Annotated in this window: 39 protein-coding genes; 20 read left to right on the forward strand and 19 right to left on the reverse strand. The window is 69.0% G+C overall.

The features are described 5' to 3' along the window. Positions 1-17: 17 nt before the first annotated feature. The 3 genes from Q7P21_RS02575 to Q7P21_RS02585 form a co-directional block, all read right to left on the reverse strand. Positions 18-980 carry an acetyl-CoA carboxylase carboxyltransferase subunit alpha gene (locus Q7P21_RS02575; RefSeq protein ID WP_304170734.1) on the reverse strand — a complete coding sequence of 321 codons (963 nt, stop codon included), beginning with the start codon at positions 978-980 and terminating at the stop codon, positions 18-20. 111 nt (positions 981-1,091) lie between these two features. Further along, positions 1,092-2,075, reverse strand: a complete 984-nt coding sequence (locus tag Q7P21_RS02580) for an NADP-dependent oxidoreductase (RefSeq protein ID WP_304170732.1) — start codon at positions 2,073-2,075, stop codon at positions 1,092-1,094. A gap of 35 nt (positions 2,076-2,110) precedes the next feature. Further along, positions 2,111-2,857 (reverse strand): SDR family NAD(P)-dependent oxidoreductase, encoded by a 747-nt coding sequence (locus Q7P21_RS02585; RefSeq protein WP_304175598.1) that lies wholly within the window; start codon positions 2,855-2,857, stop codon positions 2,111-2,113. Between the two features lie 224 nt (positions 2,858-3,081). On the opposite strand from Q7P21_RS02585, the gene Q7P21_RS02590 reads away from it, so the two are divergent. Continuing rightward, positions 3,082-3,819, forward strand: coding sequence for a glycine zipper 2TM domain-containing protein (locus tag Q7P21_RS02590; RefSeq protein ID WP_304170728.1), 738 nt, complete (start codon positions 3,082-3,084; stop codon positions 3,817-3,819). A 71-nt stretch (positions 3,820-3,890) separates the two neighbouring features. Here the strand turns inward: Q7P21_RS02590 and Q7P21_RS02595 are convergent, their stop codons facing one another. Together Q7P21_RS02595 and Q7P21_RS02600 are read right to left on the reverse strand one after the other, a co-directional pair. Next, a complete protein-coding gene (locus tag Q7P21_RS02595) occupies positions 3,891-4,805 on the reverse strand; it encodes a tyrosine recombinase (protein ID WP_304170727.1) in 915 nt (304 codons plus the stop codon). Further along, on the reverse strand, positions 4,802-6,148 hold the full coding sequence (locus Q7P21_RS02600; RefSeq protein ID WP_304175600.1) for a hypothetical protein: 1,347 nt from the start codon (positions 6,146-6,148) through the stop codon (positions 4,802-4,804). The genes Q7P21_RS02595 and Q7P21_RS02600 overlap by 4 nt, the downstream gene beginning before the upstream one ends. A 67-nt stretch (positions 6,149-6,215) precedes the next feature. Between Q7P21_RS02600 and Q7P21_RS02605 the strand changes: the two genes are divergently transcribed. From Q7P21_RS02605 to Q7P21_RS02620, 4 genes are all read left to right on the forward strand, one after another. Further along, positions 6,216-6,764 (forward strand): shikimate kinase, encoded by a 549-nt coding sequence (locus Q7P21_RS02605; protein ID WP_304171579.1) that lies wholly within the window; start codon positions 6,216-6,218, stop codon positions 6,762-6,764. Then, positions 6,761-7,870, forward strand: coding sequence for a 3-dehydroquinate synthase (aroB, locus tag Q7P21_RS02610; protein ID WP_304171577.1), 1,110 nt, complete (start codon positions 6,761-6,763; stop codon positions 7,868-7,870). Before Q7P21_RS02605 ends, aroB begins: the two co-directional genes overlap by 4 nt. Further along, positions 7,867-9,156, forward strand: coding sequence for an HlyC/CorC family transporter (locus Q7P21_RS02615; protein WP_304175627.1), 1,290 nt, complete (start codon positions 7,867-7,869; stop codon positions 9,154-9,156). The genes aroB and Q7P21_RS02615 overlap by 4 nt, the downstream gene beginning before the upstream one ends. A gap of 101 nt (positions 9,157-9,257) precedes the next feature. Then, positions 9,258-9,623: a response regulator gene (locus tag Q7P21_RS02620; RefSeq protein ID WP_304171581.1), complete on the forward strand. Its 366-nt coding sequence runs from the start codon at positions 9,258-9,260 to the stop codon at positions 9,621-9,623. Positions 9,624-9,638: 15 nt separating this feature from the next. Here the strand turns inward: Q7P21_RS02620 and Q7P21_RS02625 are convergent, their stop codons facing one another. The 5 genes from Q7P21_RS02625 to Q7P21_RS02645 form a co-directional block, all read right to left on the reverse strand. Further along, positions 9,639-9,830, reverse strand: a complete 192-nt coding sequence (locus Q7P21_RS02625) for a Thivi_2564 family membrane protein (RefSeq protein WP_304171575.1) — start codon at positions 9,828-9,830, stop codon at positions 9,639-9,641. A 116-nt stretch (positions 9,831-9,946) separates the two neighbouring features. Continuing rightward, complete coding sequence (locus Q7P21_RS02630) at positions 9,947-12,211, reverse strand: xanthine dehydrogenase family protein molybdopterin-binding subunit (RefSeq protein WP_304175602.1); 2,265 nt, start codon at positions 12,209-12,211, stop codon at positions 9,947-9,949. Further along, complete coding sequence (locus tag Q7P21_RS02635; RefSeq protein ID WP_304175604.1) at positions 12,208-13,158, reverse strand: xanthine dehydrogenase family protein subunit M; 951 nt, start codon at positions 13,156-13,158, stop codon at positions 12,208-12,210. The genes Q7P21_RS02630 and Q7P21_RS02635 overlap by 4 nt, the downstream gene beginning before the upstream one ends. Further along, on the reverse strand, positions 13,155-13,649 hold the full coding sequence (locus tag Q7P21_RS02640; RefSeq protein WP_304169964.1) for a 2Fe-2S iron-sulfur cluster-binding protein: 495 nt from the start codon (positions 13,647-13,649) through the stop codon (positions 13,155-13,157). The genes Q7P21_RS02635 and Q7P21_RS02640 overlap by 4 nt, the downstream gene beginning before the upstream one ends. A 79-nt stretch (positions 13,650-13,728) precedes the next feature. Then, the gene (locus tag Q7P21_RS02645) at positions 13,729-14,001 is read right to left on the reverse strand and encodes a BolA family transcriptional regulator (RefSeq protein WP_304169963.1); all 273 of its coding nucleotides are present in this window, start codon (positions 13,999-14,001) and stop codon (positions 13,729-13,731) included. A gap of 52 nt (positions 14,002-14,053) precedes the next feature. Here Q7P21_RS02645 and Q7P21_RS02650 point away from each other — a divergent pair, with 52 nt between their 5' ends. Further along, positions 14,054-14,710, forward strand: coding sequence for a DnaJ domain-containing protein (locus tag Q7P21_RS02650; protein ID WP_304169962.1), 657 nt, complete (start codon positions 14,054-14,056; stop codon positions 14,708-14,710). Positions 14,711-14,770: 60 nt separating this feature from the next. Here Q7P21_RS02650 and Q7P21_RS02655 read toward each other — a convergent pair whose 3' ends face one another. Then, positions 14,771-15,217 (reverse strand): RcnB family protein, encoded by a 447-nt coding sequence (locus Q7P21_RS02655; RefSeq protein WP_304169961.1) that lies wholly within the window; start codon positions 15,215-15,217, stop codon positions 14,771-14,773. A gap of 180 nt (positions 15,218-15,397) precedes the next feature. Here Q7P21_RS02655 and Q7P21_RS02660 point away from each other — a divergent pair, with 180 nt between their 5' ends. Next, a complete protein-coding gene (locus tag Q7P21_RS02660; RefSeq protein ID WP_304175606.1) occupies positions 15,398-17,752 on the forward strand; it encodes a TonB-dependent receptor in 2,355 nt (784 codons plus the stop codon). A 9-nt stretch (positions 17,753-17,761) separates the two neighbouring features. Here Q7P21_RS02660 and Q7P21_RS02665 read toward each other — a convergent pair whose 3' ends face one another. Next, positions 17,762-18,634, reverse strand: coding sequence for a TauD/TfdA family dioxygenase (locus Q7P21_RS02665; protein WP_304169959.1), 873 nt, complete (start codon positions 18,632-18,634; stop codon positions 17,762-17,764). A gap of 97 nt (positions 18,635-18,731) precedes the next feature. On the opposite strand from Q7P21_RS02665, the gene cobS reads away from it, so the two are divergent. Together cobS and Q7P21_RS02675 are read left to right on the forward strand one after the other, a co-directional pair. Beyond that, on the forward strand, positions 18,732-19,736 hold the full coding sequence (gene cobS / locus Q7P21_RS02670) for a cobaltochelatase subunit CobS (RefSeq protein WP_304169958.1): 1,005 nt from the start codon (positions 18,732-18,734) through the stop codon (positions 19,734-19,736). A 165-nt stretch (positions 19,737-19,901) separates the two neighbouring features. Next, positions 19,902-22,016: an ATP-binding protein gene (locus Q7P21_RS02675; RefSeq protein ID WP_304175609.1), complete on the forward strand. Its 2,115-nt coding sequence runs from the start codon at positions 19,902-19,904 to the stop codon at positions 22,014-22,016. Between the two features lie 21 nt (positions 22,017-22,037). Here the strand turns inward: Q7P21_RS02675 and Q7P21_RS02680 are convergent, their stop codons facing one another. Further along, complete coding sequence (locus Q7P21_RS02680; protein WP_304175611.1) at positions 22,038-23,162, reverse strand: hypothetical protein; 1,125 nt, start codon at positions 23,160-23,162, stop codon at positions 22,038-22,040. Positions 23,163-23,288: 126 nt separating this feature from the next. Beyond that, on the reverse strand, positions 23,289-23,468 hold the full coding sequence (locus Q7P21_RS02685; protein ID WP_304169955.1) for a DUF1328 domain-containing protein: 180 nt from the start codon (positions 23,466-23,468) through the stop codon (positions 23,289-23,291). A gap of 115 nt (positions 23,469-23,583) precedes the next feature. Here Q7P21_RS02685 and cobT point away from each other — a divergent pair, with 115 nt between their 5' ends. Genes cobT through Q7P21_RS02700 form a run of 3 tightly spaced genes read left to right on the forward strand, consistent with a single transcriptional unit; the run spans position 23,584 to position 27,286 of the window. Then, entirely contained in the window at positions 23,584-25,533 is a 1,950-nt protein-coding gene (gene cobT / locus Q7P21_RS02690; protein ID WP_304175613.1) for a cobaltochelatase subunit CobT, read from the forward strand. Continuing rightward, positions 25,530-26,513: an esterase-like activity of phytase family protein gene (locus tag Q7P21_RS02695; RefSeq protein ID WP_304171756.1), complete on the forward strand. Its 984-nt coding sequence runs from the start codon at positions 25,530-25,532 to the stop codon at positions 26,511-26,513. The genes cobT and Q7P21_RS02695 overlap by 4 nt, the downstream gene beginning before the upstream one ends. 29 nt (positions 26,514-26,542) lie before the next feature. After that, a complete protein-coding gene (locus tag Q7P21_RS02700) occupies positions 26,543-27,286 on the forward strand; it encodes a dienelactone hydrolase family protein (RefSeq protein WP_304171758.1) in 744 nt (247 codons plus the stop codon). 61 nt (positions 27,287-27,347) lie between these two features. On the opposite strand, the gene rpmB is transcribed toward Q7P21_RS02700, so the two are convergent. The 3 genes from rpmB to Q7P21_RS02715 all read right to left on the reverse strand — a co-directional run bounded on the left by rpmB (position 27,348) and on the right by Q7P21_RS02715 (position 30,345). Next, positions 27,348-27,647, reverse strand: a complete 300-nt coding sequence (gene rpmB, locus Q7P21_RS02705; protein WP_304171760.1) for a 50S ribosomal protein L28 — start codon at positions 27,645-27,647, stop codon at positions 27,348-27,350. A 316-nt stretch (positions 27,648-27,963) separates the two neighbouring features. Beyond that, the gene (locus tag Q7P21_RS02710; protein ID WP_304171762.1) at positions 27,964-28,434 is read right to left on the reverse strand and encodes a VOC family protein; all 471 of its coding nucleotides are present in this window, start codon (positions 28,432-28,434) and stop codon (positions 27,964-27,966) included. 111 nt (positions 28,435-28,545) lie between these two features. Continuing rightward, the gene (locus tag Q7P21_RS02715; RefSeq protein WP_304175615.1) at positions 28,546-30,345 is read right to left on the reverse strand and encodes a DUF4153 domain-containing protein; all 1,800 of its coding nucleotides are present in this window, start codon (positions 30,343-30,345) and stop codon (positions 28,546-28,548) included. Positions 30,346-30,456: 111 nt separating this feature from the next. Between Q7P21_RS02715 and Q7P21_RS02720 the strand changes: the two genes are divergently transcribed. The 6 genes from Q7P21_RS02720 to mtnN all read left to right on the forward strand — a co-directional run bounded on the left by Q7P21_RS02720 (position 30,457) and on the right by mtnN (position 36,893). Then, positions 30,457-31,098 carry a TetR/AcrR family transcriptional regulator gene (locus Q7P21_RS02720; protein WP_304166582.1) on the forward strand — a complete coding sequence of 214 codons (642 nt, stop codon included), beginning with the start codon at positions 30,457-30,459 and terminating at the stop codon, positions 31,096-31,098. Continuing rightward, on the forward strand, positions 31,095-32,066 hold the full coding sequence (locus Q7P21_RS02725; protein ID WP_304166577.1) for an HlyD family secretion protein: 972 nt from the start codon (positions 31,095-31,097) through the stop codon (positions 32,064-32,066). The genes Q7P21_RS02720 and Q7P21_RS02725 overlap by 4 nt, the downstream gene beginning before the upstream one ends. Next, positions 32,063-33,004, forward strand: coding sequence for an ABC transporter ATP-binding protein (locus Q7P21_RS02730; RefSeq protein WP_304166573.1), 942 nt, complete (start codon positions 32,063-32,065; stop codon positions 33,002-33,004). The genes Q7P21_RS02725 and Q7P21_RS02730 overlap by 4 nt, the downstream gene beginning before the upstream one ends. Beyond that, positions 33,001-34,131, forward strand: a complete 1,131-nt coding sequence (locus Q7P21_RS02735; protein ID WP_304166569.1) for an ABC transporter permease — start codon at positions 33,001-33,003, stop codon at positions 34,129-34,131. The genes Q7P21_RS02730 and Q7P21_RS02735 overlap by 4 nt, the downstream gene beginning before the upstream one ends. Before the next feature lie 102 nt (positions 34,132-34,233). Further along, complete coding sequence (locus Q7P21_RS02740; RefSeq protein ID WP_304166566.1) at positions 34,234-36,066, forward strand: DUF885 family protein; 1,833 nt, start codon at positions 34,234-34,236, stop codon at positions 36,064-36,066. Positions 36,067-36,143: 77 nt separating this feature from the next. Then, positions 36,144-36,893, forward strand: coding sequence for a 5'-methylthioadenosine/S-adenosylhomocysteine nucleosidase (gene mtnN, locus Q7P21_RS02745; RefSeq protein ID WP_304175617.1), 750 nt, complete (start codon positions 36,144-36,146; stop codon positions 36,891-36,893). Here the strand turns inward: mtnN and Q7P21_RS02750 are convergent. Together Q7P21_RS02750 and Q7P21_RS02755 are read right to left on the reverse strand one after the other, a co-directional pair. Then, positions 36,869-38,395, reverse strand: coding sequence for a M20/M25/M40 family metallo-hydrolase (locus Q7P21_RS02750; protein ID WP_304175619.1), 1,527 nt, complete (start codon positions 38,393-38,395; stop codon positions 36,869-36,871). The two genes, mtnN and Q7P21_RS02750, sit on opposite strands and share 25 nt — an antisense overlap. A gap of 85 nt (positions 38,396-38,480) precedes the next feature. Further along, positions 38,481-39,692 (reverse strand): serine hydrolase, encoded by a 1,212-nt coding sequence (locus tag Q7P21_RS02755; RefSeq protein WP_304175621.1) that lies wholly within the window; start codon positions 39,690-39,692, stop codon positions 38,481-38,483. A 73-nt stretch (positions 39,693-39,765) separates the two neighbouring features. On the opposite strand from Q7P21_RS02755, the gene Q7P21_RS02760 reads away from it, so the two are divergent. Together Q7P21_RS02760 and Q7P21_RS02765 are read left to right on the forward strand one after the other, a co-directional pair. After that, positions 39,766-40,365, forward strand: a complete 600-nt coding sequence (locus Q7P21_RS02760) for a TetR/AcrR family transcriptional regulator (RefSeq protein ID WP_304175623.1) — start codon at positions 39,766-39,768, stop codon at positions 40,363-40,365. Between the two features lie 79 nt (positions 40,366-40,444). Beyond that, on the forward strand, positions 40,445-42,591 hold a 2,147-nt coding region (locus Q7P21_RS02765; RefSeq protein ID WP_304175625.1), incomplete at its 3' end, for a helicase-related protein.

Raw genomic sequence — 42,591 nt, forward strand, 5'->3', positions numbered from 1 at the left:
GACCGCGAGGATGGCCCTCACTGCAGGCCGCTGCGGCCGATGGCGTAGAAGCGTTCCGAACGCTGCTTCTTGAGAGCGGCGATGTCCATGCCTTCGAGGCTGGCCAGCTCCTGCTCCACCGCGTCGCCCACCGCCGTGATCGCGGCCTCGGGGTCGGCGTGGGCGCCGCCGGGCGGCTCCGGCACGATGCGGTCCACGATCTTCATGCCCAGCAGATCCTGGGCGGTGATCTTCATGGCCTTGGCGGCCTCTTCCGGCGTGCGCGAGCCACGCCAGAGGATGGAGTTGGCGCCCTCCGGCGGGATCACCGAATAGACGGCGTGTTCGAGAATCAGCACCCGGTTGCCGCAGGCGATGCCCAAGGCCCCACCGGACCCGCCCTCGCCGGTGACCACGGCCACCATGGGGACATTGAGCATCAGCGACTTCTCGGTGGCCCGCGCGATGGCCTCGGCCACGCCGCGCTCCTCGGAGCCCACGCCCGGATAGGCGGCTGTGGTGTCGACGAAGGAGATGACCGGCAGGTTGAACCGCTCGGCCAGCTCCAGCAGGCGCACGGCCTTGCGGTAGCCCTCGGGACGGCCATAGCCGAAATTGTGCTTCACACGGGTGACGGTGTCGCGGCCCTTCTCATGGCCCATGACCACCACCGGCTGGCCGCGGAACCGGCCCAGCCCGCCCATGATCGCCTGGTCGTCGCCGAACTTGCGGTCGCCGCGCAGCTCGACGAACTCCTCGATCAGGCCGGCGCAATAGTCGACGAAGTGCGGGCGGTCGGGATGGCGGGCGACCTGGGTCTTCTGCCAGGCGTCCAGCTTGCCATAGGCCTCGCGGCGCATGTCCTTGGCGCGGGCGCGCAGAGCCTCGATCTCCTGCTCCAGCCCGCCGGAGCCCGTGGTCTCGGAGAGCTTGGACAGCTCCTCGATCTTGGCTTCCAGGTCGGCGATGGGGCGCTCGAATTCGAGATAGTGCGCGGCCATGCGAGGTGTCTTCTTTCCCGTGATCGAAGGGCGGGAACCTAGTGGGGAACCCGCCGGCTCACAAGTGCTGCGGCGGCGGGTCACCCCGCCGCCGCGTCGATCCGCCTCGCGTCAGTCGGCGATGTGGATGAGCATCTTGCCGGAGTTGGCGCCGGAAAACAGGCCGATCAGGCCCTCGGGGGCGCGGTCGAAGCCCTCCAGCACGGTCTCCTGGTACTTGACCTGGCCTGACTTCAGCCAGCCGGTCATGTCGTCGACGAAGGCGGCGTTCAGGTGGCCGAAATCGCTGGCCACGAAGCCCTCCATGCGGATGCGGCCATAGATCAGGCTGAACAGGTTCCGCACCCCGTCGCCGCCGCCGTTATAGGTGGAGATCATGCCGCAGACCGGGATGCGACCCCGGACGTTCATGCGCGGCAGGGCGGCGTCGAGATGGCCGCCGCCGACATTCTCGAAATAGACGTCGATGCCCTTGGGCGTGGCGGCGGCGAGCGCCTCCGCCAGCGGCTGGGCCTTGTAGTTGATCACCGCATCGAGGCCGACCTCGTCCCGCAGCCAGGCGGCCTTGTCCTCGGCGCCGGTGGAGCCGACCACGTAGCAGCCCTTGATCTTGGCGATCTGGGCGACCACCGAGCCGACCGCGCCGGCGGCGGTGGAGACGAAGACCTGCTCGCCGTCCTTGAGCGCGCCGGTTTCCAGGAGGCCGCCATAGGCGGTGATTCCCGTGCCGCCGAGGGCGTGCATATAGACGCTGAGCGGCAGGGCCGGGTCGCGGTTCAGCACCTGGACGCCACGGCCGCTGGAGACGAACAGCTCCTGGAAGCCGGCGCCATGGCGGACCAGGTCGCCCTCCTTGAACTTCGGGTTGCGCGACTGGACCACCCTGCCGATGCCGCCGCCCAGCAGCGGGACGTCGAGGGGCTGATCAGCGTCGAGGCGCGGACGCATATAGGGGTCGACGGACATGATCAGGGCGGCGACCTGGATTTCGCCCTCGCCCGCGTCCGGACAATCGGCGGCGACCAGGGCGAAGTCGTCGAGCACGGGAACGCCCTTGGGGCGGCGGGCCAGATGAATGTGGCGGGTGGCGGTCATGGAAATGCTTCCTCTAGTGAAATGGGACGGTGCGATCAGGCTGGGACGTATGAGCCGCCATTGACGTGGATGACCTGGCCCTGGACGAATTCGGCGGCCGGGCTGAGCAGGAACTCGACCACGGCGGCATAGTCCTGGTCCTGGGTGAGGCGACCAGAAGGATTGGCCCGGCCGGCGCGCTCCAGCACCCGGTCGGCGGCCTCCTGCCCGCCCAGCATGCGGGCGACCGAGGTGGTCTCCACCAGGCCGGGGGCCACGGCGTTGATGCGGACGCCGCGCGGGGCGAGTTCCATCACCAGATAGCGCACCAGGCTCTCGGCCAGCGCCTTGCCGACGCCCAGCGCGCCGTAATTGGCCTGGGGGACCCGGGCCCCAGCGCTGGAGATCAGCACGATGCTGCTGCCCCGGCTGAGCAGCGGCATGGCGGCGCGGACGACATAGAGCAGGGCCAGGCCGTTGGCGTGGATCGCCTGGGTGAAGGCCGCGAGGTCGGCGTCCAGCAGGGTGGTCGGATAGATCATCGCGGCGCTGTGGACGATGTGGACCAGCCCACCGTCGGCGACGCTGGCGGCATGGGCCATCAGTTGGGCCGCGCCCTCGATCTCGCCCACGTCGGCGGCGACGGCGCTGACCCGGGCGCCGGTGGCGGTCAGTTGGCTTTGAGCGGCCAGGGCGGCGGCCTCATCGGCCTGGTAGCCCAGGACGAGGGACTCACCCTCGCGGGCCAGGCGCGCGGCGATGGCCAGGCCAATGCCCTTGGTTCCGCCGGTGACGATGATCATGGCCGCTCCCCCTTTATGGTTGGCCCGAAGGTAGCCGCGAACACCCGCGAACCCCCAGCGGAAAGCGCGCCATGCGCCGCGCCATGCAACCTCCACCGCCGGGCGGCGTTTGTTGACCAGAGGCGCCAAGCACCGCGTGAGCGGCCCCCCGGCGACCCCTCCCCTGCATGACAGCGCGGCCCCGATAAGCGCCGCGCCGTTTGCGACAACTGAAGGTCTTGATCATGAACGCTTTGAAGATCGCCTTGGTCGCGACGGCCGCTCTTTCCGTCGCCGCCCCCGCCTTCGCCCAGTACCAGCCGGCCCAGCAATATCAGCCGACCTCGCAGTATCAGCAGCAGTCCGACGCCTATCGTCAGGACAACGCCGACTACGCGATGAAGAAGGCCGAGTACCAACGGGCCCGTGACGAATATCAGCAGCGCCGCGACCACTATCTGGCCGAACGCGCCCGCTATGACGCCCGCTGGGGCATGGGCTCCTATGATCGCCGCTATGGTCCGGCCCCGGCCTGGGACGACAGCGACGCCAACCTCTATGCCCGCGACAGCGCCTATACCGGCGCCTATGTCGACCCCTGCCGCCAGCGCTCGAACAACAATAACGGCCAGATCGCCGGCGGTCTGATCGGCGCCCTGGCCGGTGCGGCCCTGGGCTCCAACGTGGCGGCGCGCAACGCCCGCACCGAGGGCACCGTGCTCGGCGCCGTGGTCGGCGGCGTGATCGGCGCCAATGTCGGCAAGGCCGCCAGCGCGGCCCACTGCGACGAGGCCGGCTATTTCTACAACTACTCGGAGACCCGGCCCTACAAGGAGAGCCGCTACGCCCGCAGCGACAACTATTACAGCTATCAGCAGCAGCGCTGTCGCCTGGCGCCGGCCCCGGTCGATCGCACCGGTGACGTCCGCTACGTCCGGGTCTGCCCGGACAACCAGGGCCGCTATCGCATCACCGGCGGCTGAACCGCTACAGGATCGGGCGACCTGATCCGACACTGACGAGGGCCGCTCCGAAAGGGGCGGCCTTTTTCAGGTCAGGACTTGCGCGCCAGGGGGTGCTTGGTCGCCACCACCTCGGCCAGGCGGTCGGAGGCGACATGAGTGTAGATCTGGGTGGTGGCGATGTCAGCGTGGCCGAGCAGCTTCTGGACCACCCGCAGGTCGGCGCCGCCCTCCAGCAGGTGGGTGGCGAAGGCGTGGCGCAGGACATGGGGGCTGACCCGGGCTGGATCGACGCCGGCGTCAGCGGCGGCCTCGTCCAGCAGCTGGGCGAAGCGGCGCGGGGTCAGGCGGCCCGCCTTGCCGCGCGACGGAAACAGCCAGGGATTGGCCTTGTCGCCCTTGGGCAGGAAGTCCTTGCGCACCTCCAGCCAGGCCTTGACCGCCGCCCGGGCCGCGAGATTGAGCGGGGCGAGGCGATCCTTGCCGCCCTTGCCGGTGACGATCAGATAGGCGGGATCGCGGGCCAGCGCCGCCAGCGGCAGGGCGGTGAGCTCGGAGATGCGCAGGCCCGAGGCGTAGATCAGCTCGACCATGCAGGCCAGCCGCACCCCCTGGCCGCCATCGCGGGCGCCGGCGGCGGCGATCAGCTGGTCGACCTCCTCGCGGCTGAGCACCTTGGGCAAGGGCCGGCCCTTCTTCGGGGCCTCGACGCGGCGGCTGGGATCGTCGTCGCGCCAGCCCTCGCCCAGTACAAAGCGGTAGAACTGGCGTACGGCGGCGCGGCGGCGCGCGGCCGTGGCCGGCGACAGGCCCCGCGCGCCGAGGTCGGCGAAATAGGCCTCGATATCCTCCGCCGAACCGTCGCCGAAGTCGCGCCCCCGCCCGGCCAGGAAGCCGGAGGCCTCGGCCAGGTCCTTGCCATAGGCGGTCAGGGTGTTCTTCGCGGCGGCCCGCTCGGCCGCCATCATCTCCAGAAAGGCTTCGGCCCAGCCGGACGCGGCGCTCATCGCACGCCGAGCAGGCCTTCGACGGCGAAGGCCCGGGCGTCGGTCTCCAGGCCGGCGGCCTTGAGCGCGCGAATGATCCGGGCGCGGTCGCCGGGGGCGGGACCGCCGGGGCCCGCGTCAGCCGAGGTCCAGAGCGCCAGCAGGGCGACCTCGCCGGGGCGGGCGCCGGCTTGGTCCAGCGCGAACATGCGCGCCGCCGGCCCCTTGGCCTCGACGGCTGGGAAGCTGGCCAGCTGGCCGAGCGCGATGTCGCTGAGCGGAGCGCCGAGGCCGGCCAGGATCACGGCGCCGGCCTGGGCCCTGGCGCGCAGCTTGCCGCCATCAGCCAGGCCGCGTTCCACCAGCCGGTCGAGGGCTGGCCCCTCCCCCTTGCCGGAGGCCGCAGCGATCAGGGCGTCGAGCAGGGCCATGTCGAAGGCGCCGGCGGCGATGGTGTCAGCCTCGGTCAGGCTGGCGCGCAGGGTCTGGGCGGCGGTGAGGTCGCCCTGGGCCAGGACGGCCATGGCGGACCGGACCGGACCGGGGCCGCTCTCCATGGGCCAGCGGGGCGCGCCATCGGGCGGCGGATTGAGCGCGGCGGCGACGGCCGGCGACGGGGTTGCGCCCCCGAGATCGAGGCCGAGATCGCGAGACAGGGCGACGTCGAGCCCGTTGCGCAGGGCTGCTGCGCCAGGATCACCGCCACCGGCGAGCTTGGCGCCCATCAGGCGGCCATAGACCGGATCGCGGGCCAGGCCCTGAGCCAGGTCGAAGGTCAGCTGAGCCGCTCCGGCATCGCCCTTGCGTAGCTGGCAATAGGCCCGCAGCCGGACCCAGTAGATGTCGTCGCGGCCGACCGCCAAGGCGTCACCGAGCGCGCAGGCGCGGTCGGGATCATTGGACAGCAGGGCGGCTTCCGCCGCCGCCTGGGCCAGGGCCGGACGCTGGTCGAGGCCGGAGGTCTTGGAGAGAATCTCGTCGGCGTCCTTGACCCCGCCCTGGGCGATCAGGGCGCTGATCCGCACGCCCGCCAGGGTCGGATCCTGGCCGGCGTTACCCGGGCCGGAAGCGCCGGTCGCCAGCACGCGCCGCGCCAGGGCCTGGGCGGCCGGCGACAGGGGCTTGGCGGCCAGCAGGGGCAGCACGGCGCGCAGGGTTTCGGGAGACGCAGTCTTCCAAAGGTCGGGACCGAGGCCGGTGTCGTGGCCGGCGGCGGAGAAGAAGTCGGGGGCGGCCAGGGACGAGACCGCCACGGCGACCGGATTTGGCGCGCCCTCTGGCGCCTGGGCCAGAGCCGGAAACGCGGTCATCAGGCTCGCTGCAAGGGCGGGCAAGAGGCTGGAGCGGAGGCGTCGAAGGGTCATGCCGTATCCTAAGGGGGCGCACATGGTTGGCGCGAGGCCGCAGGCTCGTGTAAGCCTTGTCGTGTTCATGGACCGTTACAAACCGCTGCGCGCCCGCACCATCACCCTCGTCGGATTGATGGGAGTCGGAAAATCGAGCGTCGGCCGCCGCCTGGCCAACGCCCTCGACATGCCCTTTCGCGACGCCGACAACGAAGTCGAGGCCGCTGCGGGGCGGACGATACCGGAAATCTTCGCCGACATGGGCGAGGCCGCCTTCCGTGAGGGCGAGCGTCGGGTGATCGCCCGCCTGCTGGACGAGCCGCCGCATGTGCTGGCCACCGGCGGCGGAGCCTTCATGAACGCTGAGACCCGGGCCCTAATTAAGGCGCGCTCGATCTCCGTCTGGCTGAAGGCCGATCTGGAGGTGCTGGTGCGCCGGGTCGGCCGCAAGGACAGCCGCCCGCTGCTGGCCGGCAAGGATCCGCTGGCCGTGCTGCAGGAGCTGGCCGAGATCCGCTACCCCACCTATGCCGAGGCCGATGTGACCGTGGAGACCGGCGACACCGCCCACCACGTCACCGTCGACCAGGTGATCCGCGCCCTGACCGCCCACTTGGAGAAACAGAACCCGTGACCAGAACCGTCCCCGTCGGCCTGGGCGATCGCGCCTATGAGGTCGTGATCGGCCGGGGGTTGCTGGACACCGCCGGCGCCCGCATAGCCCCCTTCCTGAAGAACGGCCGCGCAGCCATCGTCTCCGACGAGACGGTCTGGGCCCTGCACGGCCCACGCCTGACCGCCGCCTTGGAGGCCGCCGGCATCGCCTGTCCGGCGGTGATCGTGCCGCCTGGCGAGCAGACCAAGAGCTTCGCAGGCCTGGCCGATCTGTCCGACCGCCTGCTGGCTCTGGAACTGGATCGCGGCGACCTGATCGTGGCCTTTGGCGGCGGGGTGGTGGGCGACCTCGCCGGTTTCGCGGCCGCCATCTACAAGCGCGGCGTCGACTTCGTGCAGATTCCGACCACCCTGCTGGCTCAGGTGGATTCCTCGGTGGGCGGCAAGACCGCTATCGACACCCCGCGCGGCAAGAACCTGATCGGCGCCTTCCACCAGCCCCGGCTGGTGCTGGCCGACCTCGACGTGCTGGCCACCCTGCCGGCGCGGGAGATGCGGGCTGGCTATGCCGAGGTGATCAAGTACGGCCTGTTGGGCGACTTCGCCTTCTTCGAATGGCTGGAGGCCCATGCCGGCCAGGTGCTGTCGCGCGAGCCCGAGGCGCTGGCCCACGCCGTGGCCCGCTCGGTGGAAATGAAGGCCGAGATCGTCATCGAAGACGAGAAGGAGGCGGGCCGTCGCGCCCTGCTCAATCTCGGCCACACCTTTGGCCACGCCCTGGAAGCCGAGACCGGCTATGGCGAGGCCCTGCTGCACGGCGAGGCCGTGGCGGCCGGTTCGGCTCTGGCCTTCCGGTTTTCCGCCTCTCAAGGCCTGTGCGAGGCCCAGGACGCCCGGCGCGCCGAGGCGGCGATCGCCGCCGCCGGCCTGCCGACCCGGATGTCCGAGGTCACCGCCAAGCCCTTCGACGCCAGGACCCTGGTCCGCCACATGGGCCAGGACAAGAAGGCCGAGGGTGGGCGCCTGACCTTCATCCTGGCCCGCGCCCTGGGCGACGCCTTCGTGGCCAAGAATGTCGACGCCGCCGCCGTGACGGCGTTCCTCCAGACCGAAGGCGCACTCTGATGGGCGCGATCCTGGCGCTGGCGCCGATCGTCTTCGGCCTTCTGGCCATCTCGGCCATGTTCTCGGCCGCCGAAACCTCGCTGACCGGCGCGAGCCGGGCGCGGATGCACCAGCTGGAGCGCGAGGGCGATCGCGCCGCCAAGCGGGTGAACAAGCTCACCTCCGACCAGGAGACGATGATCGGGGCGGTCCTCTTGGGCAACAACCTGATCAATATCCTGGCTTCGGCCCTGACCACCGAGGTGCTGACTGCGGCGATCCCAGGGCCCTGGGGCGTGGCGGCGGCGACGGCGATCATGACCGTGCTGGTGCTGGTGTTCGCCGAGGTGCTGCCCAAGACCCTGGCCATACTGCGCTCCGACGACGTGGCGCGGTTCCTGTCGGGGCCGACCCTGCTGGTGGTGCGGCTGTTCGGGCCGGTGATCTACACCATCCAGTTCATCGTGCGCCGGACGCTGCGGCTGTTCGGGGTGAAGCTGGACATGGAGGTCGACGTCCTGGCCGCCCACGAGGAGATCCGTGGCGCGGTGGAGTATCACCACTCCGAAGGCCTGGTGGAAGAACGCGACCGGCGCATGCTGGGCGGGGTGCTCGACCTGTCGGACATGGATGTGGCCCAGGTGATGGTGCACCGCATGTCGATCGACATGCTGGACGCCGACCTGCCGCCGCGCGAATTCGTCACTGCGGCCCTGGAAAGCGACCACACACGGATGCCGCTCTATCGCGGCGATCCGGAAAACATCATCGGCGTCTTCCACGCCAAGGACCTGCTGCACGCCCTGGCCGAGGCCGACGGCTCGGTGGACGGGTTGGACATCGAGAAGATCATCCGCGAGCCCTGGTTCATCCCGGAGACCACCAATCTCAAGGACCAGCTGAACGCCTTTCTGAAGCGCCAGACCCATTTCGCCCTGGTGGTGGATGAATATGGCGCCCTGCAGGGGCTGGTGACCCTGGAGGACATCCTCGAGGAGATCGTCGGGGAGATCGAGGATGAGCACGACACCTCCCTGCCGGGCGTCCGCAAGCAGCCCGACGGTTCGGTCAGCGTCGACGGCTCGGTGGCGATCCGCGACCTCAATCGGGCGATGGACTGGGACCTGCCGGATGATCAGGCGGTGACGGTGGCCGGCCTGGTGATCCACGAGGCCCAGGCGATACCGAAGATCGGCCAGACCTTCATCTTCCACCGCCACCGCTTCCAGGTGGTCAAGCGGGTCAGGAACCAGATCACGGCCCTGCGGATTTCGGCGCCGCTGGAAAACCCCAACGCCAGCGACTGAATTCGTGGCCGCGTCAGCCCGGGCGGCGGGAACGCGGCGGCGACTCGTGCGTTGATGCGGGCTAGGCCAAGCTGCCGGAGGGTGGGCGTCGGATGACCGCAATGCCAGAGCTGGCCGGACTGCGCGTCCTCATCGTCGAGGACGAGATGATGGTGTCCATGCTGATCGAGGACATGCTGGGCGACCTGGGCTGTCATGTGGTGGGACCGGCCGCTCGGCTTGATGAAGCCCTGGCCCTGGCCGAGAACGCCGAGATCGACTGCGCGGTGCTGGATGTGAACCTGGGCGGCCAATCGACCTTTCCGGTCGCCGACCTGCTGCGGGCCAAGGGCGTCCCCTTCGCCTTCGCCACCGGCTATGGCGACGCGGGCTTGCGCGAGGTGGATCGCGACTCAGCCGTGCTGCAGAAGCCGTTCCGCGAGGTCGACCTGGCCAAGGTGCTGCAGGGTCTCGCGAAACGGATCTGAGGACGATGCCTGGCGTCAGCGGCCGATGTGGATGCCGCCGAGCGAACCCAGGATCCCGAAGGCCTGCAGCAGCCAAAGCACGACGCCGATCACGACGACCGCGTTGAGGATCTGCTTAATCTTGCCGTCCATCGGGATGTAGTTGTTGACCAGCCAGAGCAGGACTCCGACCACGATCAGGACGATGAGCAGGTTGATGAGCGACATGGGGCGTCTCCGGGTTTGATGGCGCGGAGGCGCGCCCCGCCCGGATAATACCCCTGGCCAAGCTTATGGTTCCGGAGGGGCCACGGCCCCTCCGTTCTTCCCATCGTTCCCGAGCCCTAGAGTCCGGCCGCGATCAGGCCCGCCAAGACCTTGTCCGGGGTCATGGGATAGTCGCGCAGGCGCACGCCGCAGGCGTTGTAGATGGCGTTGGCGATGGCCGCGCCGGCGCCGCTGATGCCCAGCTCGCCGACCCCCTTGATGCCCATGGGATTGGCCTTGTCATCCACCTCGTCGAGGAAGACGGCGTCGAGGTCGACGATGTCGGCATGGACCGGGACCAGATAGCCGCCGACGTCCTGGTTGATCAGGGAGCCGTAGCGCGGGTCGACCGAATTGGTCTCGGTCAGAGCCGTGCCGACCCCCCAGATCATCCCGCCGGTGATCTGGCTCTTGGCGGTCTTGGCGTTGAGGATGCGGCCGGCGGCGAACACCCCGTACATGCGGCGCATGCGCACCTCACCGGTGTCCATGTCGACGCCGACCTCGGCGAAGTGGGCGCCATAGGTGTGGAGCGAGACATCGCGACGGTCGGCCGGCGGGCTGATCGAACCCTCGGCATAGACCCCCTCGGGCGCCGCGCGGGCGACCAGGGTCGACAGGTCCTCCGACTGGTTGCCGAAGCGGATCTTGCCGTCGTCAAAGGTCACAAGGTCCGGCGACGCGCCATAGAGCGGCGAGTTCGGGTCACCGACGGCGAGATGAGCCAGAGCGACCCGCAGCTTCATGCCGGCGTCCAGGGCCGCCGAGCCGGCGGTGGAGGCGCCGAACTGGCCGCCCGAGCCGGGGGCCGGCGGGAGGTTGGAATCGCCGATCTCAACCCGCACCTGGGACAGGGGCACGCCGAGGGTCTCGGCGGTGATCTGGGCCAGGATGGTGTAGGTGCCCGTGCCGATGTCGGTCATGCCCTGCAGCAGGGTGATCGTCCCGTCTGCGGTGATCCGCGCACCGGCCTTGGCCGGCAGGAGGTAGTCGGCGCGGATGGCGGCGGCCATGCCCATGCCGACCCACCAGCGGCCGTCGCGCACCTGGCCCGGCTTGGGATTGCGGCGATCCCAGCCGAAGTGCTGGGCGCCTTCGTTCATGCAGCGGGCGAGCTGGCGGATGGAAAACGGCTTGCCGGTCTCCGGGTCGCGCTCGGGCTCATTGATCAGCCGCAACTGGATGGGGTCGAGGCCGAGCTTCTCGGCCAGCTCGTCCATGGCGACCTCGAGGCTGAGCATGCCTGAGGCCTCGCCGGGCGCCCGCATGGGGCCGGCTCCCGGCAGGTCCATCTTGACCAGCTTGTGGCCGGTCAGGCGGTTGGGGGCGGCGTAGAGGCTGCGCGCGAAATTGGCGAAGTGCTCGGTGAACAGCGCGTCGCGGGCGCAGTGGGTGTAGCCGTCCAGGGCGAAGGCGGTCAGGCGGCCGTCCGGCGTGGCGCCCAGGCGGACGCGCTGGATGGTCGCCGGGCGGTGGATGGTGCCCAGCATCATCTGCTGGCGGGTATAGGCGACCTTGACCGGGCGCTTCAGTTCCCGGGCCGCGAGAGCCGCCAAGGACAAGTCGTCATAGGACTGACCCTTGCCGCCGAAGCCGCCGCCGATGTAGCGGGTCAGCAGGTGGACATCGTCGGACGGGATCATCAGGGTCTCGGCCAGGGCGTGCTGCCCCCCCTTCACCATCTGGATCGAGGTATGGACCGTGACCTTGTCGCCGTCCCACCAGGCGGTGGTGGCGCAGGGCTCCATCTGGACGTGGTTCTGGATCGGGCTGGTATAGGTCTCGTCGAGGGTCACCGGGGCGGCCGCGAAAGCCGTCTCGAAGTCGCCGATGCGGACGTCCTCCTCGCCAGGAGGGTTCTCCGCGAGGCCCAGGCTGGCCGGAAAATCGACCACGGCCCAGAGTTCGTCATAAGTGACCTTGATCAGCGCCGCGGCGGCGCGGGCGTTCTCCAGGGTGTCGGCGACGACGAAGGCCACGGTCTCGCCGAAATAGCGCACCTCGTCGGAGTCCATGACCGGGCTGGAGGGCCGCTGGCTACGCGGATTGATCCGCGCCCCGCGCGCGCCCTGGGCCGGGATGGTCTTGTGGGTCCAGACCAGCAAGACGCCGGGCGAGGCCTCGGCCTCGGCGGTGTCGATGGCCGCGACGCGACCCCGGGCGATCGCCGAGGTGACGATGGCGCCCTGCACCGGCGGCGACGGGGCCTCGACCTCATAGGCGTAGGGAGCGGTCCCGGTGACCTTGAGCGGGCCTTCATAGCGGTCGACCGCCTTGCCGATCAGGCCGGAGCGGTTCTCGGTGACGGGATTGGGCGTGGCCCAGTCAGCAATGGAACTCATGACTTGCCCCCTTGGGCCTGGGCGATGGCGGCGACGGTGAGCCGGGTGGTGAGCGCGATCTTGAAGGCGTTGCGACCGCTGTCGCGGGCGTCGGCCAGTTCGGCCTCCGCTGCGGCGGCGGGGGTCTGGCCGGCGGCCAGGGCCGCCTCGGCCTTGAGCGCCCGCCAGGGCTTGTAGGCGACGCCGCCCAGGGCGATCTGGCCCCCGGCCACGGCCACCATGGCCAGGCCGCCGGCATAGGAGGCGCGGTCGCGGGCCTTGCGATAGACCTGCCCCCCAGTCGGAGCCGGCGGCAGGGTGACGGCGGTGATCAGCTCACCGGCCGACAAGGCGGTCTCGATATGCGGCGTGTCGCCCGGCGCCAGATGCAGATCGGCGACGGTGAGCGCCCGGACCGCGCCCGTGGCGGTCATGGCCTCGACCCCGGCGCCCAGGGCGGTGAGCGCCACGGACATGTCGGAGGGGTTGGTCGCGATGCAGTGTTCGCTGGCCCCCAGGATGGCGGCGTTTCGGTTCAGGCCCTCCAGGGCGCTGCAGCCTGCGCCGGGCTGGCGTTTATTGCAGGGCTTGGTGGTGTCGTAGAAATAGGCGCAGCGGGTCCGCTGCATCAGGTTGCCGCCCACGGTGGCCTTGTTGCGCAGCTGGGGCGAGCCGCCGTGGATGATGGCCTGGGCCAGGACCGGATAGCGGGCGCGGACGCGGGGGTCGGCGGCGACCAGGCTGTTGGTGGCCATGGCCCCGATCCTCAGGCCGCCGTCGGCGGTCTCCTCGATGGCCGCGAGCGGCAGGCGGCCGACATCGACCAGATGGGTCGGATGCTCGATCTCCAGCTTCATCAGGTCGAGCAGGTTGGTGCCGCCGGCCAGGAACCTGGCGTTGGGGTTGTCCGACACGGCCTTGACGGCCGAGGCGGCGTCGGTGGCGCGTTCGTAGGTGAAGGGCCTCATGCGACGGCTCCCACCACGTCGCGGATGGCCGCGAGGATCTGGGGATAGGCCGAGCAGCGGCAGATGTTGCCGCTCATCCGCTCGCGGATCTCGGCGTCGGTCGCCACGATGGCGGCGGTCAGGTCGGCGGTCTCCTGGCTGGGCCAATTGTCGGCCAGCTCCTTGAGCATGCCGGCCGCCGAACAGATCTGGCCCGGGGTGCAATAGCCGCACTGGAAGGCGTCCTGCTTCAGGAAGGCCTCCTGCAGCGGATGCAGGGCGCCAACGACGCCCAGCCCTTCGATGGTGGTCACCGCGTCACCGTCATGCATGACAGCCAGCGACAGGCACGAATTGATGCGCACCCCGTTCACCAGCACGGTGCAGGCGCCGCACTGGCCGTGGTCGCAGCCTTTCTTGGAGCCCTTGAGGTTCAAATGCTCGCGCAGGGCGTCGAGCAGGGTGGTGCGAGGGTCGAGGTCAAGCGTGCTCGCCTGCCCGTTCACAGTCATGGTCGTCTTCAAAAACACGCCTCCCCAGCGCGGGCCGCCCCATAGCGGCGCGAGATTCTTTGTCGTGATCAGCCTCGGCCTAGGATTCGTTGGGCGCGAGAGCCTTGACCGAAAGGGCGTGGACGGGACCCGCCAGCTCCTCGGCCAGAGTGCGATAGACCATCCTTTGACGGGCGACTTTGGCGGCGCCCTCGAAGGCAGGGGCTTGAATGACTATGTTAAAATGGCTTTCGCCCCCGCTCGTGGCCCCCGAATGCCCGGCGTGGCGATCGGAGTCATCCTGGATCTCCAGGCGGGTGGGCGCGAATGCCGCAGTGAGTTTGGTATGAATGGCTTCGAATATGGCGCCCATCGGCTCAATCTTCAATTCTTGAAAGGGTCTCAGACCGCTTCATACTTGGGACATGGCCGGCGCGTTTCAATACAAACCTAAGTTCGTCGATATCCGGGTTCGTCCCCCCTCTGCGGAGGACGCGACCCGGACGGATGACGTCTATGCGTTGAAGCCCGGCGAACGGGCTTGCGACCACCCGACCTGTCGGGTGGCGGCGACGGCGCGCGCGCCGAAATCCCGCGACATGCTGAACGAGCACTACTGGTTCTGCCAGCCGCACGCGGCGGAATATAATCGCAACTGGAACTTCTTCGCCGGCATGAGCGAGGGCGAGATCCGCAAGCGCCAGGCGCAAAGCGCCACCGGCGACCGGCCGACCTGGGACCTCAAGGCCAGCCGCTTCTCGCGGGAAGCCGCCGCAGCGGCCCATGGCTTTGGCGTGGGGTCGGGGTTCCACGACCCCTTCAGCATGTTCGGCACCGGCGGCAAGGCCAGCCAGAACCCGGCCAATGCGCCGGAGCGCCGCAAGCTGGGCAAGATGGAGCGCAATGCGCTGGCCGACCTCGACCTCGACGAGGACGCCGACGGCCCGAAGATCCGCGCCCGCTACACCGACATGGTCAAGCGCTGCCACCCCGACGCCAATGGCGGCGACCGCTCGGCCGAGCACAAGCTGCAGCGGGTGATCAAGGCCTATGCGACCCTGCGCAAGGCGAAGATGGTCTGAGCGGGCAGCACGACGCCGCCGATCTCGCGACCGGCGGCGTTGGGTTTCCGTCCTGAAAGCTTAGTGGCCGTTCAGCAGGATCGACAGGATCAGGCCCGTGGCGACGGCGCCCAGGATGTATTGGCCGTTGGACTCGCGCCATTCATAGCCCTGGGGCGGGCGGCGCAGGTGGTGGCGGCGATAATCGACCCGCTGAGCCCCCTGCCAGTCGTTGTAGCCCATGCGTTGGCCGCGCCGCCAATGGTGGTGGTTTCCGCCATATTCGCGGCCCCAGCCCCGGTGTTCTCCGCGATCGCCGCCCTGGTTCCCATATCCCTGGTTCCCGTATCCCGCGCGGTCCTGGCCGTAGCCGCCGCGGCCACCGTCGCGGTGATCGCCGTGGTCACGCTCACCAGGATCATGCTGAGCGTGGTCCTGGTTGTACTGGCCATAGCTGTAGGGTTGGGCGGAGGCGGCGGAGACCGCCGCCAGCGACAGGGCGATGGCCCCGATCAGCATCTTTTTCATTGGAATTCCTCGCGGCGCGGAGAGCGCCGACGCGCGCGGCCGGTCGTCCGGCCTTCGAGACCAACCAACGGCCGGGGTCAGCGAGGGTTCCGGCGTCCCCAGCCGTCGACATCGGCAGGCCAGGCCTTGCGAGTCGTTATGTAGTCGAACTACATAACGCGTGAATGCGGGGGATTTCAGATGCTGGGCAGTGGCTATCGGACGCTGATCATGGCGGCGGGCCTGGGGTTGGCCGCCTCAAGCGCCTACACGGCCGACGCCGCCGCCGATGCGGCGGATGTGACGGTCGAAGCGGTGACGGTGACCGCCCGGCTGCGAGAAGAGGACTCCCAGGCCGTGCCAGGCGCCCTGTCGGTGGTCAGCGAGAAGGCCCTGAGCACCACCGCGACCAACAACCTTTCCCAGATCACCGTGATGGTCCCGAGCCTCTATTACAGCTCGCCCAATCCCCGGAACACGGCCTTCACCGTGCGCGGACTGGGCTCCAGCGTGGTGGCCGTGTCGCAGTCGAACGACGGGCTGGAGCCGGGCGTCGGCTTCTATGTCGATCAGGTCTATCACGGACGCCCGGCGACGGCGGCTTTCGACTTCCTGGACGTTGAGCGCGTGGAAGTCCTGCGGGGACCGCAGGGGACGGTGTTCGGCAAGAACACCACCGCCGGGGCGATCAATATCTCCACCAAGCCGCCGAGCTTCACGCCCGAGCTGAGCGCCGAGGCGACCGGTGGGAACCTCGGCTACCGGCAGGGCAAGCTGTCGGTGAGCGGCCCGCTGTTCGGCGACGTGGTGGCGGGGCGGCTCTCGGTCGTGGCGACGGCCCGCGACGGGGTCATCCACAATGTCACGACCGGCGTCGACAACAACACTCTCAACAACGCCGCCCTCCACGGCCAGCTGCTGATCAAGCCCAGCGACACGTTCAGCCTGAGGCTGTCGGCGGACTATAATTCCTTCAACAGCAACTGCTGCACCCAGGTCTATGTCCGGGTCGGCACGACCTTGAAGCCGGCTGCGCGCCAATATCCCGCCCTGGCGGCCGGCCTGAACTACAAGCCGCCGAGCCTGGATCCCTATGACCGTCTGACCGACATCGACGCCGCGCTGAAGGTCGACACCAGCGAGGGCGGGCTGTCGGCCATCGCCGACTGGAAGCTCGGATCGGCCACGGTGACCTCGGTCAGCGCCTGGCGCTGGTGGGATTGGGACGCCGCCAACGACCGCGACTATACCGGCCTGTCGATCCAGACCCTGCAGCACATCCCCTCGCACCAGGATCAGTACAGCCAGGAACTGCGGATCGCCTCCAATGGCCGCCAGACCCTGGACTATGTGGCCGGCCTCTACTGGTTCTCACAATCGATCGCCGGGCGGCCGATCACGCAATATGGCCCCCTGGCCGCCTATTGGCTGCTGGGTTCACCGCCGGCCATCCCGGGAAATCTGCTGGACGGCTATATGACCGACGGCCAGACGCGGTTCCGCAGCAACAGCTATGCCGCCTTCGGCGAAGCGACCTGGCGGGTCACCGAGCGGCTCAACCTGACCGGAGGGCTGCGCTACACCTATGAGGACAAGTCGGGACGGTTCGACTCGACGGTCTCTGGGGGAGCGACCCCGGCGACCACCGCGCTCCTGAACAGCAAGCTCTCGATCCTGCGGCCCCAGTCCTACACGGCGGCCGACACCGACGGCAGCCTGTCAGGCCGGGCGGTCGCGGCCTATGACATCACCGACGGGGTCATGGCCTATGCCAGCTACGCGCGGACCAGCAAGTCCGGCGGGCTCAACATGTCCGGCCTGCCGCTGAACGCCGCGAACCAGCCCGCCCTGGCCACGGCGGTGATCCGGCCGGAGAAGAACACCACCGTCGAGGTGGGCCTGAAGAGCGCCCTGTTCGACAAGCGGCTCACCCTGAATGTCGACGCCTTCGAGACCACGGTGCGGGACTTCCAGACCAATGTCGTCGACACCGGTCCGGGCGCGCTGCGCGGCTATCTGGCCAATATCGACCGGGTCAGGGTCAGGGGCGTGGAACTGGACAGTCAGTTCGTGGCTGGCGAGCATGTGTCGGGCCATGTCTCGGGCTCCTGGACCGAAGGCAAGTACGTCTCCTACCGCAACGGCCCCTGCCCCCTGGAGCGGATCGGGTCGTCCACCACCGTCTGTGACCTGAGCGGCAAGCCCTTGTCCGCCCTGCCGCGCTGGGTCTGGTCGGCGGGCGGCGAATACAAGCATGAGGTCCGCCTCGCGGGCCGGGATGGGGAAGCCTATCTGCACCTGGAAGGCACCAGCCGGACCAAGATCTATGGTGACCCCACGGATTCCATCTACACGGTCATCAAGGGCTATAGCTTGGTCAATGCCAGCCTGGGCTTCCGGTCGCAAGGCCCGTGGGAGGTCTCGCTCTGGGCCAGGAACCTGTTCGACGCCAACTACCTGCAGAACGTCACCGTCCAGGCCGGAAACTCCGGGCTGGTGGTCGGAACGCCCAGCGATCCACGCATGATCGGGGCGACGCTGCGGGTGCGGTACTGAGGGGCGGCCCTAGACCGGGATCTCGCCAGCCACCGTCGTGCGATGCATCAGCCGCAGGTGGCCGTCATAGCCGCCCTCGGCGAAATGGACGGTGCAGCGGTTGTCCCACATCAGGAGCATCTTCGGCCGCCATTTGTGGCGATAGACATAGTCCTCGGCCGTCATGTGCTCGAACAGGAAGCTCAGCAGGGCGCGGCTTTCCTTGACCGAGAACCCCTCGATCCCGTGGCTGTAGACCGGGCTGATATAGAGCGCCTTGCGGCCGGTGACCGGATGGGTGCGGACCAGGGGGTGGGTCAGGGACTTGTCCGCCTCCTCCGAGACGATGATCCGCATGGTCCGCGCCTCGGTCTCGCGGGCGAAGACGCCCTTGGTCCCATAGGCGTAGCCGGCCGAATGGACGGCGCGGAGGGGGGCCAGCATTTTCTTCATGCCCGGCGACAGGTCCTCATAGGCCTGGGCGCAATCGGCGAACAGGGTGTCGCCGCCGACCGGGGGAATGACCTCGGAATGCAGAATGGTGGCGGCGGGCGGCTCGCGCTGGAAGCTCCAGTCGGAATGCCAGCCAGCCCCGAAATTGGTCGCCTTCTCGTCGGGCTCGCGGCGCAGCTCCAGCACATTGGGGTGGCCGGCCATGGGGGCGATGAAGGGGTCGACGCCGAAGCGACCGATCTTCAAGGTGAAGGCCTCCAGCTCGTCCAGGCTCAGCGGCTGGTCGGGGAAACTGACCACGCCATGGCGGGCCCAGGCGGCCTTCAGCTCGCTGAGCACCTCAGGCAGCAGCGGGCGTGACAGATCCACGCCCACGATCTCGGCGCCGAAGCCGGATTCCTGGGGGAAGACCTGAATGGTGCGATAGGCGCCGGCGGCCTCTTTCAACATGGCGTGTGCTCCCGAGATCACCCCGTGTCGGTTTGGGGCTTTTCCCCATCAAACACCCGTTTGCATCGGGCGCGTAACCCTGTAATCGAACCGGATTATGACCTCTCTCGCTGACACTCAAAACGACACGCTGATCTCGCTGGTCCCCGACAAACAGGTTTCCGTTCGGGAAACCTTCGGGGTGGACGTGGACATGATGGTCCCGGCCTTCAGCGAGCGGGACTCGCACGTGCCGGACTTCGATCCGGCCTACAAGTTCGACCCGGAGACGACCCGCGCCATCTGCGCCGGCTTCGCCTTCGACCGTCGGGTGATGGTCCAGGGCTATCACGGCACCGGCAAGTCGACCCACATCGAGCAGGTCGCCGCCCGCCTCAACTGGCCGCTGATCCGCGTGAACCTCGACAGCCACGTGTCGCGGATCGATCTGGTCGGCAAGGACGCCATCGTCCTGAAGGACGGCAAGCAGATCACCGAATTCCGCGAAGGCATCCTGCCCTGGACCATCCAGCGGCCGATCGCGCTCGTGTTCGACGAATATGACGCCGGCCGTCCGGATGTGATGTTCGTGATCCAGCGCGTGCTGGAAGCGCAGGGCAAGCTGACCCTGCTGGACCAGAACCGCGTGATCCGGCCCAATCCGTTCTTCCGGCTGTTCTCCACGACCAACACCATCGGTCTGGGCGACACCACCGGCCTCTATCACGGCACCCAGCAGATCAACCAAGGTCAGATGGACCGCTGGTCGATCGTCACGACCCTGAACTATCTGGCCCATGACGTTGAGGCCGAGATCGTGCTGGCCAAGTCGCCGCACTACGACACGGTCGAGGGCAAGCGCCAGATCGCGGCCATGGTCCGGGTGGCCGACATGACCCGCAACGCCTTCATGAACGGCGACATCTCCACCGTCATGAGCCCGCGGACCGTGATCACCTGGGCCCAGAACGCCGAGATCTTCGGCGGCGATATCGCGCTGGCCTTCCGCATGACCTTCCTGAACAAGTGCGACGAGCTGGAGCGCGGCACCGTCGCCGAGTTCTTCCAGCGCGCCTTCGGCCAGGACCTGCCGGAAAGCACCGCCCGCGTTAAGGTCGCCTGACGACCGAAATTCAGCCCCTGAACGCCTGATGGCGGTCAGGGGCTCGAATACGCCCCTGAATTGTCCCCAGATTGAGGACAACGACCACGGGTCGCGGGGGCTGTTTACCGTTTCCTATCAATCCTCCCCCGCAACTGGGCGCAGTTCAGTTCGCTTGGGACACCCATGACCTCGAGTCTGCCCCACAGCCAGGCCGCGGTAAGACGGATCATCGCCCTGGCGGTGTTGATCCTGGCCGTCGTCATGGCCGGCGGCGTCGGGCTGATGACCTATACGGCCGTCTCCACCGACCAGGCCCAAGCCTCCGAGGAACGCGACCTGGTTTCGCGCCGCCTCGACAACCTGCTTGAGCAGATGGTCCAGCAGACGACCTCGGTCAGTGTCTGGGACGAGGCCTATGACCGGCTGGCGGCCGGCCAGCTGGACCCCGCCTGGGCCGACATCTATGTCGGCGGCTACTACGCCAAGGACCTCAAGCACGATCTGAGCCTGATCCTCGATGGGCGCGACCAGACCCTCTATGCCTGGAAGGGGCTGGCCCGATCCACCGGCGCCGACACCGACGCGTTCCGCCACGAACTGCAGCCGCTGATCGCCCAACTGCGTGAGCAGGAGGCGGTCAATCTGCGCCTGTCGCGGCTGAACCCGCCCGGCGGCCTGGGCCAGGCGATCTCCGGCAGCGGCGTGGTCGTCGCCCAGGGCCGCTACTATCTGGTCGCCGCCGCCACCATCCTGCCCGAGGGCGTCCGGACCCATCGCGCCGCCGGACCGGACCGACTGCTGGTCACGGCGCGGGAGATCAACGCCCCCCTGCTCCAGGACCTCAACGACGATCTGCACATCCAGGACGCTCACCTGGCGCCCAACGCGGGCGAGGCCAAGGGCGCGCGGTCTCAGATCGTCGATGTCAACGGCTTCGCGGTGGCCGACGTGGCCTGGACGCCGAAGCGGCCCGGCCGCGCCGTGCTGAAGCGGGCCGCCCCGCTGTTCATCGTGGTGCTGGGCACCCTGCTGATGGCGGGCCTGGCGCTCGCCGCCCGCATCCGCGCCATCCTGCGGGAGATGGCGGCCGGCGACGGGGCGCTCGAACGCACCATGAGCGAGCTGGTCCGGGCGCGCGACCAGGCCGCCGCCGCCAGCGTCGCCAAGTCCCAGTTCCTGGCCAATATGAGCCACGAGATCCGCACGCCGCTGAACGGCATCCTCGGCATGACCCAGGTGATGAACCGAGAGGATCTCAGCAGCGCCCAGCGCGATCGGCTGAACGTCATCACCAATTCCGGCCATACCCTGCTGGCCGTGCTGAACGACGTGCTGGACATTTCCAAGATCGAGGCCGGCCGCCTGGATATCGACAACCACGAGTTCGACCTGGGCGAAGCCGTCGAGTCCAGCTGCGCGACCTTCTCCAGCCTGGCCGCCCAGAAGGGCGTCGAGCTGCGGCTGGAGATCGAGGACAAGGCCCATGGCGTTTGGTGGGGCGATGGGGCGCGGCTTCGCCAGATCCTGGCCAATCTGGTCTCCAACGCCGTGAAGTTCACCGCCTCGGGCGCCGTGACCGTGACAGTCGCCACAACGCTGGCGGGCCTGCGCTTCACGGTGCGCGACAGCGGCATCGGCATTCCCGAGGACCGACTGAGCGATCTGTTCCAGAAATTCAGCCAGGTCGACGCCTCCACCACCCGCCGGTTCGGCGGCACCGGGCTGGGCCTGGCGATCAGCAAGGAGCTGACCGAGCTGATGGGCGGGCGGATGTGGGTGGAGAGCCGGGTCGGCCAGGGCTCGACCTTCAGCTTCGACCTGCCCCTGGAGCGCCGCGCCGACCGCCGCGACGCCGCCCTGCCCGTCCAGGCGACCACCACCCAGACCGGGACGGCGCGCATCCTGGCGGCAGAGGACAATCCGACCAACCAACTGATCCTGAAGTCGCTGCTGGAGCCCTTCGGCGTCGACCTGACCCTGGTTGGCGACGGCCGCGAGGCCGTCGAGGCCTGGCGGATCGGCGGCTATGACCTTATCCTGATGGACGTGCAGATGCCGGAGATGAACGGCGTCGAGGCCACGGCCGAGATCCGCGCCCAGGAGGCCCAGAGCGGTCGCCGGCCCATCCCGATCCTGGCGCTGTCGGCCAATGTCATGCGCCACCAGGTCGAGGAATATCTGGCCGCCGGCATGACCGGCTTCGTGCCCAAGCCGATCGAGGCCGCCAAGCTGTTCGAGGCCATAGACGTGGCTCTGGCCGAAGCCGATCTGGACGATGCGGAAGCGGCGGCGGCCTGACCGGCCGGGCGCCCAGGCCCGTCAGGCGGGCAGTTCCAGCAGGGCGCGCGCGCGTCCGCCAAAGGCGCTGGCCGCGAAGGCCGACACGCCGGGACCGCTGATGAAGGGAATCTGCAGGGTCGCGGCCGCCTGGATCTCCTGCGGTGCGCGCAGGTTGGTGAGGGCCGTCCAGAGCCGCCGCTCGCGCCAGGCTGCGCGGCCGGTCAGCCAGCGACTGACCACGCCCTGCCGTTGGGCGGCGTCGCCGTCCGGCAGCACCAGGGTCGCGCTGGAAAAGGCGCCCTCTTTCACATTCGCGACGGGAAAGTCGGGGTCGGTGATCCGCAGATCGATATAGGCGAAGGCGCCGGCGAGGGTCGCGGAGACCCATTGCAGGGCGCGGCCCGTGACGTTCGAGGGCAGGCCATAGACATTGGCCGCCGCCTGGTTTCTCCGGTCCGCCGGCATGGCGCCCAGGAGCTTGGCGTAGGATGGACCGGTCGCCTGGTCGGTCAGGCCCGCATAGGACAGCGGAAAGAACAACACCCCGACATGGCCGGGCGTGGTCAGCATGCGAAGCCCTTCGGCGAGACAGGCCAGGTCAAAGGCCGCCGCCTGGTCCGGCGCGGGCATGGTCGCGGCCCCGCCCACCAGGCTGTGCACGCCGCCGCCGAACGTCCGCCCCAGCACATCGCCGATGAAGCCCCGGCGATCGAGGGAATAGACCCCGGCGAAGGACGCCGTCGCCGGCAGAGAGGCCAAGGCCGTGGGCGCGCTGGTGTGAGGAGAAATGTCGGTCACCTGAGTTAGCCGGCCGCCCGGAGGCAGTCTGGAAGGGTCGCGCAGGCCAGACGCCAGCGCCTGATCGTCCAAGGCGGCGAAGGCCTGAACCGCCGCCATGGCGCCTTCGAACAGCAGTAGAGAGGGTCCGGCGCCCTGGCCGGAGGCAAGGCTGCGCTGCAGGGCCGAGGCCGACACCGCCAGGGGCGCGACGTCGATGCGAGACGCGCCTGGATCGGTGAGCAGGAAGGCGCAGGCGGTCATTTGGGCGAAGCGGCGCGGGGGCGACCAGTTCTTCGCCAGAAAGCCGTCTATGACCTGGGCCAGGCGCTGCTGAGAGGCCCCGGGCACGACGCCGAAAATGCGCAGACAGCCGGCCGGTATCAACTTTTAATCCCCCTCGCGACAGCCACTACTCGGACGCGAGTGAAGAGCCCTGATGGTAAACAAAGCGTCTCGCCCATGGCGTGTATCCTGCGGCGTTGCGCCACAGGCGAGACTGCCTATGCAGGCCTAGCCGCCGGCGATCTTCTTGCCGACGAAGGCGCCCAGCGCCAGGAACAGCACGAAGCCCGCGACACAGACGAAGAACAGCAGCTTGGCGATGCCCGCGGCGGCGCCGGCGACGCCGGTGAAGCCGAGGCCGCCGGCCAGCAGCGCGATGACGGCGAAGATGAGCACCCATTTCAGCATGTCGAAATCCAATCCGATCTGGTGATGTCCGGACCAGAGAACGTGCGCAATCGGGTCCGCGTTCCTGCACGCGGCGCTTCCCTCCCCTCGCCTGGGCGCGCTATGGAAAAGGACCATGGCCAAGAACCCTGAAAGCCCGATCGAGCCCTTCAAACGCGCGCTGGCCAACGCCGCGCGCTCGCTCGCCGAGAGCCCCGACCTGGAGATCGTGTTTTCCGGCGAGGGCCCGCAGCTGATCGGCAACCGGGCGGTCCTGCCCCACCCGCCCCGTGACCTGACCCCGGCCGACGCCGCCCGCATCCGCGGCCTGGCCGACCAGATGGCCCTGCGCATCTCGCACCATGACGCGGCGATCCACGCCAAGGCGCGGCCCGGCTCGGCCCAGGGGGCGCCGGTCTATGACGCCCTGGAGCAGGCCCGTATCGAGGCGGTGGGCGCCATTGCGCTCGGCGGCGTGCGCGAGAACCTCAAGGCCGTGCACGAGGCGGCCTGGGCCAAGCGCACCTTCAATCCCGTGGAGGCCGCCGCCAATCCACCGGTCGCCGACGTCCTGGCCCTGATGGTGCGCGAGCGCCTGACCGGCGTGGCCCCGCCGGCCGCCGCCCAGCCCCTGGTCGACCTGTTCCGCAAGGATATCGAGTCGCGGGCCGGCGACGACATCGACAGGCTGGTCGCCGTGGTCGACGACCAGAAGGCCTTCGCCCGGGTGGCCCGCACCATCCTGCGCGACCTGGCCATGGGCGACGACCTGTCCGACGCCCCCGACCAGGCCGATGACCAGGACGAGGAAGGCGAGGACGGCGAATCGGAAAGCTCTGAGGACGGCGACGAGGGCGAAGGCGAAGGCCAATCCCCGCAGCAGGCCTCGATGGACGAGAACGAGGCGACCCACCGCGAGAGCGAGGACGCCGACAGCCAGATGATGCAGGCCGAGGATGATCCCAACGCCGAGGACACTGACGAGCAGCCGGACATGGGCGAGGGCGAGCAGCCCGCCCGGCCGGAGCTGAAGGGCGACGCCAAGACCGCCACCTACAAGGTCTTCACCACCGCCCATGACGAGGTGGTGGCGGCCGAGGAGCTGTGTGAGCCGGAGGAGCTGAGCCGCCTGCGCGCCTATCTGGACCAGCAGCTGGCCAGCCTTTCCAGCGTGGTCTCCCGCCTGGCCAACAAGCTGCAGCGCAAGCTGATGGCCCAGCAGAACCGTTCCTGGACCTTCGACCTGGAGGAAGGAATCCTCGATGTCGCGCGCCTGACCCGGGTGATCGTCGACCCGACCGCGTCCCTGGCGTTCAAGGAAGAGGAAGACACCGAGTTCCGCGACACGGTGGTCACCATACTGATCGACAATTCCGGCTCCATGCGGGGCCGCCCGATCATGGTCGCCGCCGTCTGCGCCGATATCCTGGCCCGCACGCTGGAGCGTTGCGGGGTCAAGACCGAGATCCTGGGCTTCACCACGCGGGCCTGGAAGGGCGGCTCCTCGCGTGAGGACTGGCTGAAGGCCGGCAAGCCCGCCCAGCCGGGGCGACTGAACGACCTGCGCCACATCATCTACAAGGCCGCCGACGCCCCGTGGCGGCGCGCGCGACGCAATCTCGGCCTGATGATGCGCGAGGGCCTGTTGAAGGAGAATATCGACGGCGAGGCCCTGATGTGGGCGCACCAGCGGCTGATCGGCCGGTCCGAGGCCCGGCGCATCCTGATGGTGATCTCCGACGGCGCGCCGGTGGATGATTCGACCCTGTCGGTGAATTCCGGCCACTATCTGGAGCGCCACCTGCGCGAGGTGATCACCGAGATCCAGGACAAGAGCCCGGTGCAGTTGATCGCCATCGGCATCGGCCACGACGTGACCCGCTATTACCGGCGCGCCGTGACCATCGTCGATGTGGAGCAGTTGGCCGGCGCCATCGTTGACCAGCTGGCCGAGCTGTTCGACGAGGAGATTCGCAAATCGAACCGCAAGACCGCCAGCCTGCTGCCACCGCCGCCCACCACCCAGGGGCCCCAGGGCGCCGCCCGACGCTCGACCTTCAAGGAAGTGCGGAGAGCCGTGGCGTGAGGCGTTCTCCCCTGCGCCGCTGGGGAGGACTATTCGCCGTCCTGGCGCTCTGCGCCTGCTCCCCGCCGCCCGTGGCCCTGCCCAAGGGGCCGATGTCGGCTGGTCCGGGAATCACCGTCGTGGCCCAACCGGTTCCGCTCAATCCGAGCGCGCCACAGCAGGACCGGCTGGGGGACTTCACCTATGCGGGCGGCCTGGCCCTGGCGTCCGGCGACACCGCGCGCCTGCACGGCCTGTCGGACCTGAAGGTGCTTGCCGACAATCGCATCGTCTCGGAGAGCGACGAAGGCGACCTCCTGGAGGCGCGGCTGGTGCTGGACGCAAAGGGCCGCCTGGCGGGGATCGCCGACGCCCGGATGAGCGTCCTGACCGGACCGGACGGCGAGCCCCTGCAGGGCAAGAACGAATCCGACGCCGAGGGGATCGCCGTCCTGCCCGACGGCGACCGACTGGTCAGCTTCGAGGACGATGATCGCATCCTGCTCTATCCCGCCAAGGGCGGGGCGCCGCACGCGGTCAATTCGCCGGATGTGACCTTCCGGCACAATCTGGGCATGGAGGCCCTGGCCGCCCTCCCGTCGATCGCCCCGGACGCCTATGTCACGGGCCAGGAGGACACCGGCCAGACCTGGATCTGCCGCCTGTCGCGCGCCTGCGTCCTCGATCGCAAGGTCGATGTGCCAATGGGCGCCGGGCTGACTGCGGTCGCTCCCCTGCCCCAGGGCCGCACCGCCTATTTGATCCGCGCCTGGGACCCTGTGCGCGGCAGCCGGGTCAGCCTGCTGGTGCTGGACGCCAAGGGCGCCCAGGTCAGCCGGATCGAACTGGCCGCCCCGCTCAGCGTCGACAATTTCGAGGGGTTGGGCGCCGTACCCTCCGCCTCAGGAGCCGTTCGGTTCTATCTGATTTCAGATGATAATTTTTCCGCCAAGCAGCGCACCCTGCTGCTGGCCTTCGACTGGACGCCGCCGACCCGATAACGGCGCGACATATATTAGGAGGACACCCCATGAGCCGCACCGACGTCACGATTCCGACTCCCGACGGCGACGCCCGCGCCTTCGTCTTCACCCCTGACTGGGGCGCCGGCCCCTGGCCTGGCGTGATCTTCTACATGGACGGCCCGGCCATTCGCCCGGCCCTGTTCGAGATGGGCCAGAGGCTGGCTGACGCGGGCTATTATGTGCTGCTGCCAGACATGTTCTGGCGCGCGGGGCCCTATGAGCCGATCGTCATGGCCAATATCAAGACCGACGAAGATCGCCGGGCGTTCTTCGGCAAGCTGTTCCCCTCCACGAGCCCCGAGAAGTCGATGAGCGACACCGGGGTCTTCCTGGACTTTCTGTCCAGGCAGCCGGCGGTCAAGGGCGCCAAGGTCGGCGTGACCGGCTACTGCATGGGCGGGGCCATGGTGCTGCGCGCGGCAGGGACCTATCCCGACCGAATCGCCGCCGGCGGCGCGTTCCACGGCGGCAATCTGGCCACCGACGCCCCCGACAGCCCCCACCTGCTGGCCCCCAGGATGAAGGCCAAGCTGCTGGTGGCCGGCGCCGACGAGGACAAGGGCTTCGACGACGCCCAGTGCGAGCGGCTGGACGCGGCGCTGAAGGCGGCGGGCGTCGACGCGGAGGTCACCATCTATCGCGGGGCCCGGCACGGCTACGCGCCCAAGGACATGCCGGTCTATAACGAGGACGCGGCCGAGCGGCACTGGCGCGAGCTGATCGCCCTGTTCGACAGCGTGCTGAAATAGCGAAAAGCAAAAGGGCCGCCCCGGAGGGCGGCCCTTTCGGTGTCGCAGGTCGTCGTCGGGCCTAGGCCGCGACGACGGTCTCGGCGAGCTTGGCCTTCAGCTGGCGCTTGATCTTGAGCGCCCGCGGGGACAGTTGCTCGTCACCGGCCTTCACCAGGAAGGCGTCGAGCCCGCCCCGGAAGTCCAGCGTGCGCAGGGCCGCATTGGTGATGCGCAGCTTGAACGTCTGACCCAGAGCATCCGACTGCAACGTCACAGGCGCCAAGGCCGGCAGGAACCGCCGCTTGGTCTTGATATTCGAGTGGCTCACATTGTGGCCGATCATGGGACCGACACCGGTGAGTTCGCAACGACGCGACATGGCTTTCAGACCTACGCGAGAAATTAGAGGCGGACACGGGGTCCGCGCGGGAGCGGCGATATAGGCGAAGCAGGCGTCCGACGTCAAGGCGAGGCTGCACGACAACCGAAAGAGTCGATCTGTCGCACCCCGCGCGACCGCCAAGCTTGGCCTGACCCGATTGTGGTTAACGCCGGTTGGGATACAATCCCTTGTAGGGAACAAATCCCGAATCGCGCCGAGTCAGTGATTCGGTCCTGATTCGTTGCGCGCCTGTTCCGTCCGTTAACCATGACGCGTTAACACCCCCCGCCCGTTCGTTCCTGTGCAGCCCGGTCTACCCGGCTCGGGCCGCCTCCAGCGCGGCGATGTCGATCTTGCGCATCTTGAGCATGGCCTGGACCGCGCGGCCGGCCTTGGCCGGGTCCGGCCCCCCGATCAGGTCGGACATGTTCTCCGGAAGCACTTGCCAGGACAGGCCGAAGCGATCCTTCAGCCAGCCGCACTGGCTTTCCGCCCCGCCCTCCGACAGCGCCGTCCAATAGCGGTCGATCTCGGCCTGGTCGGCGCACTGGATGACGAAGGACACGGCTTCGGTGAACTGGAACATCGGGCCGCCGTTCAGCGCGGTGAAGCGGGTGCCGTTCAGTTCGAACTGGGCGGTGACCACCTGGCCCGCCGGGCCCGGACCGTGATCGCCATAGCGGAACATCTCGCCGACCTTGGAATTGGGAAACAGCGCGACATAGAAGGTCACGGCCTCCTCGACCTGGTTATCGAACCACAGGCAGGGGGTGATGGGCTTCATCGGCGGATCCTCCAGGCCCGGCCCCGGCGGCCAGGCGGTCTCTTCAAGGACGATGCAAGCCCCGCCGTCCCGACAGGTCGATCACAAACGGACGGGAATGCGCGGCTGCGGTCAGTGCGGCTTGATCAGGGCGACGTCGGTGACGTCACCGCCCCCGCCCGCCGACATGCAGGCGACATCGGGGGTCACCCGAAGCCGCGCGGTTCCCACCATCAGATCCTGCCAGGGCGACTCGGGCGGCGCGACCGCCACCTTGCCGGCGGCCAGGGCCTCCGTCACACCGCAACTGGGACCAGACAGGGTTCCCGCCTTGGTCCAGGCGCCTGCGGCGAAGCCATAGACGTCGCCCGCCGATCCGGCTCGGAACAGGGCGATCTCGGCGATCCCGTCGCCATTGAGGTCGCGGATCAACGCCTTGCAGCTGGCGCCTTCCGTCTGGCAGCCGGCGAAGGGGTCGACGCCCTTGGACCAATCCTGGCCAATGAAGGTCGCCGGGAGGTCGCCGCCGCCGACCACCGCCATGATCTTGGCGCGATCGACCTGGGGCACGGGCGGCGCATCATAGCGATTGTCGGCCTTTTGCGCCGCCTTGGCCCGGGCGGCGATGTCGAGGTCGCGGGCGGAGCCCTTGCGGGCGGCCAGCCTGGCCAGGGCGTTGGTCCCATAGCGGTGAGCTTCGAAACGCAGGAAGCGGTAGTCGAACTTGTCGGGCGCGACCTTGCCGGCCTCGAGCCTATGAACCTGGTCGCCGACCGACAGCCGTGACGGGTCGGCGATGGGGCTGAACAGGGCCAGCAGCACGGCGATCACCACATGGGCCGTGGCGATATTGGTGCGCTCCAGCGGCGTCATCCAGGTCTTGGGCCAACAGGCCGCCACGGCGTAGCCAACGCCGTAGCAGAGCCCGACCAGTACGCAGGCTGTGGCCAGGATGCGCTCGGGCGTCAGGCCGTACTGGCCGATGCGCAAGGCCACCCCATAGGCGGCGATGACCACCAGGGGCAGGATCAGCAGCGCCGTGAGCCGGGCGGTCCATTTCAGGGCGAGCGGCGGATAGGCGTTCTCCTCGCCCTCCTGATAGGCGGCGTTGGTCAGCACGATCAGGGCGGCGGCGGCGCTGAGCAGGATGCCGGCGGCGCTCTTGGTAGCCCAGAGAGGGGCAAGACCGGTGAACGGCAGGGCCGCCAGGAAGCCGGCGCCGATCAGGGCCATGACCGGTGACAACCAGGACAGCAGGGTGAGCGCCACCGTGCGGATGCCGCGCACGAGGCCGGCGCGGACATCGGTGATGTGGATGGCGATCGCGAAGAAGGTGGTGGTGGCGGGGAAGGCGAACCAGGGCTTGCCGATGATGTCGCCGATCAGCTTGATGCCGATCAGGTGGAACAGGGCCGCGCCCAGGCCCAGCAGGATCCACAGGGCGGCGACGAACAGCACGGCCAGCACCAGCCGCACCCCGTCCTTCCAGGCGCCGTCGAAATAGCGGTGATAGTCGGCGAACCAGCGGCGATCCGCCTGGGCGGCGGCGATCAGCTGGTGAGTGATGAACAGGCCGACGGCGGCGTTGACGAACAGCAGGGCGGACGGGAAGTGGTCGGAGCCGATCTTCTCGGCGCACCAGGAGTCATAGGCGCCCAGCAGGGCGACGGTCGCGCCGGCGGCGATCAGCCAGCGGGTCAGGGTCAGGCGCTTCAGCCGATTGATCGCGCCCTGGGCCGCGACCGGGATCAGCACGGCGGCGACCGCCAGGGCCCCGAACAGGGCGGCGACCCAGCGGTTGTCGCCCAGGTGCTTGGCCCATTCGCTGAGACCATAGAGCACCAGGCCCTGGGCGAAACCGAGCCCGATCCGGGCCAGGGCCTCCTCGCGGCTGGGCTCAGCGCCCTCCAGGTCTCCGAACATCAGGCTCATCGATGGGCTCCCTTTCGCCCCAGTGGGGTCGCCTCAGGCTAGAGTGGCAAGCGGCTGCGTCAATCGCGCGAACCGTTGCTAATAACTGACTGGTCAGTTATTTATTTGGCCATGCTTCCCGCCGGCCAACCCAAGTTCCGTCGCCGCAAGGCCGATCGCCCCGAGGAGATCGTCCGCGCCGCCCTGACCGTCTTCGCGTCCAAGGGCTTCGCCGCCGCGCGGCTGGAGGAGATCGCCGCCGAGGCCGGGGTCTCAAAGGGCGCGCTCTATCTCTATTTCGCCACCAAGGAAGACATGTTCCGCGCCGTGGTGGCCCAGGGCCTGGCCCCCAACCTGGCCTTCATCCAGGCCGCCGCCGCCAGCGCCCCGGCATTCGCCGACCTGGCCCGCACTCTGGCCGCCTTGCTCCCGCAGGTGGCGGAGCGGGCGCCGATCGCGGCCATCGCCAAGATGGTGATCGGCGAGGCGCGGAACTTCCCCGAGCTCGCCCGGGTCTGGCATGACCAACTGGTCGGGCCGGTGATCGCCACCTTCGCCCACGCCATCGCCGCCGCCCAGGCGCGCGGCGAGGTCCGCCCCGGCGATCCCCGCGCCTATGCCGTGTCCCTGGCGTCCGGCCTCTTGCTGGGCCTGGTGTTCAACGAGACCTTCGCCCCGGTCGGCGCCGCGCCCTTCGACATTCCCGCCCTTGCCCGCCAGCATGTGGAGACCGTGCTGGCCGGCATGCTCACCAATCCCGGAGCCCGGCCATGAGACAGCGCCTGTTGACCCTGATCCTGCTGGCGGCGGCAGCGGCGCTGATCGCCGCAGTGGTGCTGGTTCCGCGCCTGACCCGACCGGCGGTGCTGTCCGGCTATGTGGAAGGCGAGGCGCTATATCTGGCCTCGCCAGTCTCCGGCGCAGTGGCCAGCCTGAAGGTGCAGCGCGGTGACCGGGTGGCGGCCGGCCAGGCCCTGTTCACGATAGATCCGGCCCAGGTCGAGGGCGCGCGCGGTCAGGCCGCCGCCGAGGTCGCCGCCGCCCTGGCCCAGGCGGCTGACGCCCGGCTGGGCCAGCGGCCCGCGGAACTGGCCATCTATGACGCCAATATCGCCGCCGCCGAGGCCCGCGCGCGGGACGCCCAGGCGGTGCTGAACAGAGTGCGGCCGCTGGTGCGCCAGGGCATCTACGCCCCTGCCCGGCTCGACGACGCCAAGGCGAATTTCGATGCGGCCAGGGCCCAGGCCACCGCCGCCAGGCGCCAGCGCGAGGCCGCCGCCCTGGGCGCCCGCCAGGGACAGATCCGCGCCGCCGACAGCCGGGTCGCCCAGGCTCAGGCCGGCCTGGCCGCCGCCGAGGCGCGAATGGGCGACATCGCCCCCGTCGCCCCCACCGCCGCACGGGTCGAGGACGTGTTCTTCCAGGCCGGGGAATGGGCCACGGCCAACCAGCCGATCCTGGCCCTGTTGCCGGACGACCGGATCAAGCTGCGATTCTTCGTGCCGGAGCAGGAGATCGCCGCCTATAGCCCCGGCGCCGTGGTGCGGTTCTCCTGCGACGGCTGCGCGGCTGGGCTGACCGCCAAGATCACCTATCTGAGCCCACGCCCCGAGTTCACCCCGCCGGTGATCTACAGCCGCGAGGCCCGCGACCGGCTGGTCTATCTGGTGGAGGCGCGGCCCAGCGTGCGGCTCAATCCCGGCCAGCCGGTGGACGTGGTCCCGCTGGGGGCCGGGCGGTGAGCGGCCGCCCCGCCCTGCCCGGCGGCCTGGCCATCGACGTCCATGGCCTGAACAAGACCTTCGGCGACAAACGCGTGGTCAAGGATGTCGACATCCAGGTGCCGGAGGGCCGGATCTGCGGCTTCCTGGGGCCGAACGGCTCGGGCAAGACCACGACGCTGCGCATGCTCTGCGGCCTGCTGACCCCGGACAGCGGGTCGGGGACCTGCCTGGGGCTGGACCTGATCAAGGACGCCCACGAGATCAAGCTCGCCACCGGCTACATGACCCAGAAGTTCTCGCTCTATGAGGACCTGACCATCGCCGAGAACCTGATGTTCTCGGCCCGCGTCCATGGCCTTGACCGCCGCAAGGCCCGCGTCGACCAGGCGCTGGAGCGGCTGGGCCTGACCGAGCGCCGCGACCAGCTGGCCGGGACCCTGTCCGGCGGCTGGAAGCAGCGCATGGCGCTGGCCACCGCCACCCTGCACGAACCCCGCCTGCTCTTGCTGGACGAGCCCACGGCGGGGGTGGACCCCAAGGCGCGGCGCACCTTCTGGGACGAGATCCACGCGCTGTCGGCCGAGGGCCTGACCGTGCTGGTCTCCACCCACTACATGGACGAGGCCGAGCGCTGTCACGAGATCGCCTATATCGCCTATGGCGAGCTGATCGCCCGGGGCACGGCCGGCGAGGTGATCGCGGGCTCGCATCTGGTCACCTTCAATGGCGAGGGTGAAGGCGTCGACCGGCTGGCCAAGGCGCTGGCCGCCGCGCCGGGCGTCGAGATGGTGGCGCCCTTCGGCGCCACTTTGCATGTCTCCGGCATCGACCGCGCGGCGCTGGAGGCCGCCATCGCCCCCTATCGCCGGGCGCCGTTCCGCTGGACCGAGGTCGAGCCCACCCTGGAGGACGTGTTCATCCGGCTGATGGACCAGTCGCAGGACAATTTCCGATGAGCGGCTTCTCCCTGACCCGGGTCGGCGCGGTGCTGATCAAGGAATTCAAGCAGCTGTCCCGCGACCGGCTGACCTACGCCATGATGCTGCTGATGCCGGTGATGCAGCTGTTGCTGTTCGGCTATGCGATCAATTCCGAGCCACGCCACCTGCCGACCGCCGTGCTGATCCAGGAGGACACGGTCTTCGCCCGCTCGGTGGTCGCCGCCCTGAAGAACAGCCTCTATTTCGAGTTCGCGGCCCAGGCCCGCACGCCCGCCGAGCTGGACGAAATGATCCGCCGGGGCGATGTGCAATTCGCCATCACCATCCCCGGCGACTTCACCCGGCGCGTGGCGCGCGGCGACACGCCCCAGATCCTGGTCGAGGCCGACGCCACCGACCCCTCGGCGACCGGCGGGGCGGTGGCGGCGCTGGCCGCCCTGCCTAACCAGGCCCTGGCCCGAGACCTATCGGGCGCGCTCAGCCCCCGCCAGGCCAGGGCTCCGTTCGAAGTCGTCGTCCATCGGCGCTACAATCCCGAGGCCGTCACGGCCTACAACATCGTGCCCGGCCTGCTGGGCGTGATCCTGTCGATGACGCTGGTGATGATGACCTCGCTGTCGGTCACGCGCGAGGCCGAGCGCGGCACCATGGAGAGCCTGTTGGCCACGCCGGTGGAGCCGATCGAGGTGATGGTCGGCAAGCTCGCCCCCTATGTGCTGGTGGGACTGATCCAGACCGTGATCATCCTGGTGATCGCCAGGCTGCTGTTCAACGTGCCGATGCTGGGCGGCTGGGCGGGACTTTCGCTGGGCGTCGCCCTGTTCATCGTCGGCTCCCTGGCGCTCGGCTTCCTGATCTCCACCCTGGCCCAGTCGCAGCTGCAGGCCATGCAGATGAGTGTCTTCTACATCCTGCCCTCGATCCTGCTCTCCGGCTTCATGTTCCCGTTTCGCGGCATGCCCGGCTGGGCCCAGGCGATCGGCGAGGTGATTCCGGTGACCCACTTCCTCCGGGTGGTGCGCGGGGCGCTTTTGAAAGGCCAGGGCCTGGGGGACATGTGGCGCGAGCTCGTGGCGCTCTCCGCCTTCGTCTGCGTGGTCACGGCCCTGGCCATGGCGCGGTACCGGCGGACGTTGGATTAGGATCGCGCCTTACGGAGAATTAACGCTACAGCCCGGCCTGCCTTGGCGTAACAGTTGCGTCACATCGCGCATGGGGCGGGGAGCCCCTGGGGAGCCGAAATCATGCAAAGCCGCCGAGACCTACTCGTCACCGCCGCCGCCTTCGGGGCCGCCGCCGCCGCGCCGCGCCTGGCCGTGGCCGCCGCCGCGCCCACGGGCGAGGCCGCCAAGATGTACGCCATGTTCGACCGGTCGATGGCCGAGGCCTTCCGCCGCTCCCCGGAGCTGCCGACCTATCTGGGCATCGACCGGGGCGTGCTGGCCTGGACCAAGTCGGAGCTGTCCGACAACTCCCTGACCGCGATCGCCGAGAACAAGGAGATCAACGCCCGCCAGATGGCCGAGCTGAAGGCCATCGACCGCACCAAGCTCTCCGGCATGGACGCGGTGAACTATGACACCGTGCTGTTCACCCTGGACGTCCAGGACGAGGGCAATCGCAAGTTCCAATATGGCGGCCAGGGCTCCGGCGCCCCCTATGTGCTGTCGCAGCTGACCGGCTCCTACCAGCAGATGCCGGACTTCCTGGACAACCAACACGTCATCGAGACCAAGGAAGACGCCGACGCCTACATGTCGCGCCTGGAAGCCTTCGGCCGGATGCTGGACCAGGAAGCCGAGGTGGTCCGCCACGACGCCGGCCTGGGCGTCATCCCGCCCGACTTCGCCATCGACAAGGCCCTGATCCAGATGAACGCCTTCCTGGCCTCGTCGGCGGCCGACGCGCCGGTGGTCAAGAGCCTGGTGCGCCGCACCGCCGAGAAGAAGATCGACGGCGACTGGTCGACCCAGGCCCAGGGCCTCTATGCCGAAAAAGTCCGCCCGGCCCTGGTCCGTCAGGCCGAGCTGCTGAAGAGCCTGCGCGCCAAGGCCACTCACGAGGCCGGCTGCTGGCGCCTGCCCGATGGCGACCAGTACTACGCGACCTCGCTGCGCAACTACACGACCTCGAACATCACCCCTGACGAGGTCCACCAGCTGGGCATGGACCTGGTCAAAAGCCTGTCGGCCCAGGCCGACGTGTTGATGAAGAAGGCTGGCTACACCAAGGGAACCGTCGGCGAGCGCTATCGCGCCATGTACGACGATCCCAAGCAGCACTATCCGAACACCGACGCTGGCAAGGAACAGCTGCTGGCCCACCTGAACGAGCAGGTGAAGATCGTCAGCGCCAAGCTGCCGCAGTATTTCGGCCAATTGCCCAAGGCGCCGCTGGAGATCCGCCGGGTGCCCAAGGCCATCGAGGCCGGCGCGCCGGGCGGCTACTACAATTCACCGTCTCTGGATGGCAAGCGCCCGGGGATCTACTGGATCAACCTGCGTGACACGGCCGAAGTCCCCAGCTGGACCCTGCCGACGCTCACCTATCACGAGGGGATTCCCGGCCACCATCTGCAGCTGTCGCTGAACAACGAGGCCGGCGACCTGCCGCTGATCCGCAAGGTGATCGGCTTCTCCGGCTATAGCGAGGGCTGGGCGCTCTACGCCGAGAACCTGGCCGTCGAGATGGGCATGTATGAGAAGGACGTGCTGGGCCACATCGGCATGATCCACGACGCCCTGTTCCGCGCCGTCCGCCTTGTGGTGGACAGTGGCATGCACCACAAGAAGTGGAGCCGCGAGCAGGCGCTCAAGTTCTACATCGACACCATCGGGGATTCGGAAGCCGGTTCGATCACCGAGATCGAACGCTACTGCGTCTGGCCGGGCCAGGCCTCCAGCTACATGGTCGGCAAGATCACCTGGCTGAACGCCCGCGCCCGCGCCAAGAAGGCGTTGGGCTCCAAGTTCGACATCCGCAAGTTCCACGATGCGGGCTTGCTGGCCGGCGGCACGCCGCTGACCGTGCTGGACCAGGTGATCGACAACTATATCGCCTCGGCGAAGAAGGGCTGAGGCCCTTAGGGCCGATGGCCCTGGATACGGATCGGCGCGCGGCCTAGCCTGGCCTCCCGCCGATCCGGAGCTCCCTGTTGTACGGCATCCTTTGCGCCACCCCTGAAGAGCGCGACGCCCTGCGTGCGCGGCTGCGCACTGACCCAACGCCGCAACGGCTCGGGCCGACGGAGGTCTGGACCGGCGATCATGACGGCCAGCCCTTCGCCCTGGCGCTTAGCGGGATCGGCAAGGTCAATGCGGCGGCGGCGGCCACCCTGCTATTGGCGATGTTCGACGCTGACGTGCTGGTGTTCGCGGGCGTGGCCGGCGGGCTGAACCCCAACTTTAAGGTCGGCGACGTGCTGCTGGGCGAGCGCCTGGGCGTCCACGACTTCGGCCTGATGGCGGAGGGCGCATTCACCTCCACCCGCTCCGGCCTAATCCCGATTGGCGCGCCAGCGCTGACGGAGCTGCATCCCGTCAGCGACGCCGTGCGCGAGAATCTGACGGCCCTGCGCGACCGGGTCGCGCCGCTGCTGCCGGCCCGGGTGCGGCTGGGGACCATCGCCACGGCCGACTATTTCCTGAACTGCCGCGAGACCCGCGACGCCTTGCATTCGAGCTTCGCTGCCGACGCGATGGACATGGAATCCGGCGCGGTGTTCCAGATCGCCGAGGACTGGCGCGCGCCTCTCTATGTGATCCGCACCCTGTCGGACCTGGCCGGCGAGGACAGCCACCTCACCTATCCGGAAATGGCCGCCTTGGCGGCCCGCAACTCGGCGCTCTGCGTCACCGAGCTGCTGGACCTGCTCGCGGCTCAGTGCGTCGCCGCCAGGGCGTAGAGGAACTCGATATAGGAGAGCGTCGCCCCGTCGATGCCATCGACCTTGGGGTTGGAGCTCTCGATCACATAGTACTCGTTGGGCGCATGGGCGCCCGAGCCGTGCCCCATGCCGAAGTGGCCGGCCGGCTTGCTGAGCGGGGCGCCGGTGAAGATGTAGCCCGGCCAGGAGCCTGCGAGCCTGGGGATCATCAGGGGCTCGATCCCGCGACCGCGATAGATCGCCTTCTCCGCGCGGATCAGGGCCGAGTCCTCCGCCGTCTCAGTGGGGTCATAGCCGCCCGTGACATTGACCTCGATGTCCTCGAAGCCGCGCTTGGCCAGATGGGCCCGGAGCTTGGCCTGGGCCTCGGCGGCGGTCTGGTCGGGGACGAGCCGCAGGTCCATCTTGGCCACCGCCCGGCCGGGCAGGACGGTCTTGCCGCCCACGCCAGTATAGCCGGCGACCAGCCCCTCGATATTGACCGTAGGCTGGGAGGCGAGCCGTTCCGAGGCGGCGAGGAAGTCGAGGTCGCGCACCCATTTCTGGACGCCCATCTGGGCCTTCACCGCCGCCTCGTTCTGCTTGGAGACGGCGTTGGCGATCATCTCCTTTTCGTGGGCGGAGAGCGGGCGGACATGTTCGAACCAGCCGTCGATCGCCGGGTCATTGCCGTCGGCCGAGACCAGGGTGGTGAGCGCCTGGACCAGCCGCCAGGCCGGACTGTCGACCATGGCCTTGTAGCTTGAGTGGAGGTCCTGGGCTGGACCCCGGCCCCAATGGGCGCCCGAGGAGACCAGCTCCAGCTCGATCACCCCCTTCGCGCCGAGGTCGATCTCCACGCCGCCGCTCGGGCTCTGGGAGGCGAAGGGCATCCAGACCTCGCCGCATTTGCCGAGCGCCTGCAGCACCTGGGGTTGGCGGACCACCTGGCTGAAGTGCGGCGAGGCGATCTCCTCCTCCCCCTCGGCGACCATCACCAGGTTCACCGGCAGCTTCTTGCCGGCCCCGCGGATGGCGTGCAGGGCGGCGAGGAAGGTGGCCTCCGGGCCCTTCTGGTTGGTGGCGCCGCGGCCAATGATGACCTTGCCGAAGCCGGGCTTGTCCACGAGGTTGGCCTCGAAGGGCGGAGACACCCACTCGGCCGGGTTCACCTGCTTGACGTCGTACATGAAGTACATGCCGACGGTGCGCGGCGCGCCGGCGTCAAGGGTGGCGAAGATGCCCGGCTGGCCGTCAGTGGGCATGCGGGTCACCGACTGGAAGCCGGCGTCCTTGAACATCTCCATGGTGAGCTTGCAGCCCTCCTCCATGCCCCGGTTCTCGGCGGCGATGGAGGGCTGGCGGATCCAGTTTTGCAGGCGGGCGACGGCCTCGTCGTGGCGCTTCTCGATCTCCGCCTTGAACGGCTTGAGGTCCGGCCCCTTGGCCCAGGCGTTTCCGCCGAGCGCCAGCATCGCGCCGCCCGCCGCCGCGCCCTGCAACAGGCCGCGCCGCCCCATCATCCCCGCACCAGAAGCCATGTCGTCCACTCCCGCTGAATTTGACGACGGGCAGGCTAGGCCAGCCGGCGCGGGGCGCAAGGGCTCGTCGCGGACGGGCGCGAAGTCAGTGCGGCAGGGCCGAGGCCAGGGCGTGGAACTGGACGATCGCCCCATAGACGCTGAGGCCGATCCCCTGGGCCAACTGTTCCGGCTCGAACCGGTTGTGCGCCAGGAAGACCATCACCGAGCCGTCGGTGGGATCGGCCTGCCACCAGCCACCGAAAGCGCCGGGCCAACCCACGGTCCCCACCCCGCCCTTGCAGCGGGTCGCGGCGGCCTTTTCCGAATCGAGCACCACCGCCAGACCGAGCCCAAATCCATGGGCGATGAACAGCGGCATGCCGAAGGTCTCGGCCCGGGCGCGCTGGTCCTCGGTCAGGCGGTTGGCGGTCATCAAGGCCAGGGTCTGCGGCTTCAGCAGGCGCACCCCGTCCACCGCGCCCTCGCCGACGAACAGCCGCGCAAAGGCCAGATAGTCGTCCACCGTCGACCACAGGCCCTGGCCGCCGGACTCGTAGGTCATGTCCGCTGGCCGTTCGGCCAGGCAGGCCTTGTCCAGGCTGTCGCGCGCGATCATCCGCCCGGCCGCGTCGAAGCCGTACATCCGCGCCCGCCGGTCGTGGCGGTCCGGCGACACGATGAAGCCGGTGTCTTTCATGCCGAGCGGTTGGAAGATCCGCCGCGCCAGCACCTCGCCCAGGGACGTCCCTTCCATCCGCGCGATCAGCAGGCCCAGCAGGTCGGCGGAATGGCCATAATGGAAGCCTGCGCCCGGCTGGTCGATCAGCGGCAGGGACGCCAGGGCGGCGATCCAGGCGTCCGGCGGCACATGACTGTCGATGTCCCAGCCCAGGGCCGCGCGATAGGCCGCCACGATCGGTCCTGTGTGGATGTCGCCATAGGTCAGGCCCGAGCGGTGGGTCAGAAGATCATCGAAAGTGATCTCGCGCACCGCCGGGTCGGTCTCGTCCAGCGGCCCGTCGGGGGAGCGCAGCACCCTCATCTCCGCGAACTCCGGCGCCCAGCGGGAGATCGGGTCGTCGAGGGCGAAGCGCCCCTCCTCCATCAGCATCAGGGCCGCGACCGAGGTGACCGGCTTGGTCATCGAGGCGATGCGGAAAATGGTGTCGCGGGTCATCAGCGCCGTGGCGTCCATGTCGCGCCACCCGACCGCGCAGTCCTGGACGATCCGACCGTCGCGCCAGACCAGCGTCACGGCGCCCGCCAGTTCATCGGCGTCGACATAGGCCTCGATAGCTTTCGCGATGTCGTCCATGTTCCGCCCCGAAAATATTTTTCCTATAAAATAGCCTTCCTATAAAATTGGCAATGGCCTAGATTCTTCGGGCATGACCGGCTCACCCCGCACCCAGCCCAAGGGCGACAAGCGCGCGCGCACCCGCGCCGCCCTCATGACGGCGGCGCGCGAACTGATCCGGGAACGGGGCTATGAGCGCACCACCCTCGACGCCGTGGCCAGACGCGCCGGCATGACCAGCGGGGCGATCTACGGCAACTTCAAGAACCGCGAGGACCTGTTCGTGGCCCTGGCCGGGACCTATTGGGCGCCGATCAAGCCGGTGATCCGCGAGGGTTCGAGCTTCGCCGAGAAGATGCGCGCCCTGTCCGAGGCCACGGTGGCGGCGATCCCCGCGCGCCAGGACGCGGCTTTCGGCCGGCTGACCGGCATGGCGCACGCCCTGACCCATGAGGCGATCCGCACCCAGGTGCGCGAGGTCACGGCCCAGAGCTTCGCCTCCGGCGCGGGCTGGCTGCGGGCGGTCGCGGACGAGGGCGGCCTGCCCATGCCGGCCGACCTCCTGGTCTGCGTGATCCACGCCCTGACCGAGGGCCTGCTGTTCCAGCGCTTCCTGACGCCGGACCTGGTCCCGGACGAGGCCTTCCACGCCGCCTTCGCCGCCCTGGCCGGGGCGCCGCCAGGGGAATAGCCGCTTTCGGGCGTCGCGCTCCATTTTGACGCGCCTGCGCGGCTTGCCCCGACGCGATTCCCGCCCCACCTTCGCAGACATGAGCCACCGCCCGACCGGCGCGGCCCCGCCCCGGCTGGTGGCGGTGCTGGGGCCGACCAACACCGGCAAGACCCACCTGGCGGTCGAGCGCATGCTGGGGCACGCCTCGGGCATGATCGGCCTGCCGTTACGGCTGCTGGCGCGCGAGATCTATGACCGGGTGGTCAAGGCGCGGGGCGCGACGCGGGTCGCCCTGATCACCGGCGAGGAGAAAATCGTCCCGCCCAGGGCCGTCTATTTCGTCTGCACCGTCGAGGCCATGCCGCTGTCGCGCGAGGTCGAGTTCCTGGCGGTGGATGAGATCCAGCTGTGCGCCGATCCGGAGCGCGGCCATGTCTTCACCCACCGGCTGCTGCATGCGCGGGGCAAGTACGAGACCATGCTGATGGGGGCGGCCACCATGGCGCCCCTGGTGCGCCGCCTCTTGCCAGACGCCGAGATCGTCAGCCGCGAGCGGTTCTCCAACCTGACCTATGCCGGATCGAAGAAGCTGACCCGCTTGCCGCCGCGCAGCGCCGTCGTCGCCTTCTCCGCCGACCAGGTCTATGCCATCGCCGAGTTGATCCGCCGTCAGCGCGGCGGGGCCGCCGTGGTCATGGGCTCCTTGAGCCCGCGCACCCGCAACGCCCAGGTCGCCCTCTACCAGTCCGGCGAAGTCGACTTCCTGGTGGCCACCGACGCCATCGGCATGGGGTTGAACATGGACGTCGACCATGTGGCCTTCGCCGGCCTGCGCAAGTTCGACGGCAAGCGCACCCGCTTCCTGCACCCGCAGGAGGTCGGCCAGATCGGCGGCCGGGCCGGGCGGTTCCGCACCGACGGCACCTTCGGGGTCACCGGCGAGTGCGAGGAGATGGACGAAGACCTGGTCGAGGCGGTGCAGGAGCACCAGTTCGAGCCGGTGGTGGCGGCGGAGTGGCGCAACGCCAATCTGGACTTCTCGAACCTGCCGAACCTGATGACCTCGCTGTCGACGCCGCCGCGACGCCACGGCCTGACCCTGTCGGCCGAGGCGCTGGACGAGATCACCCTGCGCCAGCTGGCCGCAGAGCCCGAGATCGCCGACCGCTGCCGTGACCGCCAGGCGCTGCTGCGGCTTTGGGACGTCTGCCAGACCCCCGACTTCCGCAAGACCAGCCATGAGGAACATGTCCGCCTGCTGCGCGACCTGTTCGGCTTCCTGACCCGTCGCGACCGGCACATTCCACCCGACTGGATGGAGAGCCAGATCAAGCATCTGGACCGCACGGACGGGGAGCTCGACACCCTGTCCAATCGGCTCGCCAATGTGCGGACCCTGGCCTATGCCGCCAACCGCCCCGACTGGCTGAGCGACGCCGCCGGCTGGCAAGGGCGGACGCGGGCCCTGGAGGACCGGCTCTCCGACACCTTGCACGAGAAGCTGATGGCCCGGTTCGTCGATCGGCGGACCAGCGCCCTGATGCGGGCGCTGCGGGTGCGTGAGGAGATCCTGGCCGGGGTCGCCGCCGACGGCCAGGTGACGGTCGAGGGCCAGAGCGTCGGCCGGCTGATGGGCGTGGCTTTCGCGCCGGCCAAGGGCGCTTCCCTGCTGGAGGAAAAGGCCCTGCGCGCCGCCGCCATCGCCGCCGTGGGGCCGGAGATCGTCAAGCGGCTGGGCCAGTTGGCGTCCGAGCCGGACGAGGCCTTCAAGCTGGCCCGCGACGGTCAGGTGCTCTGGCGGGGCGAGGCGACAGCGACGCTGGCCGGCGGCACGGCCTTCGCGCCCCGGGTGCGGCTCTATGGCGAGCTCGGCCACGCCGCCGCCCGCGAGCGCGCGGCCCGGCGCATCGAGGCCTATCTGGCCGCCGAAGCCGGTCGCCGCCTGGCCAGCCTCAAGCGGCTGGAGGCCGCCGTGACCGATGGCCAGATCAAGGGCCTGGCCCGGGGGCTCGCCTATCGCCTGATCGAGGCGGGCGGGGTGCTGGACCGCGCCGCCGTCCGCGCCGAAGCCAAGGCGTTGAGCCAGATCGAGCGACGCATGCTGAAGGGGCTGGGCGTGCGCCTGGGGGCCTTCTCGATCTATCTGCCCGCCCTGCTGAAGCCGCCGGCCATGAGCTTCGCCCAGGGCATTGTCGGCAAGGCCTGGCGGCCGCCGACCGACCGGCTGTCGATCCTGCCTGATCC

The sequence above is a fragment of the Phenylobacterium aquaticum genome, from assembly GCF_947378715.1.
Taxonomy (GTDB): Bacteria; Pseudomonadota; Alphaproteobacteria; order Caulobacterales; family Caulobacteraceae; genus Phenylobacterium; species Phenylobacterium aquaticum_A.

Coding starts and splice junctions, on each gene's coding strand:
- Q7P21_RS02575 (WP_304170734.1), bottom strand. CDS start 980: ATGGCCGCGCACTATCTCGAATTCGAGCGCCCCATCGCCGACCTGGAA.
- Q7P21_RS02580 (WP_304170732.1), bottom strand. CDS start 2,075: ATGACCGCCACCCGCCACATTCATCTGGCCCGCCGCCCCAAGGGCGTT.
- Q7P21_RS02585 (WP_304175598.1), bottom strand. CDS start 2,857: ATGATCATCGTCACCGGCGGAACCAAGGGCATTGGCCTGGCCATCGCC.
- Q7P21_RS02590 (WP_304170728.1), top strand. CDS start 3,082: ATGAACGCTTTGAAGATCGCCTTGGTCGCGACGGCCGCTCTTTCCGTC.
- Q7P21_RS02595 (WP_304170727.1), bottom strand. CDS start 4,805: ATGAGCGCCGCGTCCGGCTGGGCCGAAGCCTTTCTGGAGATGATGGCG.
- Q7P21_RS02600 (WP_304175600.1), bottom strand. CDS start 6,148: ATGACCCTTCGACGCCTCCGCTCCAGCCTCTTGCCCGCCCTTGCAGCG.
- Q7P21_RS02605 (WP_304171579.1), top strand. CDS start 6,216: ATGGACCGTTACAAACCGCTGCGCGCCCGCACCATCACCCTCGTCGGA.
- Q7P21_RS02620 (WP_304171581.1), top strand. CDS start 9,258: ATGCCAGAGCTGGCCGGACTGCGCGTCCTCATCGTCGAGGACGAGATG.
- Q7P21_RS02625 (WP_304171575.1), bottom strand. CDS start 9,830: ATGTCGCTCATCAACCTGCTCATCGTCCTGATCGTGGTCGGAGTCCTG.
- Q7P21_RS02630 (WP_304175602.1), bottom strand. CDS start 12,211: ATGAGTTCCATTGCTGACTGGGCCACGCCCAATCCCGTCACCGAGAAC.
- Q7P21_RS02635 (WP_304175604.1), bottom strand. CDS start 13,158: ATGAGGCCCTTCACCTACGAACGCGCCACCGACGCCGCCTCGGCCGTC.
- Q7P21_RS02640 (WP_304169964.1), bottom strand. CDS start 13,649: ATGACTGTGAACGGGCAGGCGAGCACGCTTGACCTCGACCCTCGCACC.
- Q7P21_RS02645 (WP_304169963.1), bottom strand. CDS start 14,001: ATGGGCGCCATATTCGAAGCCATTCATACCAAACTCACTGCGGCATTC.
- Q7P21_RS02650 (WP_304169962.1), top strand. CDS start 14,054: ATGGCCGGCGCGTTTCAATACAAACCTAAGTTCGTCGATATCCGGGTT.
- Q7P21_RS02655 (WP_304169961.1), bottom strand. CDS start 15,217: ATGAAAAAGATGCTGATCGGGGCCATCGCCCTGTCGCTGGCGGCGGTC.
- Q7P21_RS02660 (WP_304175606.1), top strand. CDS start 15,398: ATGCTGGGCAGTGGCTATCGGACGCTGATCATGGCGGCGGGCCTGGGG.
- Q7P21_RS02665 (WP_304169959.1), bottom strand. CDS start 18,634: ATGTTGAAAGAGGCCGCCGGCGCCTATCGCACCATTCAGGTCTTCCCC.
- cobS (WP_304169958.1), top strand. CDS start 18,732: ATGACCTCTCTCGCTGACACTCAAAACGACACGCTGATCTCGCTGGTC.
- Q7P21_RS02675 (WP_304175609.1), top strand. CDS start 19,902: ATGACCTCGAGTCTGCCCCACAGCCAGGCCGCGGTAAGACGGATCATC.
- Q7P21_RS02685 (WP_304169955.1), bottom strand. CDS start 23,468: ATGCTGAAATGGGTGCTCATCTTCGCCGTCATCGCGCTGCTGGCCGGC.
- cobT (WP_304175613.1), top strand. CDS start 23,584: ATGGCCAAGAACCCTGAAAGCCCGATCGAGCCCTTCAAACGCGCGCTG.
- Q7P21_RS02700 (WP_304171758.1), top strand. CDS start 26,543: ATGAGCCGCACCGACGTCACGATTCCGACTCCCGACGGCGACGCCCGC.
- rpmB (WP_304171760.1), bottom strand. CDS start 27,647: ATGTCGCGTCGTTGCGAACTCACCGGTGTCGGTCCCATGATCGGCCAC.
- Q7P21_RS02710 (WP_304171762.1), bottom strand. CDS start 28,434: ATGAAGCCCATCACCCCCTGCCTGTGGTTCGATAACCAGGTCGAGGAG.
- Q7P21_RS02715 (WP_304175615.1), bottom strand. CDS start 30,345: ATGAGCCTGATGTTCGGAGACCTGGAGGGCGCTGAGCCCAGCCGCGAG.
- Q7P21_RS02720 (WP_304166582.1), top strand. CDS start 30,457: ATGCTTCCCGCCGGCCAACCCAAGTTCCGTCGCCGCAAGGCCGATCGC.
- Q7P21_RS02725 (WP_304166577.1), top strand. CDS start 31,095: ATGAGACAGCGCCTGTTGACCCTGATCCTGCTGGCGGCGGCAGCGGCG.
- Q7P21_RS02735 (WP_304166569.1), top strand. CDS start 33,001: ATGAGCGGCTTCTCCCTGACCCGGGTCGGCGCGGTGCTGATCAAGGAA.
- Q7P21_RS02740 (WP_304166566.1), top strand. CDS start 34,234: ATGCAAAGCCGCCGAGACCTACTCGTCACCGCCGCCGCCTTCGGGGCC.
- Q7P21_RS02750 (WP_304175619.1), bottom strand. CDS start 38,395: ATGGCTTCTGGTGCGGGGATGATGGGGCGGCGCGGCCTGTTGCAGGGC.
- Q7P21_RS02755 (WP_304175621.1), bottom strand. CDS start 39,692: ATGGACGACATCGCGAAAGCTATCGAGGCCTATGTCGACGCCGATGAA.
- Q7P21_RS02760 (WP_304175623.1), top strand. CDS start 39,766: ATGACCGGCTCACCCCGCACCCAGCCCAAGGGCGACAAGCGCGCGCGC.